This is a genomic window from Rhizobium sp. Nf11,1 (assembly GCF_050587665.1).
GTDB lineage: Bacteria > Pseudomonadota > Alphaproteobacteria > Rhizobiales > Rhizobiaceae > Rhizobium.
Window position 1 is genome coordinate 113,415 of the sequence record NZ_JBOBHU010000012.1, and the last position, 55,025, is coordinate 168,439.

The following is a 55,025-nucleotide window of genomic DNA, read 5'->3' on the forward strand; positions in this document are numbered from 1 at the left end:
ACCGGCAACATTGTCGTCCGCAACGATACCGGCGTCTACGAGGGCGCCGAGATCTCGATGTATTACGACCCGATGATCGCCAAGCTCTGCACCTGGGCGCCGACGCGCAGCGAAGCGATCGAGGCCATGGGTCGGGCGCTCGACGGCTTCGTCGTCGACGGCATCGAGCACAATGTTCCCTTCCTGTCGGCGCTGATGAAACATCCGCGCTGGCGCGAGGGCCGGCTTTCCACTGGCTTCATTGCCGAGGAATATCCTGACGGTTTCGCGCCGATGAAGCCGGACCGGCAGGAGGAAGCCATGCTTTCCGCAATCGCGCTGTCTGCCTCGCTCATCGAAGCGAACCGCCGCGAACGTTTCGCCGATCGCCTGCGCGCCGCATCGGCCACACTGCGGGAGGATTGGGTGGTCAAAACAGGAGACAGCTACGTCGCTGTCAGATTGCTCGATGGCCTCGTCACTATTCCTTTCGATATGGAGATGGAGATCGAGGGCGAAAGCCGGAGCGTTGTCACCGATTGGAGACCGGGCGATCCGGTCTGGAGCGGCAGGGTCGGCGACCAGGATATTGCCGCGCAGATCCGCCCCGTCCTCAACGGCCTGCGCATCGACTGGCAGGGACTGTCGGTGATTGCCAAGGTCTTTTCGCCGCGCCATGCGGAACTCGACAGGCTGATGCCGGTGAAGCTGCCGCCGGATACCTCTAGGCTCCTGCTCTGCCCGATGCCCGGCCTGGTCGTGTCCATCGCGGTCGCCGAGGGTCAGGAGGTCAAGGCCGGTGAGACGCTTGCGATCGTCGAGGCGATGAAGATGGAAAACGTCTTGCGCGCCGAGCGCGATCTCGTCGTCTCGAAGATCAATGCCGCCGCCGGCGAAAGCCTGGCCGTCGACGCCGTCATCATGGAATTCGCTTGAGCCCTGCTCGCCAGCCATGTCAAGCTTGGCCGATGCAGGCAGTTGGGAACCGACAAATCAGCAGGAGATAGGAAGATGGACGTTCGCGCCGCCGTAGCCGTTCAGGCAGGCAAACCGCTGGAAGTGATGACCGTGCAGCTGGAGGGGCCGAAGGCCGGCGAGGTGCTGGTGGAGGTTAAAGCGACGGGCATCTGCCACACCGACGATTTCACCCTGTCGGGCGCCGATCCGGAAGGCCTGTTTCCTGCCATTCTCGGCCATGAGGGCGCCGGCATCGTCGTCGATGTCGGCCCGGGCGTGACCTCGGTCAAGAAGGGCGACCACGTCATTCCGCTTTATACGCCGGAATGCCGCGAGTGTTATTCCTGCACGTCGCGCAAGACCAATCTCTGCACCGCCATCCGCGCCACCCAAGGCCAGGGCGTGATGCCGGACGGCACCTCGCGCTTTTCGATCGGCAAGGACAAGATCCATCACTATATGGGCTGCTCGACCTTCGCCAATTACACGGTGCTGCCGGAGATCGCGCTCGCCAAGATCAACCCCGACGCGCCCTTCGACAAGGTCTGCTACATCGGCTGCGGCGTCACCACCGGCATCGGCGCCGTCATCAACACCGCCAAGGTCGAGGTCGGATCGACGGCGATCGTCTTCGGCCTCGGCGGCATCGGCCTGAATGTCTTGCAGGGCCTGCGCCTTGCCGGCGCCGACATGATCATCGGCGTAGATATCAATCCGGATCGCAAGGCCTGGGGGGAGAAGTTCGGCATGACGCATTTCGTCAATCCGAAGGAGGTCGGCGACGACATCGTTCCCTATCTGGTCAACATGACCAAGCGGGGCGGCGACCTGATCGGCGGCGCCGACTACACCTTCGACTGCACCGGCAATACCAAGGTGATGCGCCAGGCGCTGGAGGCCAGCCATCGCGGCTGGGGCAAATCGGTCATCATCGGCGTGGCCGGCGCCGGCCAGGAGATCTCGACGCGGCCGTTCCAGCTGGTCACCGGCCGCAACTGGATGGGCACCGCCTTCGGCGGCGCGCGCGGCCGCACCGACGTGCCGAAGATCGTCGACTGGTACATGCAGGGCAAGATCCAGATCGATCCGATGATCACCCACACCATGCCGCTCGAAGACATCAACAAGGGCTTCGACCTGATGCACAAGGGTGAAAGCATCCGCGGCGTGGTGGTGTATTGATGCCTGCAGCAAGCTACCGGGTCGATCTGAGGACTCTCGATGAGCTCCCCGCGCGGGAGCTCTACGACCTCCTGCGAATGCGGGTCAATGTCTTCGTCGTCGAGCAGAACTGTCCCTATCCGGAACTCGACGGCAAGGACATCGATGCCCTGCATCTCAGACTGCTGGAGGGCGGTGACCTCCTGGCGGCGGCGCGGATCCTCAAACCGCATGAGCCGCAGGACCCGTCCAAGATCGGCCGCGTCGTCGTCTCGCCTTCCCATCGCGGCAAACGTCTGGGCGACGCATTGATGCGTGAATCGATCACCGCCTGTGAGCGGCGTTATCCGGCAAATCCGATTGCCTTGTCAGCGCAGGCCCATCTGCGCCGCTTCTACGAATCCTTCGGCTTTGTCGGGACGTCGCAGGAATATCTGGAAGACGGCATTCCCCATATCGATATGGTCAGAGGGCCGGCCATTCAGCCGGCATGAGGACACCGCCATGATCTATGTCGACGCCGATGCCTGCCCGGTGAAGCCGGAGATCCTGAAGGTTGCCGAACGCCACGGCCTCGAAGTCACCTTCGTCGCCAATTCCGGCCTGCGCCCGTCCCGCGACCCGATGGTCCACAACGTCATCGTCTCCAATGCCTTCGATGCCGCCGATAACTGGATCGCCGAGCGCGCCGGCGCCGGCGACGTCGTCGTTACCGCCGACGTGCCGCTCGCCGTGCGCTGCGTCGCCGCCGGCGCCTTCGTCAGCGGTCCGACCGGGCGTGTCTTCGACGAGACTAATATCGGCATGGCGAGCGCCATGCGCGATCTCGGTGCGCATTTGCGCGAAACCGGGGAAAGCAAAGGTTACAACGCCGCCTTCAGCCCGAAAGACCGCTCGCGATTCCTCGAAACTTTCGATCGCCTCTGCCGCCGTGCCAAGAACCTTTCCGCCGAGGCCGGCGGCCAGTCATGACCTCTTTGGCGGCCGGCAAGAAACGGGTGGCATGGCAGCCATGCCGATTCCTACCTTGAAGACAGCCGTTCCCTCACTGATATAAGCACTATCGCAGACGACTGCGGCGTCCTGAGGATGCAACCGTCGCGGGGACGGCCTCGCTCTTGAACAAGGAGAGGCGTATGGCCTGGTTTCTGCTTTTTCTCGCTGGCCTTTTCGAATGTGGCTGGGCGATCGGCCTTAAATACACCGAGGGTTTCACGCGGCCGCTGCCGACGGCGCTGACCGTCATTTCCATGGTGGTGAGCGTCGTCCTGCTCGGCCTGGCGGTGAAGTACCTGCCGATCGGCACCGCTTATGCGGTGTGGACCGGCATCGGCACGGTCGGCACCGTGCTCCTGGGCATTTGGCTGCTCGGCGATGGGGCAAGTGTCTCCCGTCTTGCCTGTATTGCACTGATCGTCGCCGGCATCACCGGCCTCAAGCTCACCGCCTGATTCCGAAACGCTGCGGGGCGCCCGAAACGCCCCGCAAACAATGTTCATTTCAAGCCGTCTTCCGGTTATCGACGGCAAGGGCGCCGGGACCGGAGAAGAACAGGTAAAGGAAAACGAAGCAGAACAGGATTGCCGCGTCGCCCTGGTTGACGGCCGGGAAGAAGCTGTTGGGTGCATGCGCCATGAAATAGGCAACCGCCATTTCGCCCGCCAGCAGGAAGGCCACAGGCCGCGTCAGCAGGCCGACGAGAATGAGGATGCCGCCGACCAGTTCCAGAAGGGCCGCAAACAACATCAGCGGCGGCAGCGAACCTGACATTTGTGACGCCGGAAATCCGAAAAGCTTCATCGTGCCGTGCTCGATGAACAGCAGCGCGGTGATGATTCTGAGAGCGGCCAGCCCATAGGGGCGATAGGCGGAAAGACGCTCGAAAGTTGACATTAAACCTCTCCATTAAAGAAATTGCAGCCGAGCGTTAGCCCGTCCCCGGCCGCGATTGAACACACGGATCGCTGACGGCCGTTCACTTTTTCGACAGCAGGCAACGTGGCCAGATATCAGAGCGGGATGTTGTCGTGTTTTTTCCAAGGATTGGCGAGATCCTTGTTGCGCAGCATCTTCAGGCCGCGCGCCAGCCGCCGCCGGGTCGAATGCGGCATGATCACCTCGTCGATATAACCGCGCTCAGCGGCGACGAAGGGCGAGAGGAACCTGTCCTCGTACATTTTCGTGTGGGCGGCGATCTTCTCCGGATCGGCAATATCCTTGCGGAAGATGATCTCGACCGCGCCCTTGGCGCCCATCACGGCGATCTGCGCCGTCGGCCAGGCATAATTCAAATCACCACGCAGATGTTTCGACGCCATCACGTCGTAGGCGCCGCCAAAGGCCTTGCGGGTGATCACGGTGAGCTTCGGCACCGTCGCCTCGGCATAGGCGAAGAGCAGCTTGGCGCCGTGCTTGATCAGGCCCCCATATTCCTGCGCCGTGCCCGGCAGAAAGCCCGGCACGTCGACGAAAGTGACGATCGGAATGTTGAAGCAGTCGCAGAAGCGCACGAAGCGCGCCGCCTTGCGCGAGGCGTCGCTGTCGAGCACGCCGGCCAGCACCATCGGCTGGTTGGCGACGAAACCGACCGTGGAGCCCTCGACGCGGCCGAAGCCGCAGACGATGTTTTTGGCGAAGCTCTCCTGGATCTCGAAGAAATCCCCCTCGTCCGCCACCTTCCGGATCAGTTCCTTGATGTCGTAGGGCTTGTTGGCACTCGCCGGCACTAGAGTGTCAAGCGACGTATCGGTCTCGGTCACCGATTGATAACATTCGATCTCCGGCACCGGCGACGTGTTCGAAAGCGGCAGGAAATCGATCAGCCGGCGCACCTGCAACAGCGTATCGACATCATTCTCATAGGCGCCGTCGGCGATCGATGAGCGTGTCGTGTGCACCGTAGCGCCGCCAAGCTCCTCAGCTGTCACCGTCTCGTTGGTCACGGTCTTCACCACATCGGGACCGGTGACGAACATGTAGGAGGTGTCGCGCACCATGAAGATGAAATCGGTCATCGCAGGCGAATAGACGTCGCCGCCGGCGCAGGGGCCCATGATCACCGAGATCTGCGGAATGACGCCCGAGGCAAGCACATTGCGCTGGAAGACTTCGGCATAACCGCCAAGCGCGGCGACCCCTTCCTGGATGCGGGCGCCGCCGGCATCGTAGATGCCGACGATCGGCGCGCGGTTCTTCAGCGCCATGTCCTGCACCTTCATGATCTTCTCGGCATGCGCTTCCGAAAGCGAGCCACCGAAGACGGTGAAGTCCTTGGCGAAGACGAAGACCGTGCGGCCGTTGACCGTGCCCCACCCGCTGACGACGCCGTCGCCGGCGATACGGCTCTTATCCATGCCGAAATCGGTGGAGCGGTGCTCCACGAACATGTCGAACTCTTCGAAGGTGCCCTCGTCGAGGAAGAGGTCGATGCGCTCGCGCGCCGTCAGCTTGCCGCGCTTGTGCTGAGCAATTATCCGCTCCTTGCCACCGCCGAGACGCGCGATGCCGCGGCGGCGTTCCAGTTCTTCGAGAATTTCCTTCATGCGATCTCCCCTCGCCGCTCTCGCGGTCGATATGCGCTAGCGGCTGCGTCCGCTGAGCGAGAAAACCGAGCGGATCCGTGCAGCGACGTCCTCGGCGATGATGTCGTCGGCAAGTTTCGGGTCGGCGGCCATACTGGTTACGTCGAAGGCGCTGACGGCAATCACCGAGCCATCGTCGACCGAAGCCGCGTCAACCCTGATTTTGGCGACGTTGCGGTCCTTTTGGAAACCGAGTCCCTTCTCAATCGAAACCACGCGAATTGTCAGCACCACCCGCGGCAGCACGGTGTCGCGCAGCGTTGCATTGATGGCGGCATTGACGCGGTCGTTGATCCCGGCAAGCAGCTCGGCGGGGATGTTCGGGCCGGAGAGAACGACAGCGCTGCGCACATCATAGAGCGGTGCCTTCGGCTTGTTGGCCGAGAGGCTGCCGCAGGCCGTCAGCGCAATACAGACGAGCACGGTCCGGCAAAAACTCGACCTCAGCCAATCCATCGCAAAATCTCGCACCACCCCGTTGGAGTCGCAGATTTCGCCATAATGTCTGGGAAGGCAATATGTTTCAGGTGCTTAGGGCGAAAAAAACATCCGCTGCCGCCTTGAACTCGGCGAAGCGCTTGGCTCTTCGCTCCTCGGCTTCCTCGTCCCGCCCCCAATGCTCGATCGTCCAGTCTTCGTCGAGATGGGCAAGCGACCACGCCTCCTCCGCCGTCAGCCGGCCCTCGGCAAACGCGAGCGCCAGGATCGCCGAGCCGGTCAGCGTCGTGACCGTATGGAGGGCAGCGAGCGCCATGGGACTCTGATGCCGCGCCAGTGTCACGGCGAAGGCCGCGGTCGCCTCTCGCGGCTGTTCGTGAGGCATCACCCCTTCGACGAGGATGAAACGGGCGCCGAGATCGTGGGCCGCCCAGTCGATTACCGGGTCCCAACGCTCCCTCTGGCGCTCGACCAACAGCTCCGGCGTGTCGGCGCGGTAGCAGATGAGGTCGCTCGAGGAAAAGCGGAGAATGTCTTCGAAGATGGCCTGCGTATTGGTCGCCACGCCATCGAGCGCGGTGTTGACCAGCCGGGTCACCGGCATGGTGACCGGATCGATTTCCTCGCCCTGCCCACGCCATTCGGCGGCGACAAGCTGTGCGAGCGCCTCTGTGGGAACGGCAAGAACCTGCCGTGCCGGCGTGCGCACCGACTTGCCGTCGAGCGTGATCGCGAAGCTGCCCTCGTGATCGGCGACCGCCACGTCGGTATAGAAACGCTTCGGCAGCGGCTTCTTCATCTGGATCTGCGCCCGACGGATGGGATCGGGATGGCTCAGACCCTCGGAAAGATCGTTCAGCAGATCGCGCATGGGCTCACCTCAAGAAAAATGGCGCAATATCTCGTTCGGATGATAGGCGATCGCATCGGCGCCGTTGGCGATCAGTTCATCCACGCTGGCATAGCCCCAGGCAACACCGATCGCTTTTGCGCCGGCAGCCTTTGCCATTTGCATATCGTAAACCGCATCGCCAATGACAATGGTATCGGCGGCATTCATCCCGGTTTCGTCGCAACATTCCGTCACCATGGCCGGATGCGGCTTGGAGGGGCAGTCGTCGGCGGTGCGCGCAACGACGAAATGCCTGTCGAAGCCGTGCGTGTCCATTACGAGCTTCAAACCGCGGCGGGATTTACCCGTCACCGCCCCGATCAGCAGATCCTCGCGGCCGCTGATCGCATCGATCATCTCGCGGATTCCGGCAAACAGCGGCTCCCGGTACTCGAGATCCTGACGCACGATGGTAAACAGCGATTTGTAATGCGCCGTCATCTCGACGTCTTCCTGCTCGACGTGCGGCTTGCCCTGCATGCGGGCTATGGCGATATCCAGCGACAGGCCGATAATGGCCTTGGTGTCCTCAAATCGCGGCTCAGCCTTGCCGAACTTCTCGAAGGTGCGCCGCATGGTTTCATGGATAAGCCCGGCACTGTCGACCAAGGTGCCGTCGCAATCAAAAAGCGCAAGTTTCATTCTTGGTCGTCCAGGATGGGAGCCGAATTTTCATCGAAGCCGAGCAGGTTCCAGCTCTGCACCATATGCGGCGGCAGAGGCGCGGTGACGCGCAGGCGCCCCCCTGAGGGATGCGGGATATCGATATGGCGGGCGTGCAGGTGCAGCCGCTTCTGGATACCGCCGGGAAAATCCCAGTTCGGATCGTCGTCGAAATATTTGGGATCGCCGATGATGGGATGGCCGATATGCAAGGCATGGACACGCAGCTGGTGCGTGCGCCCTGTATAGGGCTCCATCTCCAGCCAGGCGAGACGTTGCGCCGCCGTCTCGACGATGCGGTAGTAGGACACTGCATGATCGGCGCCGTCTTCGCCATGCTTGGCGATGCGCATGCGGTCGCCGTCGGCGGTCGGCTCCTTGACGAGCCAGGTCGAAATCTTGTCCTCACGCTTGCGCGGCACCCCTTTCACGAGAGACCAGTAGGTCTTCTTCGTATCACGCTCCCGGAAGGCGGCGGTCAGCTTCTGTGCCGCACCCCGGGTGCGGGCGATGACGAGCACGCCTGACGTGTCGCGGTCGAGGCGGTGGACGAGCCGCGGCTTCTCTCCCTTCGGGCTGGTCCAGGCCTCGAGCATCTGGTCGATATGCCTGGCGACGCCGGAGCCACCCTGCACGGCAAGGCCGGCCGGCTTGTTGAGCACGATCACCTTGTCATCCTCGTGCAGCACCATGCGTGACAGGAGGTCGAAATCCGTGGAATGTTTGAGATCCTTGCCGGCGATCGGCCCGGTTTTCAGCTTGGCGTCGACATCGAGCGGCGGCACGCGTACCGTCTGGCCGGGCTGCACGCGTGCATCCGATTTCACCCGTCCGCCGTCGACGCGTATCTGGCCGGAGCGCAGCAGCTTCTGCAGCGGCCCGAAGCCCAGCCCGGGAAAATGCACCTTGAACCAGCGATCGAGCCGCATGCCCGCCTCGTCGGCTTCAACCTTGATATGTTCTATGCCAGCCATGAATAGTCTTTCGGAAATTGCAGCGCGGGCCAAGCCGGCGTTCTTGCCGCAGCCTTAGAGCATTTTCATGCAAAACGGAAACCGGAATCAGACCAAAGCGCGCATGATGGCGAGGCCAGCGAACACGGCCGCCATCGAAAGGCCGACGCTGGCTGCTATGTAGAGGCCGCCGGCGACAGCCTCGCCGCGCTCGAAGAGCGAGATGGCATCGAGCGAGAAAGCCGAGAAGGTGGTGAAGCCGCCCAGAAAGCCGGTGATCAGCAGCAGGCGCAGTTCCATCGATGCGTTGAACTTCCGCGCGACCAGTTCGGCGAAGACACCGATGACGAAGCAGCCGACGACATTGACGGCAAGAGTGCCCCAGGGAAAAGCCGGCCCCATGAGCCTTAGCGCCCATTGGCCGACATAATATCTGAGGACGGAACCGATTGCGCCGCCCAGCGCGACAAGGAGAGCCTGAATCATAAGCCGGATTTACCTCAGTTCGGCGACGACTCCAATGGAACCGCGCGAATTCTTGCCACTCGGTAAAATGCCAATGATTTTGTTACGATAGCACCAAGACCATGCGGATATCGTGACGGCATGACGCAGCTCCTGTCCATATCGGCCAACACCGCCGCCATTGCCTTCGAATCGCTGAGGATCCCCCAGCGCGTCGCTACGAGCACGGCGGCGCGTGATGCAAAGCGCATCGCCGACCGGCAATTGAACGGCGGGGCGTCCGATCAGGCCGAGGAGCCCTCCAGCATCATCCAGTCGACGGAGGTGGCGCTCGACCTGATGGCAAAGGGCAACCAGCAACCACAGACAGGCCTGCGGCAGGCGCTGCAATCCTACGAGGATGTCTAACAGACAAGCCGCTTCCAATAGAAAGCCCGCGGCTGTAATCGCAACCGCAGGCTCTCTGTCTGAATCGGCCGGCCCTACTTGCCCTGGACCGACAGCACCTGCAGCACCAGATCGACCTTGCCGGCTTTCTCGAAGCTCAGCGTCACCGGCACCGCGTCACCCTGTTTAAATGGCGTCTTCACCTTCTGAAACATCAAATGCAGGCCGCCGGGCTCGAGCTTGACCGTTTCGCCCGCGGCAATGGCGATGCCATCCTTCAGCTGGCGCATCCGCATGACATTGTCCTTGGTAGCCATCTCGTGGATCTGAACCTCGCCCGCCGCGGGCGAGCTGATGGAGAGCAGGCGATCATCCGTTTTGCCGTTGTTCTTCACCGTGAAAAAGCCGCCGCCGACCGGCTGGCCGGGCAGCATCGCTTTGGCGAAGGCGCCGGAGATTTCGAGGTCGCCGGCCTTGACTGTGTCGCCGGCTGCCATTGCTGCCGACATGTCCATGCCGGGCATGGGGGACATTCCGGACATGTTCATCCCGGCCATATCGTCATGGTCGTGGCCATGATCATCACCGGCAACGATTTTCAGCAGCGGCGCCGGGCTTTTCAGCGCGTGCGGATCGCCGCCTTCTCCGGCCACCTGATCCCAGGCCGTGACCTTATCGCCGCACAGCTGCGTCACCGGAAAGGCAAGCGAGCTGCCGGCTTCGACGCCCGACACCTTGCCCTGGATGACGAAGGTATCGTAGAAATCATCGGAAAGATTGCCGTTCTTCCAGCGGATCTCGATGGCGCCCGCCTTCACCTTGTCGCCGTGATTGTCGTAGCTCTTCTGGTAATCGCCCTTGATCACCTCGAGTTCCCAGCCGGCCTTCGGCTGCGGCTTGGCGAAGACGAAGCCTTCCGGCAGTTTGACCCGCACTTCCGTAGTCGCCTTGCCATCGCAGCCGTGCGGCACCTGCAGCGTCGCAAGAATGGTGCTGTCGAGCTTCGCCTCCTTGTCGAGGAAGGTGACATGCGCCTCGGCGCCTGCGAAGGCGGTTGCGGAAAGAAGCGCGGCAAGCGCTAAAGTCTTGATTGTTTTCATCGGATATCTCCTCGCCGGCCGCGGCCCTCTTCGGGCGAACCGGCATTTTGCGTCATAGGTTGCGGAGGCAGATCAGATGAGGGTGGGAGGTCCACGCGAATTCGGTCGGCTGACGGTACTGACGGTGACAACGGCTGCAGTCTCGATTGGCGGATTGACGAGCGAGGCGAGCTTGCGCTCGAGCCACCAACCCGCATCCGGCGTCGGCAGGATCACCGATGCAGACAGCCGGCAGGCTTCGCAATTCGGCTTGAAGCCGACAGTCTTGCCTTCGGCCTCCTTCACGGTGACGCAGAGCGAGGCAAGGCTGCCGTCGGGCAGCACGTAGGCCGCGGCATCATAACCATCGGAGGCGACAGCCTGCGGCGCTTGATGGGCGAATCCGAGCAAAAGCAGGCCCAAGGCGCAAAGCATGCGCAGGAAGAGCGTCGCTTTCAGTCCTGTCTGCCGCATGAGATCCCCTTCAACAGCATGTCGCGATAGCCGTTTTCCCAGCCGAATGCAAAAGCAGATTTGCCGCAGATCGCGCCCTTCCCTGACTTTGGCGACAAAAATTTGTCAGGTCACGACATTTGGCCTTGCCAAGCGCTGCGCCCGCCGGATAATTGCGGCCAACCCTGTTGGGAGAATCCGGTGCTTCTGCCACCGGTGCCGAAGGAGCAACCGCCCCGGAAACTCTCAGGCCAAAGGACCAGCAAGGGGGCAGACGGAACTCTGGAGAGAAGCGTTTTCGAAACGCTCGCCGAAGGGATAACAATCTCAGGCAAAGGGACAGAGGGGGCTCAGGAGAGAAGCGCGCAGCCGCGCCTTCAGATTTGAGCCCGCGCCTTAATAAGAGGCGCAAACCCCGGAGGCGTCGTTTGGACGATACTGCTGCCCTCAAGAAAACCCCGCTGCATGCCCTGCATCTTTCGCTCGGCGCCCGCATGGTGCCGTTTGCTGGTTACGACATGCCAGTGCAATATCCGGCGGGCGTTATGAAGGAACATCTTCATACCCGCGCCGAGGCTGGCCTCTTCGACGTCTCCCACATGGGCCAGGTCATCGTGAAGGCTAAGTCGGGCAGCTATGAGGATGCGGCGCTGGCGCTCGAAAGCCTGGTGCCGGTCGATATTCTCGGGCTCCCGGCCGGCCGCCAGCGCTACGGCTTCTTTACCGACGACACCGGCGGCATCCTCGACGATCTGATGATCACCCATGTCGACGACCACCTTTTCGTCGTCGTCAACGCCGCCTGCAAGGAGGCCGATCTCGCCCATCTGCAGACCCACATCGGCGACCAGTGCGACATCACGCTTCTGAACCGCGCCCTGATCGCGCTGCAGGGACCGCGCGCGGTCGAGGTTCTCGCCGAGCTCTGGGCCGACGTCGCGGCGATGAAGTTCATGGATGTGCGCCACTGCCGGCTGCACGACGTTTCCTGCCTGGTTTCGCGCTCCGGCTATAGTGGCGAGGACGGCTTCGAAATCTCCGTCCCGGCCGACAAGGCCGAAGATGTCGCTATGCGGTTGCTCGAACATCCGGACGTCCAGGCGATCGGCCTCGGCGCCCGTGACTCGCTGCGTCTGGAAGCCGGCCTTTGCCTTTATGGCAACGATATCGATACCACCACCTCGCCGGTCGAGGCAGCGCTCGAATGGGCTATGCAGAAGGCGCGACGCACGGGCGGGGCCCGAGCCGGCGGCTTTCCGGGCTCCGGCCGCATCCTCTCCGAACTCGAAAACGGCGCCGCCCGCCGTCGTGTCGGCCTGAAGCCGGAAGGCAAGGCGCCGGTGCGCGGCCATGCCAAGCTCTACGCCGATGCCGAGGGAAAGGTCGAAATCGGTGAAGTCACGTCGGGCGGCTTCGGCCCCAGCGTCGAAGGTCCCGTCGCCATGGGCTACGTGCCCGTCTCCCATTCGACCGTAGGGACCCTTGTCTACGCCGAGGTGCGCGGCAAGTTCCTGCCGGTCACCGTCTCCGCCCTGCCCTTCGTCAAGCCGACCTACAAACGCTGAAACCCTGTTTCCCGAAAGGATATTTCCATGCTGAAATTTACCGCTGAACATGAATGGCTCGAACTTGACGGCGATGTCGCAACCGTCGGCATCACCACCTATGCCGTCGAACAGTTGGGCGATCTTGTCTTCGTCGAACTGCCTGAAGTGGGCAAGAGCTTCGCCAAGAACGACGACGCCGCAACCGTTGAATCCGTCAAGGCGGCCTCCGAGGTCTATTGTCCGCTCGATGGCGAGATCACCGCGGTCAACGAGGCGATCGTCGCCGACCCCTCGCTCATCAACTCCGACCCTCAAGGCGCCGGCTGGTTCTTCAAGCTGAAGCTCAAGAACCCCGCCGATGCCGATGGTCTGCTCGATGAGGCCGCCTACAAGGAGCTCACCGCGTAATGACGACGCCGACCGAATTCCAGTTCACCGATTATCAGCCCTACGATTTCGCCAATCGCCGTCACATCGGCCCCTCGCCGACCGAGATGACCGAGATGCTGAAGGTGATCGGCTATAACAGCCTCGACGGCCTGATCGACGCGACGCTGCCGCCCGCCATCCGTCAGAAGGCGCCGCTCGTCTGGGGCGCGCCGATGACCGAGCGCGAAGCGCTCGACAAACTGCGCGAGACGGCAAACAAGAACAAGGTGCTGGTCTCGTTGATCGGCCAGGGCTATTACGGCACGATCACGCCGCCGGTCATTCAGCGCAACATTCTGGAAAACCCCGCCTGGTACACGGCCTATACGCCCTATCAGCCTGAGATCAGCCAAGGCCGTCTCGAAGCGCTGCTCAACTATCAGACGATGATCTGCGACTTGACCGGCCTCGACGTCGCCAACGCCTCGCTGCTTGACGAGGCGACCGCCGCCGCCGAAGGTATGGCGATGGCCGAGCGCGTTTCGAAGTCGAAGGCGAAAGCCTTCTTCGTCGATGCCGATTGCCATCCGCAGACCATCGCCCTCATTCGCACCCGTGCCGAGCCGCTTGGCTGGCAGGTCATCGTCGGCAATCCCTTCACCGATCTCGATCCCGTCGACGTCTTTGGCGCGAGCTTCCAATATCCCGGCACGCACGGTCACCTGCATGACTTCACCGGCCTGATTGCGCGCCTGCACCAGGCTGGCGCCATCGCAATCGTTGCCGCCGATATTCTCGCGCTGACGCTGCTGAAATCGCCGGGCGAGATGGGCGCCGATATCGCCGTCGGCTCTTCGCAGCGTTTTGGCGTTCCGGTCGGCTACGGCGGTCCGCACGCCGCCTATATGGCGGTCAAGGACGCCATCAAACGCTCCATGCCCGGCCGCCTCGTCGGCGTTTCCGTCGATGCTCGCGGCAACCGCGCCTATCGACTGTCGCTGCAGACCCGCGAACAGCACATCCGCCGGGAGAAAGCGACTTCCAACATCTGCACCGCCCAGGTGCTGCTTGCTGTCATGGCCTCGATGTATGCGGTCTTCCACGGCCCGAAGGGTATCAAGGCGATCGCCCAGCAGGTGCACCAGAAGGCCGTGCTGATGGCCAAGGGCCTGGAGAAGCTCGGCTACAAGGTCGAGCCCGAAAGCTTCTTCGATACGATCACTGTCGATGTCGGCCATATGCAGGGCCTGATCCTACGCGCTGCCGTCGCCGAAGGCGTCAATCTGCGCAAGGTCGGCGAAACGAAGATCGGCATGAGCCTCGACGAGCGCACGCGGCCCGCGACACTCGAAGCGGTATGGCGCGCCTTCGGCGGCAATTTCGCCGTCGCGGATTTCGAGCCTTCCTACCGCCTGCCGAAGGACCTCCTCAGGACCAGCGATTATCTCACCCACCCGATCTTCCACATGAACCGCGCTGAAAGCGAGATGACGCGGTACATCCGCCGGCTCTCCGACCGTGACCTCGCGCTCGACCGTGCGATGATCCCGCTGGGCTCCTGCACGATGAAGCTCAATGCGACGGCGGAAATGCTGCCGATCACCTGGCCGGAATTTTCAGATATCCATCCCTTCGTGCCATCGGACCAGGCGCTCGGCTATCGCGAGATGCTGGATGACCTCACGGGAAAGCTATGCGCCGTCACCGGCTACGACGCCTTCTCGATGCAGCCGAATTCCGGCGCGCAAGGCGAATATGCCGGCCTGCTGACGATCCGCAACTATCATATCGCCAATGGCGACGGTCATCGCGACGTCTGCCTGATTCCGACATCGGCACACGGCACCAACCCCGCTTCCGCCCAGATGGTCGGCATGAAGGTTGTCGTCGTCAAGGTCCGTGAGAACGGCGACATCGACATGGACGACTTCCGCGCCAAGGCTGAAGAGCACGCAGCAAACCTCTCCTGCTGCATGATCACCTATCCCTCGACGCACGGCGTGTTCGAGGAGACGGTCAAGGAAATCTGCGATCTCGTGCATCAGCATGGTGGCCAGGTCTATCTCGACGGCGCCAACATGAACGCCATGGTCGGCCTGTCCCGCCCCGGTGACATCGGCTCCGACGTGTCGCACCTCAACCTGCACAAGACCTTCTGCATCCCGCATGGCGGCGGCGGCCCCGGCATGGGCCCGATCGGCGTGAAGGCGCACCTGGCGCCCTACCTCCCAGGACATCCGGAAACCGATGGGCGGCCGGGTGCCGTATCGGCGGCGGCCTTCGGCTCGGCCTCGATCCTGCCGATCTCCTGGAGCTACTGCCTGATGATGGGCGGCGAAGGCCTGACCCAGGCGACCAAGGTGGCGATCCTCAACGCCAACTACATCGCCACCCGGCTGAAGGGCGCTTATGACGTGCTCTATAAGTCGAAGACCGGCCGCGTCGCGCATGAATGCATCATCGACACACGCCCGCTGGTCGATAGCGCCGGCGTGACCGTCGACGATGTCGCCAAGCGCCTGATCGACTGCGGCTTCCACGCACCGACCATGAGCTGGCCGGTTGCAGGCACGCTGATGATCGAGCCGACGGAAAGCGAGACCAAGGCCGAGCTCGACCGCTTCTGCGAGGCGATGCTGGCGATCCGCGAGGAAGCCCGCGCCATCGAGGAAGGACGCATGGACAAGGCCAACAACCCGCTGAAAAACGCGCCGCACACGGTCGAAGATCTCGTTGGCGAATGGGATCGCCCCTACAGCCGGGAGCAGGCCTGCTTCCCACCCGGCGCCTTCCGCGTCGACAAATACTGGTCCCCGGTCAACCGCGTCGACAATGTCTACGGCGACCGCAACCTCATCTGCACCTGCCCGCCGGTGGAGAGCTACGCCGAAGCGGCGGAATGACATGACTTGGTAAGCCCTTCCCGACGAATTCGGGAGGGGCTGCCGACACTTCGACCTTCCATGCACCGCTCGTGCCATCCCTGACGCAGGCCATTGCCAGGCACAGGGTTCAAATTTAACCTTTCTTAGCAAGTCTCTGTTAGCAATTCGAAATGGGCGGTTTCCACCTGTGATGGATGTTGCCGTCAACCTCTGTTTTGCGTGCGAGTTCTCATGCGTCCATCGGCTGTGCCAGCAATTCTCCTCGCCACCCTGATCCTGTCGGGATGCGCCGCAAGCTCCGGCGCCGAAGATGTGCTCACCCCTGTGCCGTCGGTGGAAACCACCAATGCCATCAGCAAGCCAAACGGCCCGATACCGGCTGCTGCTGTCGGTGACCCTGCGCCACAGGCAAGCCCGCCGCAGCAGGCGCTGAGCTGGACAGGGCCCGTTCCGGAGCCGCAAGCGCTTGCGCCAGCGGACAGGCCGGTCGGCATGCCGATGCCGACGGAAAGGCCTGTCGCGATGCTGATGCCCGATGCCCCGGATGTCGATCCTGACGCCGGCCCGAAATCCCCCAAACGCTCGCGAATCTATAGCCACCGCTTCCGCGATGCCAAACCGATCAACTTCGGCAGGACTTCGCCGAGAAAGCTTGCCGTGCATGGCGTCGACGTGTCGCGCTGGCAGGGCGAGATCGACTGGGAAACTTTGCGCCAGCAGGGGGCCAACTTCGTCTACATCAAAGCGACCGACGGCGGCGACCACCTCGATCCGATGTTCAAGAAGAACTGGCGCCGCGCAAAGGAAGCCGGCCTGAAACACGGCGCCTATCACTTCTTCTACTGGTGCCGGACAGCCGGCGAACAGGCCGACTGGTTCATCCGCAACGTTCCGAAGGAAGCCAACGCCCTCCCGCCCGTCATCGATGTCGAGTGGAACGGTGAGTCGAGCTGCAAGCGCCGCATCTCCCCGGCTCGGGTCCGGGAAAAGATGCAGGTCTTCATGGACAAGCTCGAGCGGCATTACGGCCAGCGCCCGATCATCTACACGGCGCCGGACTTCTATCGCGACAATCTGAAGGGCCAGATGCTCGATTATCCCTTCTGGCTGCGCTCGGTCGCCGCTCACCCGTCCAAGGTTTATCCCGGCAGGAAGTGGCTCTTCTGGCAATATTCCGGCTCGGGCCTTTCCGACGGCGTCGACGGCAAGATCGACCTCAATGTGTTCAACGGTAATGAAAGCGATTGGCACGACTGGATAGCGTCGCGGTAGCGAATGCCGTCTCCAGATCCCGTTCCGTGCCAATTCGAGGCAGATGCAGCGGCAGGACGTGCTCGTCTGCAGGTCTTTACTAACGCAACGGCTTCAGCATTCCCTAAGCCCTTGCTTGTATAACAATTTCATCCAGTCCTGGGGAAAACAGCGATGAGCATATCAGGTATTGCGAGCACGGCGCTTTCGGGAATGCGGGCACAGACGGCACGGGTCGGCGCGATTGCGAGCAACATCGCAAACAGCAGCACATCAGGTTTTGCCAAGCTGAGCACCAGCTTCACCTCGGTCGAACCAGGCGGCGTCCAGGCGAGCGTCAATCAGACGGATTCGGACATCGATCCCGCCACAGAACTGACCGATCTGATCGAAGCCGAGCAGAGCTACAAGGCAAACGCCGTGGTCTTCGAGACCGGCGCTGATATGTGGGAAATGCTGATGAGCATCAAGCGCGACTGAGCGCCCGTATTTCACCGGGTGCTAGCCGGCTGAGAAGTCTCGCCGGCCTGAACGGCTTAGGAATGCGCAGGTTCGCTCTGGCGTTGTGCGGCAAGCGCCGCGAGATCGGCAGGTTTCAGCTCGACGGATTCGCCGCAGCCGCAGGCCGATGTCTGGTTAGGGTTGGTGAAGGTGAAGCCGGAGCGCAGCGTCGTTTGCTCGAAGCCCATTTCGGTGCCGAGCAGGTACAGCACGGCTGAGGGTTCGACCCAGACCTTGGCGCCGTCCCGCTCGATCAGGTCATCCTTGGCGTTCGGCTCGGTCACCAGGTCGATGGTGTACTCCATCCCGGCGCAGCCGCCCTTCTTGATGCCGACACGCACGCCCTTGGCTTCCGGTCCGGAATTTTCGACGATCGCCTTGACGCGGGCGGCAGCCCCTTCCGTCATGCTCATCACTGCAAAGCCCATCGGCTTTTTCTCCTTCCACAACCGGGGTCAAGATCCGGTGCTTCGTGAATCAAATGTAGTCGCCCGAGGTAAACGGATCAATACCGCGCGCGGTACTGCTACTAGCGCAGCTCAGTACCAGCCGACGGCGACCTGCGCCTCCTCGGACATCCGGTCCGGCGTCCACGGCGGATCAAAGGTCATTTCGACCTCCACGCCCGACACGCCTTCGACGGCGCCGACGGCATTCTCCACCCACCCCGGCATCTCGCCGGCAACCGGGCAGCCGGGCGCGGTCAGGGTCATCATGATCTTCACCATCCGGTCGTCCTCGATGTCGATCTTGTAGACCAGACCGAGTTCGAAGATGTCGGCGGGGATTTCGGGGTCATAGACGGTCTTCAGCGCGGCAATGACGTCATCGCTGAGCCGCGCCAGTTCATCGGCCGGGATGCTGGAATGCACGATGCCTTCGCGCACATCGATCTTCTGTTCGCTTTCGTCCAGGCTCATCACGGACACTCCTCAGGCAAAGAACTTGCGCGCATAGTCAAGCGCATCGGCCAGGGCATCGACCTCGGCGCGGGTATTGTACATGCCGAACGATGCACGGCATGTGGAGGTGACGCCGAAGCGTTTCAAGAGCGGCATGGCACAATGGGTGCCGGCCCGCACGGCAATGCCCTGCCGGTCGATTACCATCGAGACGTCATGGGCGTGAATGCCTGCCAGTTCGAAGGAAAAAATGCTCCCCTTGCCGGGTGCTGTCCCGAACATCCGCAGCGAATTGACCGACCGGAGGCGCTCGGTCGCGTAAGCTGCGAGATCGGCCTCATGCCGGGCGATTGCCTCGCGGCCGACCTTCTCCATATAGTCGAGGGCGTAACCGAGCCCGATCGCCTGCACGATCGGCGGCGTGCCGGCTTCGAAGCGATGTGGCGGATCGTTGTAGGTGACCGAGTCCTCGGCGACTTCGAAGATCATCTCGCCGCCGCCCTGGAAGGGCCGCATCTGCGAGAGCCGCTCCTTCTTGCCGTAGAGAATGCCGATTCCCGACGGGCCGTAGAGCTTGTGGCCTGTCATGACATACCAGTCGCAGTCGATATCCTGCACGTCGACCGGCAGGTGCACGGCGCCCTGGCTGCCGTCGATCAGCACCGGGATGCCGCGTTCATGGGCAATGCGGCAGACTTCCTTGACCGGAACAATCGTGCCGAGCGCATTCGACATATGGGTGATGGCGACAAGCTTGGTACGCTCCGTCAGGCTCTTCTCAAAATCCTCGATATAGAAGGCGCCTTCCTCATCGACCGGCACCCAGACCAGCTTGGCGCCCTGGCGCTCGCGGATGAAGTGCCAGGGCACGATATTGGAATGGTGCTCCATGATCGTCAGGACGATCTCGTCGCCTTCGCCGATCTTAGGCATGCCCCAGCCATAGGCGACAGTATTGATCGCTTCGGTCGAATTCTTGGTGAAGACGATGTCGTTGACATCAGGCGCGTTGAGGAAGTGGCGGACCTTCTCGCGCGCTCCCTCATAAGCATCCGTCGCGGCATTGGAGAGGTAATGCAGCCCGCGATGCACATTCGCATATTCATGGGCGTAAGCATGCGAGATGGCGTCGATCACCGCCTGCGGCTTCTGCGCCGACGCGCCGTTGTCGAGATAGACCAGCGGCTTGCCGTGCACCTTCTCCGCCAGGATCGGAAAATCCCGGCGGATGGCTTCGACGTCGTACTCAGTGGCCGGAACTATCTTGTCCATGGCATTTATCCGATCAGGCGTGCTTTTCGAGCCAGGCCGAGATCACGCCTTCCAGCGCTTCGACCAGGGCCTCGTCTTCCAGTTCCTCGACAATCTCGGCGACGAAAGCATTGACGAGCATCGCCCGCGCCTTGTTTTCCGGAATGCCGCGCGCCATCAGGTAATAGAGATGATTGGCGTCGATATCGGTCACCGTCGCCCCATGGCCGCACTGCACGTCGTCGGCGAAGATCTCGAGCTCCGGCTTCACCGAGAATTCGGCGTCGTCGGACATCAAGAGCGTGTTGCAGGCCATCTTGGCGTCGGTCTTCTGGGCGTCAGGCGCAACCCGGATCATGCCCTGGAAGACGCCCTTTGCGCGGTCGAAGACGACGTTGCGGATCACTTCGGTCGAACCGGTATGCGGCACATCGTGGCCGAGCACCATTGTCACATCGGTATGGCTCTCGGCCCCGAGCAGATTGATGCCGCGCAGCGTCAGATCGGCGCCTTCGCCCGTCACCTTGATATTCAGTTCCTGGCGCACCAGCTTGCCGCCGGCGTTGATGACGAACAGGCGAAGCTTGGCGTTAGCGCCGAGATCGACGCGGATCTGACCAAGATGCGTGTCGTCGGCGCCCTGCTGTTGCAGGATGATCCAGGTCAACTCCGTGCCCTCGCCAACCGCGATGTCACTGACGTGGGACACGAAGGCCGCATCGCCCGTCACCGCACGGTGACGCTCGATGACCGTTCCCTTGACGCCGGCGCCGAAGGAAACCGGGAGACGCGTATGCGTCTGCCCGCCGGCATGGATGAACTGGATTTCCAGCGGATTTTCAAGCTCGGTTTCATCGGGCACATCGACGACATAGCCGTCGCGCACGAAGCTGCCGTTGATCCGGCCGACCGCATCGTCGCTGCCCAATGCATCGAGCCTTTCGACAGCCGAACCGTCGATCAGCCGTTCGGAATAGGCCGAAAGCCCAAGACCATCGATGGTAGCCTTCTGATTGGCATGGCCTTGGATGACCGCCAGCACCGAGGAACCGGCAACGATCGGCTCGAGTGCGTTGGAGCCGGCATCACCCACTTGCGCCGGTACAGCGCGCAGCAGATTCTTGAGGTCGGTATAGTGCCAGGCTTCGATTCGGCGCGTCGGCAAGCCGGCTTTCTTGAGATCGTCGAGAAGCCGGTCACGCAGCGCCGTCACTGCACCATTGCCGGGCAGGTCACCAATCTGATGGTTGAAGGCCTCGATCAGCGCCGTTTCGGCCGCGGTGAGACGGCTCGTCGTCTGCATGTTCATGGACGTTGTCCTTTCCACCCGAACTCAGGCCGCTGCTGCGCCGATGATGTCGGCGTAACCATTGGCTTCCAGCTCATGCGCCAAGGTCTTGTCGCCGGACTTGACCACCTGGCCCTTGTAAAGGACGTGGACGGTGTCAGGCACGATATAGTCGAGCAGGCGCTGGTAGTGGGTGATGACGACGACGGCGCGGTCGGGCGAACGCAGCGCGTTGACGCCGTCGGCAACGATCTTCAGCGCGTCGATGTCGAGGCCGGAATCGGTTTCGTCGAGCACGCAGAGCTTCGGCTCCAGCAGCGCCATCTGCAGAATTTCGGCCCTCTTCTTCTCGCCGCCGGAGAAACCGACATTGAGCGGCCGCTTCAGCATCTCGGTATTGATCTGCAGCTTGGCCGCTGCTTCCTTGACACGGCGCATGAAATCCGGCGTCGTCAACTCGTCCTCGCCACGCGCTTTGCGCTGTTCGTTCATCGCCACCTTCAGGAACTGCATGGTGGCGACACCGGGGATTTCGACCGGATACTGGAAGGCGAGGAAGATGCCCTTGGCGGCGCGTTCGGACGGATCGAGCTCGAGAATGCTCTCGCCGTTATATAGGATGTCGCCCTCGGTCACCTCATAGTCTTCGCGGCCCGACAGCACGTAGGAGAGTGTCGACTTGCCGGAGCCGTTCGGCCCCATGATCGCCGCCACTTCGCCGGCCTTCACCGTGAGGTTCAGGCCACGGATGATCTCGGTGCCATCTTCGGCGATACGAGCGTGAAGGTTCTTGATTTCAAGCATCTTTGGTTCCTGCGTTCCTCCGCGTAGCTCGTCTGAGCCTCGCGCAATTTCTAAGGGCATCGAAATGTTGTGCTTGGCGCTATCGCCAAGAATGGATCAGACGGAAAACCGCGACTGTTATGAACCGAAGCCATTCGATCCACGCGGGTAGAGCCAAGAGGACCTCTCCTGGTTTCTCCACCCGCTGTCGGAGAAACACATAAGGCTGCTCCGACGGCGTCTCCGTCTCGTATTTCCTCTCGCGGGAACGAATTTTCGCCAGTATCTCCCCGCGCATATTCTCCAGACGTCCAAAAATGCGCTTTTTGTCCGCCTCATTCATGTCAGCCGACGCTGCCTTCCAGCGAGATGCTGATCAGCTTCTGCGCCTCGACCGCGAATTCCATCGGCAGTTCCTGCAGGACTTCCTTGACGAAGCCGTTGACGATCAGCGCGATCGCCGCCTCGGTGGGGATGCCGCGCTGCAGGCAGTAGAACAGCTGGTCCTCGGAAATCTTCGAGGTCGTCGCTTCGTGCTCGAACTGCGCCGTCGAGTTTTTCGCCTCGATATAAGGCACGGTATGGGCGCCGCACTTGTCCCCGATCAGCAGCGAATCGCACTGGGTGAAGTTACGCGCATTCGACGCCTTGCGGTGAGCCGAGACCTGGCCGCGATAGGTGTTGTTGGACACACCGGCGGCGATGCCCTTGGAGACGATGCGGCTCGACGTGTTCTTGCCGAGATGGATCATCTTGGTGCCGCTGTCGATCTGCTGATGGCCGTTCGAAACGGCGATCGAGTAGAATTCGCCGCGGCTGTCGTCGCCGCGCAGGATGCAGGACGGATATTTCCAGGTGATCGCCGAGCCGGTTTCGACCTGCGTCCAGGAAATTTTCGAGCGGTGACCACGGCAATCGCCGCGCTTGGTGACGAAGTTGTAGATGCCGCCCTTGCCTTCCTTGTCGCCCGGATACCAGTTCTGGACGGTGGAATATTTGATCTCGGCATCGTCGAGCGCAACCAGTTCGACCACGGCCGCATGCAGCTGGTTTTCATCGCGCTGCGGCGCGGTGCAGCCTTCGAGATAGGAGACGTAGGCGCCCTCTTCGGCGATGATCAGCGTGCGCTCGAACTGGCCGGTGCCCTTCTCATTGATGCGGAAATAGGTGGAAAGCTCCATCGGGCAACGAACGCCCTTCGGCACGAAGACGAAGGAGCCGTCGGTGAAAACAGCCGAATTCAGCGTCGCATAATAATTGTCCGAGGTCGGCACGACCGAGCCGAGATATTTGCGAACGAGTTCGGGATGCTCGCGAATGGCTTCGGAGATCGACATGAAGATCACGCCGGCCTTCTTCAGCTCCGCCTTGAAGGTGGTGACGACCGAGACGCTGTCGAAAACAGCGTCGACGGCGATCTTCGGCTTCTCGACGCCGGCCAGGATCTCCTGTTCGCGCAGCGGAATGCCGAGCTTTTCATAGACCTTGAGCAGCTCCGGATCGACCTCGTCGAGCGACTTCGGACCCGGCGCGCTCTTCGGCGCGGCGTAATAATGGATGTCGTTGAAATCGATCTTCGGATAGTTGACGCGCGCCCAGGTCGGCTCTTCCAGCGTCAGCCAGCGCCGATAAGCCTCGAGACGCCATTCCAGCATCCACTCCGGCTCTTGCTTCTTGGCCGAAATGAAGCGGATGATATCCTCGGATAGGCCCTTCGGCGCCTTATCCATTTCGATGACGGTCTCGAAACCGTATTTGTACTGGTCCACATCGATCAGGCGGACCTGGTCGATCGTTTCCTGCACGGCAGCCATTTCATTCTCCAATCTCGCCGGATACAAGGTCCGGCAGCTTGTAGCATATGGGCAATCGTCTTTGCCCGTCATATGGGGCAACACCTTGCCCTGATGTAAGAGGCCAAAAGGGACTTTTCAGCCCGATTGGCAAGCGGAAATTTGCATTTCCGCAAGTTTATGAGGCGGTCAAGCCGCCTCGCCCGCCGACCTGCGCCGGCAAGCGATCTTCGTGAAGGCGGCAATCGCCCTATCGATATCCTCTTCAGTGGTCGAAAAGCCGAGCGAGATGCGCAGCGCACCGAGCTTGGCGTCGCGCCCCATCGCCGTCAGCACATGGCTTTCGCCGACCTTGCCGGATGAGCAAGCAGAGCCCGCCGAAAGGGCAACGCCTTCAAGATCGAAAGCGATCTGCCCAGTCTCCGCCTTCAGGCAAGGGAGCGTGAAGAAAATCGTGTTGGCGACCCTCGGACCACCGGCGCCGTGGATGATGACATCCGGCGCGGTAGCGTGCATGCCGGCTTCCAGCCTGTCGCGTAGCGCAGCAATCGCAGCGTTCCGTTCCTCAAGATCCTGAAGCACGGCTTCCGCCGCAGCTCCGAAGCCAATCAGCGCCAGCGAATTCTGCGTTCCCGAGCGGTGACCTTTCTCCTGCCCGCCGCCGCGGATCAGCGCCTTCGGCATCAGTGCCTCACCGCGCGCGATCAGTGCACCCGCCCCCTTCGGTCCACCGATCTTGTGAGAGGAGACGATGATGAAATCCGCGCCGATGCGTTCGATCTCGATCGGCAGACGACCGGCCGCCTGCACGGCGTCGATGACAAAGAGACCACCGTGCGCCCGCACAATCTTGGCCGCTTCTTCGACCGGCTGGACGATGCCCGTCTCGTTGTTGACGAACATAATCGCCACCATCGGAAGGCCCGTCGATTTGTCATGGGCGTCGAGCAATGCGGCCAGCGCTTGCAGATCGACGATACCGGCGTCCGTCACCTGGATCTCGGTCGTGCGGTCCTTCGGGAATCGGCCTCCCTCTCGTACAGCGAGGTGCTCGACGGCGGAAAAATAGAGGTGGCCGAGTTGAAGCGGCGTGCGACCCATACGAAAATCCGGCGTCAGCACCAGATTGGCGGCTTCCGTCGCGCCGCTGGTGAAGATCACGTTGCCCGGATCGGTGCCGGCAAGGGCGGCCACCTTGCGCCGTGCGCCTTCGATGGCGGCGCGGGCGGCACGCCCCTCCCCATGCACGCTGTTCGGATTGCCGAATATGTCGATGGCGCGCATGATCGCCTCGCGGGCTGCGGGGTGCAGCGGCGCTGTGGCGTTCCAGTCGAGATAAAGGCGTGGCGCCGCCATGATCTTCAGTCCTGCGCTTGACGAGCTTGCTTCAGCGGCCGCGGTGCATTTTTCTTGAAATTTCCGCCGGGCTTGCCGTATGACACGTTCCACGAAGCGTGGATCGCCATGCAAGTTTCGAATTGTTCTAAACTGCGTTTTAGAAAAGCTGACAACATTAGTCAAGTCATGTTGTCGTCCAACGCAGCGCGAACGCGAAATAAAACCCGGAGTACCAATGCCCGAAGTTATTTTCAACGGCCCAGCCGGCCGACTTGAAGGCCGCTACCAGCCCTCCAAGGAAAAAAGCGCGCCTATCGCCCTCATCCTGCATCCGCATCCGCAGTTCGGCGGCACGATGAACAATCAGATCGTCTACCAACTCTTCTACATGTTCCAGAAGCGCGGGTTCACGACGTTGCGCTTCAACTTCCGGGGCATCGGCCGCAGCCAGGGCGAATTCGATCATGGCGCCGGTGAACTCTCGGATGCCGCCTCCGCGCTTGACTGGGTGCAGAGCCTGCACCCCGATTCCAAGACCTGCTGGGTCGCCGGTTATTCCTTCGGCGCCTGGATCGGCATGCAGCTTCTGATGCGCCGGCCGGAGATCGAGGGCTTCATGTCCATCGCCCCGCAGCCGAATACTTACGACTTCTCCTTCCTGGCGCCCTGCCCCTCGTCCGGTCTGATCATCAACGGCGAGGCCGATAAGGTCGCGCCGGAAAAGGATGTCAACGGCCTGGTCGAAAAGCTGAAAACCCAGAAAGGAATCCTCATCACCCATCGCACCGTCGCAAACGCCAACCACTTCTTCAATGGTCAGGTGGAGACGCTGATGAGCGAATGCGAGGATTATCTCGACCGTCGCCTCAACGGCGAGCTCGTGCCCGAGCCGGCGGCCAAGCGGATCCGCTGACCGCATGGCGCCGGCGTCTGCCCACCGGCATCCTCACGCGCTGGGTTCTTCGCTTGTCATGGCGTTGCCAGCACGCCGCCGCTGACGGGAGCCGCAACTCCCGTCGTGCCGGGAAAGGTCAGCGGCAGCCCGTCCAGCGAGCGTACGGCAAGATAGGCCCAGGCCTCGGCCTCCATCGCATCGCCGTCGAAGCCCGCGGCCTCGGCGCTCAACACTTTCGATCCCTCGGCCATCGCCGAGAGTTCGGCCATCAAGGTGCCGTTCAGCCGTCCGCCGCCGCAGACGATATAGGCGGAGGGACGTTCGGGCAGGAACCCGGCGGATTTGACGATCGATGCGGCGGCGACATGCGCAAGCGTCCGAGCGCCGTCTTCGAGGCTCGCATCGCCAGGCCGAAGTGGTGCGAAATCGCCGCGATCGAGCGAACGGCGGACATTGCCGCGGAAGAATGGGCTGTCCAGATACCGCTCCGCCAGAGCCGGGACGATCTTGCCGCGCCTGCCGATCTGGCCGCCGGGATCATAGCTTTTGCCGGTCTGCATCTCTATCCATTGGTCGATCAGCGTATTGCCAGGGCCGCTGTCGAAGGCGGCAATCCGGCCGTCAGCGCCGACATAGGTGAGGTTAGAGATGCCGCCGATATTGACGAAGCACACCGCCTCTCCCGCCTGCTGGAATTTTCCCGCAAGGGCAGCGTGATAGACCGGCACCAGTGGCGCACCTTGCCCGCCATGCACCATGTCGTTGGCACGCATGTCGTAAACCACCGGCAGGCCCGTTCGGCGCGCCAGTTCCCGGCCGTCACCGATCTGGATCGTCAGTCCCTCGTCCGGCCGGTGAAGCACCGTCTGGCCATGGAAACCGACAACGTCGATGCCATTGGCCGTGAACCCGAAACGCTCGAGGAATGCCGTAACGGCAGTGGCATGCCGTAGGGTGAATTCGTCCTCTATTTCGCGAAGTTCCCCCGGCCGTTCGTTCCTGTCGCGAAGCGGCCGTGCCAGTTCCAGCGCCCGTTTGAGACGCGCACGAAACTCAGCATCATACGGCACGCCCAGGAACGGCCCGCGCTCGATGAAGCCGCGGCCGTCAGTTCTGATCAGCGCGACATCGATTCCGTCCATCGACGTGCCGCTCATCAGGCCGATCGCGGTTCTGACGACATCCATGAGGCTTGCCTCCCATGCGATTCCCGGATGCACTTTTGTAAAAACAGTGCTAAACGCGCCGCGACAGATCAACAACAACGAAGTTGCGCGAAGCCCGGTGGGCGCAGCGCAGGCACGAAGAGACGAAAACCATGTCCGAGTTCAAGTCCGATTTCCTCCGCACGCTGAAAGAGCGCGGCTTCATTCATCAGGTTTCCGATGAAAGCGGCCTCGACGACCTGTTCGCGAAGGAGGTCGTGACGGCCTATGTCGGCTACGACGCAACGGCGACGAGCCTGCATATCGGCAATTTGATCTCCGCCACCATGCTCTATTGGCTGCAGGAGACCGGCCACCGGCCGATCGCGCTGATGGGCGGCGGCACCTCGATGGTCGGCGACCCCTCCTTCCGTGACGAGCAGCGCAAGCTTCTGACGCCGGAGGCGATCTCCACCAACATCGAAGGTATCAAAAAGATCTTCTCGCGCATCCTGCGTTTCGGGGACGGCCCGACCGATGCCTTCATGGTCAACAATGCCGACTGGCTGATGAAGCTCAACTACGTCGAATTCCTGCGCGATGTCGGCCGGCATTTCTCGGTCAACCGCATGCTGTCCTTCGACAGCGTCAAGCTGCGCCTCGACCGCGAGCAGTCGCTCTCCTTCCTCGAATTCAACTACATGATCATGCAGGGCTACGACTTCGTCGAGCTCAGCCGCCGCTACGGCTGCCGTCTGCAGATGGGCGGTTCGGATCAGTGGGGCAACATCATCAACGGCGTCGATCTCGGTCACCGCATGGGGACACCGCAGCTCTACGCCCTGACGACGCCGCTTCTGACCACGAGCTCGGGCGCCAAGATGGGCAAGACTGCCTCCGGCGCCGTCTGGCTGAACGAGGACGTCTTCAGCCCCTATGATTTCTGGCAGTACTGGCGCAACACCGAGGATGCCGATGTCGGCCGCTTCCTGAAGATCTTCACCCGCCTGCCGCTCACCGAGATCGCCAGACTCGAGGCCCTCGGCGGCGCCGAAATCAACGAGGCGAAGAAGATTCTCGCCACGGAAGCGACCGCGATCGTCCACGGTCGCCAGGCGGCCGAAGCATCCGCCGAAACGGCGCGTACCACCTTCGAGGAAGGCCGTGTTGCCGAAAACCTGCCTTCGGTCGAGATCCCCGCCACCGAACTTGACGGCGGCATCGGCCTGCTCTCGCTGATGGTCCGCGCCGGCCTGGCCGGCTCCAACGGCGAGGCTCGTCGCCACGTCCAGGGCGGCGCGGTGCGCATCAATGATGAGGCTGTCAGCGACGAACGCCGCCTGATCGGCAGCGGCGAAATCACCGCCGACGGCGTCATCAAGCTCTCGCTCGGCAAGAAGAAGCACATCCTGATCCGCCGCGCGGCGTAGGTGGCTTCAAATTAGACGGATCTTGAAGCCGGCCCCCGCGCCGGCTTTTCCTTTGGCGCGGGATCAGTCGGCCCGCGATCGGTATTCCGCTTCGTCTTGTTTCGTCTCTCGAAGGAAAGGTCCGGGCGGATTGACCTCCGAAGCAGGTCGCACGCGCGACCACCAGCCGATCGAGAAAATCGGTGGCGTCATCTTTGCGTCGAGGGGAACCAGGAGGACATGCTCGAAGGGGATGCTCTTCAGCGCTTTCAGCCGTGCGCCCTTTTCTGCAGAATTCGAAGCCTCGCCAACTGTCACGGCCATCATGGTCGCCGATAGAAAAGAGACTGTCCGGGCGCACTGCATGGCATCCTCCGACATTGCGCGCCGGCCGCTGCCGCAGCTGGCGCCAACACTACATCAGAATTCTCTAAAATAATCAAAGTATCAATGACCAGCCTGTCGCTATAGCTGCGAATTATCCAACTGGCCGCGCCACGATATCGCCTTCCCGGAACCTTTTCCGCCCGACGGGATTTGCGACCAGATGCATTTGGAGCGCCGGCATGATCAACGACCTCTGGTATAAGAACGCCGTCATCTACTGCCTGTCCGTCGAGACCTTCATGGATGCGAACGGCGACGGCGTCGGTGATTTTCAGGGTCTGATGCGCCGTCTCGACTATCTCTCCGGACTCGGCGTGACGGCGATCTGGCTCATGCCGTTCCAAACTTCGCCCGGTCGCGACGACGGCTACGACGTTTCCGATTACTATAATGTAGACCCGCGCTATGGCTCGCTCGGCGACTTCGTCGAGTTCACCCATGGTGCCAAACAGCGGGGCATCCGGGTGTTGATCGATCTGGTGATCAATCACACCTCGAAGGATCATCCCTGGTTCGAAGACGCCAGAAGCGATCCACAGTCACGCTATCGCGACTGGTACGTCTGGTCAGACAAAAAGCCTGCAAACGCTGATCAGGGGATGGTCTTCCCGGGTGTCCAGAAGACGACCTGGACCTATGACGAAAAAGCCAGGGCCTATTATTTCCACCGCTTCTACGATCACCAGCCTGATCTCAACACCTCCAATCCTGAGGTGCAGGCGGAGATCCTCAAGATAATGGGCTTCTGGATTCAGCTCGGCGTCTCGGGCTTCCGAATGGACGCTGCCCCTTTCATCATTGCCACGAAGGGCGCCGAGGTCACCAAGCCGGTCGAGCAGTTTGACATGCTGAGAAAGTTTCGCGAATTCCTGCAATGGCGCCTGGGAGACTCCATCGTGCTGGCGGAAGCCAATATCCTGCCGAAGGACAATTTCGAATATTTCGGCGACGACGGCGACCGCATGCAGATGATGTTCAATTTCCAAGTCAATCAGACGCTGTTTTATGCGCTCGCGACCGCCGACACGCGGCCTCTGAAGAAGGCGATGGATGCCACCAAGCCGCGCCCGGCGACCGCACAATGGGGGCTGTTTCTTCGCAATCACGATGAACTTGATCTCGGTCGCCTGACGGATAAGCAGCGCGACGCAGTATTCGCCGCGTTTGGCCCCGAAAAGGGCATGCAGCTTTACGACAGGGGCATTCGCCGGCGCCTCGCGCCCATGCTCGGCGGCGACCGTCGCAGGATCGAGCTGGCCTACAGCCTGCTGTTCTCGCTGCCCGGAACGCCAGTCATCCGCTACGGCGATGAAATCGGCATGGGCGACGATTTGTGCCTGCCGGAGCGCAGCTGCGCGCGCACGCCGATGCAATGGTCGACGGAGCCGGAAGGCGGTTTCACCAAAAGCGCGAAGTCCGTTTCGCCTGTTATCAAGGACGGCCCCTACGGTTTCGAACATATCAATGTCGCCGTCCAGCGGCGCGATCCGAATTCGCTCTTGAACTGGACCGAGCGGATGATCCGGATGCGCAAGGAGGCTCCCGAGATCGGCTGGGGCGATTTCTCAACGGTCGACACAGGTGACGACGGCGTGCTGGCGCTGCGCTATGACTGGCGCGGCAATTCGGTGCTGATCCTGCATAACCTGCATCCGCACCCGACGGAAGTAACCTTCGATCCTGATGTTGGCGAGCTCGGGCGATTGCTGATCGATATTGCCGATGGGGCAAGCAGCGAAGCCGACGGCAAAGGGCGCCATACGGTCATGCTCGATGCCTATGGCTACCGCTGGTATCGGGTCGGCGGTCTCGACTATCTCCTCAGGCGGAAAGATATCTAAGCCTCGCTTTTCCTCACTGGAATTCGAAAATCTGCCGGAAAACACCAGGCGCGATTATCGATAGCGGATTGATCTGCAGGTTCGGCTGGTCGAACTTGCCGGTGAGCTTGAAGGTGATGCCGATCAGGCCGCGGTCGCTGCCATTGCCGAGGATGACGCCGATCAGCGGCAATTCGGCAAAGAGGCGGTTGAGGCCATAGGCCGGCATGAAGGTGCCGGTCATATCCATATTGCCCTTGCGGTCGCGCACCACGCCCTGGAAAGTCGCGCCGATCTGGTCGCCGCGCAGCACGCCGTTCTCGATACCGACCATGCCATTGCGCGAGATGACGCGGGCAAAGCCGCGCTGGAAGCGTTGCGAAGAGGTGTCGATGTCGCGTTTGACCGCCTCATTGAGGCTTCGCTGCTCGTTTCCGACAGGTGTCGAGACGATCGAATGCAGGCGCTGTTCGTTGACGATCGAAAAGCGGCGCACATCTAGCGAGCCGTCCCATCCGCCCTGCGGCGAAAGCCGGATAGCCAGGTTGAGCAGGCCGCCCTGTATGTGCTGATAGAGATCGGCAAAACGCGATACCGCACCGGCGTCGCCGCTGGTGATATTGATGACACCGCCGTCCTTCATCTGGCTGACAACGGCCTCGCCGCTGTCCGTGATGCCGGAAAAATTCAGCGTCTGCAGCCTGTCGCCGCGCAGTGACACCTGCGCCTGGAAATTGCCGACCTTCTCGTCATTGAAGCCGACGACGTTTTTCAGCTTGGCGCGCATCGATACGCCGGTGTTGTCGCGATCGCCGTCCTCGCCGCCCTCCGAGCCCGATTTTAATCGGGCGATGATCGGCCGCGCATCGGCGCTGTCGCCGGAAACGGAGACGTCGAAATTGCCCTTGCTGCGTTTGACCGACAAAGCGAAATCGTCGAGCGAGGAGAGCCTGACGCTGTCGAAATCCGCCGAGATAAGGCCGGTCTTGCCGACAACAAGCGATCCGCTGGCGCCGAAGCCATCACCCTTCAGCCGGAAACTCTTGATCTCGGTATTCTCGGGCGGGCCGGACATTTCGAATTCCGCGGAGGCGGCAATGCCGCTGCCTTTCGACCAGCCGATCCAGGGCAGGTCGAGCATCGATTTGGTGAGGTCGAGCTGAACGTCTTGCCGGTCATCGTCGATCCGCGTCAGCACCATCTTCAGGTTGCCCCTGACGATATCGGAAAGCCCGGGCATCACCTTGCTGCGCTGCTCATCGGAGAGCGTCGCCGTAATCACGCGCTGCCGCTGCACACCAGACGACGCCTCGACCGGCTCGGTCAGATCGATATCGGCAGGAATGCCGTCGATCTCGCCTTTGGCGTCGAGCGTGATCTGCTTCGGATCGCCGTTCAGCATGCCGCTGACATTGCTGATCGTGCGGCCGGAAAACGGCTTGGCAAGATCGACGTCCGCGAGCTTCATGGCGGCCTTCCACTCGGCCGGCGGCGGGTTTTGTGATGACAGTAGTCCGAAATGCGCCTTCACATTCGCGTCGATATGCCCCTTGAAATCGTCGGGCGTAAAGCCGGCGCGCTGCAGCACCCGGATCGGCTTATAGGTGAGGAGCTCGCCTATGGCGTCCGCCGCGCCCGAGACTGCAAGATCGATATCGGCCATCAGCGGTTTGTCGTAGGCGGACGGTATGACGAACGTTCCCTGCCCGAGGCCGACGGACCGGCCGGAAGGAAAATAGGACATGCCGCTCTTGATCGAAATCGTTGCAACGGGACCGGTCAGATCGAAATGCGCCGCCGTATCACGGACCGGCGGAATGTCGCCGGCGACGTTCATCCGCGCGCCTGCAATATCGAAGCCGATGCGGATCTGATTGGTGTCGAGCTTCAATCCTTTGCCGCCGGCTGCCTCGTCAAGCCGACCGAAGGGAATGAAGACTGAAATCGAGGCATCGGTCACGGTGCCGCCGAAGAGATTGCCATGCACCCAAGTGCGCACCTTGGGCGCCATCCAGAACGGCCAGAGCTGCTTGATCGCCGTCGTCTGCAGCTCTCTGGACTGGCCGGCAAAGCTGATTTCCGGCGATTTGTCACCGAGCCTGATGTGCAACGCCCCGTAGAGCGCGCCGAGCGGGCTGGAGACAGTCATATTGGGAAACAGGAATTCCCGGCCGGCGACCATATAGCGTCCGGTCGCCTGGACGTCGAAAGCAACAGGCTCTTCGCCGGAGCCGCTCGGGGCGGCAGTGCCGCCGCTGACGAGCAGATCGATGCCGAAGCCCTTGCCGGCTTTAGGATCGAGTTTGTCGAGATCGATCAGCGCGCCGTTGAGGGGCAGCGTGGTTGCGCCGAACCGGAGATTCGATTTAGCGATCTCGACTGTCTGCTTGACGAAGTCATAGGCCAGATTGATTTGCCCGCCCGACAGTTCCTGCGGATCGCCGTCGGCATAGATCAGACCGGGATCGACGTCGATCGTCGCCGCGAGCGCCGGCTCGACGCCATCGCGCGCCCTGGTGGCCGACACCGTCAGATCGGCAAAAGTATTAAGTCCCTGCCGTATCACGCCCTGATCGTTGCGCTTCAGCGTAAACGGCGTCAGGTTCGCATGCTTGAGCGTTGCCGTCACCTTCGACACCTGGCCGTCTTCCTTCTCGGCCAGCACGTCGAGTTCCGCCACCTCGTCGTTAAGCGCCACCTCGCCTCTCAATTGCAGCGAGGATGGCCCGCCAAGAGCAAACACCAGATTGTCGACGACGAGCGACAGCGGGCCGTTCGCGGTATCGGCAAGCTTGATGTCGATGCCGGAGATGCGCACCGAATTCGTCGAGCCGCGTGTCACGATGCTGTCGAACACGTCGAGTTGCGCGAAGATCGTCTCCATCGCCGCCGGCATGGCGTCGAGGCGCAGATCGTCAAGCTTGACCGGGTTGCCGGAGGGCAGAAGCGCGGTGTCGAGTGCGATATCCTCCGCTTCGATATCCGCAACGGCGATGCGGCCGCGGAAAAGCTGCAGCGGATCGAGGCCCAGGCGCACCGAACCCGTCGTCGACAGGTGCTGGCCGCTCTTCTGGTCGATCATATTGACGTTGCGCGCTTCCAGCGCCAGTCGGAAGTCGGAGGTGAACCGGATGACGGTGGAGCCGACTTCGGCTCGGTAACGCGGTCCCGCCACGCCATCAAGCGCCGCCTGCGCCTGCTGAGACAGCGGCTTGTCGAACATGCCGCCTTCGATGGTGAACACGATGGCAGCAAGGATAATGAGAATCAGTCCTAGAAAAACTGACGTCAGCTTCGCCGTCCGGCGCATCGGCGAACGCGGCGGCGGGCAATGAACGATGATCGGATCCTCGGCCTGAGCGGACGGCAAGCGGTCCAGCGCAACGATATCCTTCTTGCGAAACGTGACCTTTTCGCCGCGGATGGCTGACATGCGCCCTCGGGCTCTCCCTTAAATCGAAGAATTGAACCCGGCCATGCTGGACGGGTTTCCGTCCAATATATAATTCGGGGACAGAGAGTGTCATCCATAAACCCGGCAAAAGAAAGGTTTTCCCAATGGCGGTTCCCGGCATCGGTGCCCTGGCCCCCGACTTCAACCTCCCCCGCGATGGCGGCGGCCGTGTCTCGCTTTCCGATTTTCACGGCCGGCCCCTCGTTATCTTCTTCTACCCCAAGGACGACACGACAGGCTGCACGGCTGAATCGCTGGCTTTCACAGCGCTGGCGCCGGAGTTTGAAGCAGCAGGTGCTGCCGTTATCGGCATGTCACCCGATTCGGCAGCCTGCCATGACAAGTTCATCAAAAAGCACCGTCTTTCGGTGGCGCTCGCCTCCGACGAAGAGAAGACGACGCTCCAGGCCTACGGTGTCTGGAAGGAAAAGAGTATGTACGGCCGCAATTTCATGGGCGTGGAGCGCACGACTTTCCTCATCCGCCAGGACGGCACGATCGCGACGATCTGGCAGAAGGTGAAGGTGCAGGGCCATGCCGAGACCGTCCTCGAAGCCGTCAGGAACTTGGCCGCGTGACCGGTGATCTCGCGATAAGCTCGCTGCGCGGCGGCGCTATCGACGCCATCCGCTCAGCCGATCTCGACCGCAAGACCGCCCTTGCGCAGGAAAGCGCCACCCGCTGGTTCGCCCGCCGGGTGTCGCTGCGCTCACCGCTCGACGCAGCCCTGCCGGAGAGGCCCGGTCGCCCCGAGAAACCGGTACTGACGCCGCCGACCCAGGTGGAAAGGCGCTCGCTGCACACGCTGAAAGGCCGGATCGCCCTTCTCCATGCCATTGCTCATATCGAGCTCAACGCCGTCGATCTGGCGCTCGATATCGTCGCACGATTCGCGACCGAGCCTGTGCCCAATTCCTTCTTCGACGGCTGGATGCAGGTCGCCTTCGAGGAAGCGAAGCATTTCCGCATGGTGCGCGCCCGCCTCAACGATCTCGGCGCCGATTACGGCGATCTTCCCGCCCATGACGGGTTGTGGCAGGCGGCTCATTCGACGCGCAATGATCTCACGGCGAGACTCGCCGTCGTGCCGCTCATTCTGGAAGCCCGCGGTCTCGACGTCACCCCTTCGTTGCAGGCGAAGATGCGTGAGACCGGCGATCTCGAAAGCGCTGCGGTGCTCGATGTCATCTACAACGACGAGAAAGGTCACGTCGCCGTCGGCGCCAAATGGTTCCGCTTCCTCTGCGCGCGGGAGAAACGCGATCCGGCAAAGGCCTTTCAGGAACTGGTGCGCGCCAATTTCCGCGGGCCGCTGAAGCCGCCTTTCAACGATCTCGCTCGCGCCGAAGCCGGGCTGACGCCATCCTTCTACCGCTCCCTGGCATCGATCAGCCATGCATGAGCTGATCGATTTTCTAACGTAAACCGCGACGACGAAAGCATTCATTAACCATAAACGTGTCTAATTTTCCGAAAGAGGCGTAGAGCATCAATCGGGAGAGCCTGCGTGAACGGCGGACATCAGCACCGGGTATTCGGCAAGCGGGCGCAGGAACATATTCTGATCCTGGCAAGCGGTGACAAGGTCCGCCACATGACAGTTCGCCCGTGGATGGCCGCTCTCGCCTTCTGCTTCCTCGGCGTCTTTTCCATCGGCTATCTCCTGGCGACCTCCTATCTCGTCCTGCGCGACGACCTGATCGGCGCCACTATGGCGCGCCAGGCCCGCATGCAGCACGACTATGAGGACCGCATCGCCGCCCTTCGCGCCCAGGTCGACCGCATCACCTCCCGTCAACTTCTTGACCAACAGGTAGTGGAAGACAAAGTCGACAAGCTGATGGAGCAGCAGATGGCGCTCACCTCACGCCACGGCAAGCTCGACAACTTGCTCGATCGTGCCGAAAGCTCCGGGCTCACAGATAAGGAAAGCGCGCCGTCTTCGCCTGCGCAATCCTATGCCCCGGCCATTAAGGACAAGCGCGCTTCGCTCGGCGAAAGCGGCATCGAGGCTATCGAGAAACAGCTCGCAGGCGGCGCACCAGCCGACGCCACTCCCGACAATACGACTCTTGCCTACGTGCCGGCCACAGAGACGGTCGGCGATCGCGCCGACCGCATCTTCTCCAAGGTGACGCTGTCGCTGAAGGATGTCGAACAGGACCAGCGCAACCGCGTCGAGCAACTGACGAGCGACGCCGGCAATGCCGCCAATGCCATCGAGAGCGTGCTGACCCGGTTCAAGATTCCGATGCCCGAGACCGCTACCAAGCAGGACTGGGACGACAGCGCCGTTGGCGGCCCGTTCGTCGAGCCGGAGAGCAATGACGATTTCAACAATTCGCTGATCGCTCTCGACGGCGCGCTGACACGGCTCGAAGCTGTGCGTAATACCGCCGAATCCCTGCCCTTCCGCAACCCTGCCGTCGGCAAGGAAATGACCAGCCCCTTCGGCAACCGGCGCGATCCTTTCCTGGGCCGCCTGGCGCTGCATTCCGGCGTAGACTTCCGCTTTTCGCCGGGCGAAAAGATCCGCCCGACAGCGCCCGGCAAGGTGATATCAGCCGGCTGGACAGGCGGTTACGGCAATATGGTCGAGATCGATCACGGCAACGGCATCTCGACGCGTTATGGCCACATGTCCCAGGTTCTGGTCACGGCCGGCGATACGGTCGACCGCAACGACGTCATCGGCCTTGCCGGCAGCACCGGCCGCTCGACCGGTACCCATCTGCATTATGAAGTGCGCCAGAACGGCCATGCGGTCGATCCAGTATATTTCATGAATGCGGGCCTTAAACTCGCCACCTATATCAAGTAATACCCGCCCGGTAACCAAAGCTTCACTCTGCACAGGGTGCGGCCTCTCTATTTCTTGACTTGCCGGCCATTCGGAGCTATGTCGCGCTGCATTGCGGCATGCAATCCCGCCGACTCGTTCAGAGCTCGGCCGAACCGGAACGGAAACAGTTTTCCCTTTGACGACATTCGCTGACCTTGGCTTGAGCCAAAAAGTGCTATCGGCCGTTGCCGATGCGGGCTATTCGACCCCCACGCCTATTCAGGCGGGAGCCATTCCTTTTGCGCTCGAACGCCGCGATATTTGCGGCATCGCGCAGACGGGCACCGGCAAGACGGCATCCTTTGTCCTGCCGATGCTGTCGCTTCTGGAAAAGGGCCGCGCCCGCGCCCGCATGCCCCGCACGCTGATCCTCGAGCCGACGCGCGAACTCGCCGCTCAGGTCGCCGAGAATTTCGAGAAGTACGGCAAGAACCACCGCCTCAATGTCGCGCTTCTGATCGGCGGCGTTTCCTTCGAGGACCAGGATCGCAAGCTCGAGCGCGGCGCCGACGTGCTGATCTGCACGCCCGGCCGCCTGCTCGACCATTTCGAGCGCGGCAAGCTCTTGATGAGCGGCGTTGAAATCCTTGTCATCGACGAGGCCGACCGCATGCTCGACATGGGCTTCATTCCCGACATCGAGCGCATCGCCAAGCTCATCCCCTTCACCCGCCAGACGCTGTTCTTCTCGGCCACCATGCCGCCGGAGATCCAGAAGCTCGCCGACCGGTTCCTGCAGAACCCGGAGCGCATCGAAGTGGCAAAGCCCGCTTCGGCCGCAAAGACCGTGACGCAGCGCTTCGTCGCCTCGCACAGCAAGGATTACGAGAAGCGCGCGGTTTTACGTGAGCTGGTCCGCGCCCAGACCGAACTCAAGAACGCGATCATCTTCTGCAACCGCAAGAAGGATGTCGCCGATCTCTTCCGTTCGCTCGAACGCCACGGCTTCTCCGTCGGTGCGTTGCATGGCGACATGGACCAGCGTTCCCGCACGACGATGCTGCAGAACTTCCGTGACGGTAACCTCCAGTTGCTGGTGGCCTCCGACGTTGCCGCCCGCGGTCTCGACATTCCCGATGTCAGCCACGTCTTCAATTTCGACGTGCCGATCCACTCCGAGGACTATGTCCACCGCATCGGCCGCACCGGCCGCGCCGGCCGATCCGGCGCCGCCTTCACTCTCGTCACCAAGCGCGACACGAAGTTCGTTGACGCCATCGAGAGGCTGATCGGCGAAAATGTCGAATGGCTGAATGGCGACCTGAACTCGCTGCCACCGGCGGAAGAAGGCAAGGACAGCGACCGTCCTCGCCGCAACGGACGCGAACGTGGCGACAAGGATCGCGGGCGCGGACGCGGCAGACACAGTACTGCGAGTCATAAATCTGATAACGACATACAGGATAATGACGTCCAAGTGATCACAGCAGCACCAGCAAAGGCCGAAGTCGTGAAGAACGAGCGCAAAGCAGAGCAGAAGCCGCAAAACAATGCGCGCAACAATCGGCCTTATCCGGCAAATGACGACAGCCGCGACCGCCGCCGTCATCGTGATCACGACGACGGCCCGACCCCGGTCGGTTTCGGCGACGATATCCCCGCCTTCATGCTGATCGCCGGCAGCGCCAAGGTCTAGCATCCATTGGGCAAGCCTGGCGTCGACTTCCCGGGCCTTGGCGTCGGCTTGGTGATCCTACGCCAAGGTAGGATCCTTCTCTACAAGCGCATGCGCCCACCTGAAGCCGGCTACTGGAACATCGTCGGCGGCAAGGTCGATCACATGGAGTCGGCTGAAGAAGCTGCGCGCCGCGAGGCCGAGGAAGAAACCGGCCTCAGGATCGGCCGGATCGAGCGCATCGGCATGACCGAACAGATCATCGATGCCGACCGCCAGCACTGGATCTCCATCCTTTATCTCGCGCGCGACGTCGATGGCGAGCCGCAATTGACCGAGCCGGACAAGCTTTCGGATTTCGGCTGGTTTCCCTTGACGGATTTGCCGGAACCGCTGTCAGCCTTCACCAAGGCGGCGATCGCAGCCTTGCCACCCGCTCAACTTTCGGCGCGAAGCGCCGCCTCATAGGCGAGCCGCACCCACTTCGCCATCAGATCGGGATCGTCGTAAGCCTCTTCGGGAATCGACCAGTAGGGCATTTTCACCGGCTTGCCCTTTTTGCCTTCATAGGCCCATTGCGTGGCGCCGGCGGCAGCAAATTCCGGAGCGCTCGTCTCATCGGCTTTCAGTAGCATCTCGTCGCGCACTTCGACGGCGACGATGCGCCCGAGATGATAGATGCCCTTGCCTCCGAACATGCGCTTGATCGTGACGGGGCCGAGCCCCTGAAACATTTCCTCGATTCCGGCATTATCCATTCTCTGTTTCCTTACCCGCCAGCCGCATTACAGCGTGTGATAATCCCGGTTCATATAGATGAGCGCCGGGTGCTTCTCGCTGAAGCGGACGGCGGCGACCTCACCGAAGATGACATTGTGTGTCGGCATTTCCTTGATGTCGGTCACCCGACAATCGAAGGCGGCGAGCGCATCGGCAAGAACGGGGGCGCCGGTGACGAGCGTGTCGAAACGGCCGCTGGCGAAGCGCTCGTCATTGGCAATCGCGGTGCGCCCGGAGAAAGCGTCGGCGACGGCCTGGTGGTGGGCGCCGAGCGTGTTGAGCACGAAGATGCCGCTGCGGAAAAAGATCTCGTTCTTCGGATTGGTATTGTTGAGGCAGATCAGCACCGAAGCCGGGTTGTCCGAGACCGAGCAGGCGGCGGTGATGGTGACGCCGCGGCGCAGACCTTCCATTGCCGTCGTCACAAGCTGCACATGACCGGCATAACGGCTCATGGCATCGCGATAAAGGCCGGGGTCGATATGCTGCCTGTTCAACACGTGCTTCTCCCGCGTGCTCTTCTGCCTGCGTCGTTCCTTAAATCGGGATCGATTTAGGAGAACTATGCAGCAATTCAAAATGCTACAGTGTCCTTTGCGCGACTGAAATGAGGTCCGGCACCGTAGTTCGACTTGCTATCGCGCCAATATGGCGAGCATCGGTTACCTTTTCTACAATAGGACCGGTGAAAAGCGCTGGGTTCCGCTTGTTTTTCTTTGACGATTGCGGCCTTACGGATAAAAGGGCATGGACGATGGCTAGGGATCTTCGCCTTTCATGATCAACCTGCGTGGCATAGCAGCCTTTCTGACGCTGCTCGGAACGGCGGCGCAAGGTCATGCGGCCGGCGTGACGATCGGCGTCGTCGCCCCGCAGGGCGGGCCGCTCGGCCTGCTCGGCGCGCAGATCGCCGCCGGCGCCGGTTTCGAGATCCAGCAATCAGGCAATACGCTCGTCGCCGTCAACGAGAGCTGCGAGGACAATAGCGGCGCGGCGGTCGCCGATGCGCTCGTGAGTGCCAAGGTGCAGATTGCCGTTGGTTTTCTCTGCAGTGAGACGCTGGAAGGCGCACTGCCGAAGCTGAAGGACGCCAATATTCCCGCGATCACCGTTTCGGCACGTTCGCGCATCCTGATGGAGGATGCGCTGAAAAACGGCTGGCCGCTCTTCCGCTTGGCACCGGCCGACGGCACTGAGGCGGCAAAGATCATCGAGGTGATCCTCAAGGACTGGGCAGCCGACCCCATCGCGCTGATCGAGGACGGCACCATTCATGGCCGCGAACTGACGGAAGCTGTGCGCAATGCGCTGGAGCAGAACGGCCTGAAGCCAGTTTTCACCGATACCTACCGGCCGGGACAGGAGCAGCAGATCGCCCTCGTCCGCCGCCTGAAACGGGCCGGCGCCACAAGGGTCTTCGTTGGCGGCGATCGCAACGATGTCGCCGTCATGGCCCGCGACGCCAAGGCGGAAAACATTCCGCTGTCGATCCTCGGCGGCGACGCTATGCGCGCCGCCGATCAGCCGCAGCCTCTCGCCCCCGGGGTGCGTGCCGTCGCCCTGCCCGAATATGCTCTTTTTCCAGAAGGCGCGCCGGCGGCCGGCGCTTTGCGCGCCAAGGGCACCGAGCCTGAAGGTTATGTCCTGCCATCCCTGGCGGCGGCCCTGATTGCCGGCCAGGCGGCCGAAGCCGCCGCTGCCGCCGGCAAGCCGCTGCGGGAGACCCTTGTCGGCACGACGTTCCAGACACCAATCGGCGCGGTCGCCTTCACCGGCGCGCACGAGCTTTCGCAAAACCCCTACCGCCTGCTTGAATGGCGGGGCAATGGCTTTTTTCCACCTGCTGCGCCGACGCAATGAGCGGCCGCCAGCCCTGAATTCCGGCGCCGTGCGCAGATGGCGCCCATACGGGAGTAAGACTTGATGACGCTGCCCATTCGCATTGCCCCTTCGATCCTCGCGGCGGATTTCGCCAGGCTCGGCGAGGAGGTGCGCGACGTAACGGCCGCCGGCGCCGACTGGATCCACCTTGACGTGATGGATGGGCATTTCGTGCCGAACATCTCCTTCGGTCCCGATGTCATCAAGTCGCTGCGTTCCTATACGAATGCCACTTTCGACTGCCATCTGATGATCTCTCCGGCCGATGACTACCTCGAAGCCTTCGCCAAGGCGGGCTGCGACCGCATCACCGTGCATGCCGAATCCGGGCCACATCTGCACCGCTCGCTGCAAACCATCCGCAATCTTGGCAAGAAGGTCGGCGTGACGATCAATCCGGCGACGCCGCTGAGCGCCATCGAGAACGTGGTCGACGACGTCAACCTCATCCTCATCATGTCGGTCAATCCCGGTTTCGGCGGGCAGAAATTCATTCCGGCGATGACGGCCAAGATCGCCGCGGCAAAGTCTCTGATCGGTGACCGGCCGATCGAACTCGAGGTTGACGGCGGCGTCACCGTAGAAACGGCGCCTGATATCGCGCGCGCCGGCGGCAACGTGCTCGTCGCCGGCTCGGCAATTTTCAAGGGCGGTACGGTCGACAGCTATCGTAAGACCGTCGCCGAATTGCGTCAGGCAGCCGAAGGGGCACGAGCATGAGGAAGCGTCTGATCTTTGGTGGCATGATTGCCGCCGCATTGGCCGGCCTGCCCGGCTTGTCGCTGGCCGGAGACATTGCCAGCATCCAGCCGATCGGCTTTTCCGCTGACGGCAAGGTCTTCGCATTTCAGGAATTCGGCATCAAAGAAAACAGCAAGACTCCCTATTCGGAAACCTACTTCATCAATACCGACGGCGGCCAATATCTCGAAGGCACCCCCTTTCGCACCGAACTGACGGATAAGGACGCCAATCTTTCCAGGGCTCGCCGGCAGAACTTAACGGCGGCGCGCAGCCAGATGGATAAGTACGACCTTCTGACAAATCCGGGTCTGATTGCCGCCTTCAACCCACCAACCGAGCTCGGCTCGCCCTCGAAGACACTTCGCTACACCACACTTGCGATCGATGGGCCACCGAAGACGCCCTATACGCTCTCACTCGGCGAGATGCCGGTGCCGACGCCGAAGGAATGCGCAACGGTCGACAAGCGTGTCCTTGGTTTCAGCCTGCAGATGATCGAGAAGGAAGGTGTCCCGAACCGTCAGGCTGCGCGGCAGGCAACGGCTGTTCCGGCCGAGCGCACATGCTCGGTCGAATTCAGGATCGGCGGCGCGGTGGTCTACCAGCCTGAAGACGGAAATCAAATTCACATTGCGCTGGTTCTCGCCTTCGATGCTGAGAGGAACGGACGCTGGATCGCCGTCCCGGTCCATCCCTGAGCATGGATCGCCCCAGGATGGATCGCCTAAGGGCGGCAAAGCCGCCCTCCTCCGATCTCTTTGCCGGCGCGTTGCTCTGGGGCGTGCAGATGCTGGCCGCCGCCATGCTCGGCCTTTACCTCCGCAACGGCCTCGAGACGAGCCGGCTCGCCGAGGTGGCGGCACTCTATTTTCTCGGCGGCCTGCTCTCCTGGCCCTTCGCCCTGCCGGTCGCTCGGTTTTTTGCCTATAACAAGCCACCGGAAGCGCGCTTCGCCGCCTTTTTCGTGACGCTGACGGCAGCCACGATCCTGATGACCGCCTTCCTCTTCGCCATGGAATACCGGATCTTCTATTCGCGCTGGCACGCGCCCTTCGGCAGCGTCGCCTGGGCCTTCCAGTTTGTCTTCACCGGCATCAGTGCCGTCTACCAGTTCCTGGTGATCGGCCTTCGCCTTTTCCTGCCGCTCGGCCTCGTCTGCCTTGTCGTCAGCAGCTATCATCTCACCAAACGCATGCGTTGAGATTGCCGCCGGTCTTTGCTACAGGGGCGCTAACTCAATGAAGCAAACCTCTCGAAGTGAAGGCAGCCGCCCATGATCCCGCGTTACTCCCGGCCCGAAATGGTCGCCATCTGGTCTCCCGAAACCAAGTTCCGCATCTGGTTCGAGATCGAGGCGCATGCCTGCGACGCGCTGGCCGAACTCGGCGTCATCCCGAAATCGGCGGCAAGGACGATCTGGGAAAAAGGGGGTGCGGCCACCTTCGACGTCGCCCGCATCGACGAAATCGAGGCGGTCACCAAGCATGACGTCATCGCCTTCCTGACTCACCTCGCCGAAATCGTCGGCCCGGATGCGCGCTTCGTCCACCAGGGCATGACCTCATCAGACGTGCTCGACACCTGCTTCAACGTCCAGCTGGTGCGCGCCACTGATATCCTCATCGCCGATCTCGACCGGCTGCTCGCAGCACTGAAAACCCGCGCCTTCGAACACAAGGACACCGTCACCATCGGCCGCTCGCACGGCATCCATGCCGAGCCGACCACCTTCGGCGTCAAGCTGGCGCTTGCCTATGCCGAATTCGAGCGCTGCCGCCAGCGTCTCGTCGCTGCCCGCGAGGAAGTCGCGACCTGCGCCATCTCGGGCGCCGTCGGCACCTTCGCCAATATCGATCCGCGCGTCGAGGAACATGTCGCCAAAGCACTCGGCCTGAAGGCCGAGCCGGTCTCGACCCAGGTCATCCCGCGCGACCGCCACGCCATGTATTTCGCGACCCTCGGTGTTGTCGCCTCGTCGATCGAGCGGCTCGCGACCGAAATCCGCCATCTGCAGCGCACCGAAGTGCTGGAGGCGGAAGAATACTTCTCGCCCGGCCAGAAGGGCTCCTCGGCCATGCCGCACAAGCGTAACCCGGTGCTGACCGAAAACCTTACCGGCCTTGCCCGCATGGTCCGCTCCTACGCCCTGCCGGCCATGGAAAACGTCGCCCTCTGGCACGAGCGCGATATCTCCCATTCCTCGGTCGAACGCATGATCGGCCCGGACGCCACAGTCACCCTCGATTTCGCCCTGTCGCGTCTGGCCGGCATCGTCGAAAAGCTGCTGGTCTATCCCGAAAACATGGAGAAGAACCTCAACAAGTTCCGCGGCCTCGTCCACTCCCAGCGCGTCCTCCTGGCGCTGACCCAGGCCGGCACCTCCCGCGAAGACGCCTACCGGCTGGTGCAGCGCAATGCCATGAAAGTCTGGGAACAGGGCAAGGATTTTCTGGAAGAGCTGCTGGCTGATGCTGAGGTCAGGGCTGCCTTGTCCGAGGAGGATATTCGGGAGAAGTTCGATCTCGGATATCACACCAAACACGTCGACACGATCTTCCGCCGCGTCTTCGGCAACGCTTGAGCGGACTGCAACGATGTGACGGCGTCTTGTAGCCGCCGTCAGACTGTTGACAAACTACTGCGAAAGCCGCGACGTCATCCTCGGCTTTGTTGTGCCGAGGATCTGCGCCGACCCAATTAAGTGACTGAAAATAGATGTTTTCCTGTCAAGAAACTGCAGTGGTTAGATGCTCGGCACAAGGCCGAGCATGACGGACGAGACTTTTTTAACAGACTGACGGGGACTTCGCAGGCGCCGTTTTCATTTCTGTCTTTTTCTTTTTGTGATTGCAGAATGGATGATGGTTAGCTTTTCTCAAGTGGCCGTTGTTTCTGCTTCGATGCTTTGGCATTCGCAGAGCGTTTGCGCGCCTGCGCCTTTTTCGGTGGTGGCATCGCTAGCTCAATCTCGGTCGTTTGGCAGGCCTCCGTCTGCCCCCTGCCCTTGGCGGCCTTGGCGACCAGTTCGTCGAGATGTTTCAGCTCTTCCTCGTCGAGATTTTCGATGCCGATAAAGCGGTTCTCCGCATGGCTTGTCAAAATGATTTCGTTGAGTTTGGCTTGGATTGCCCGGGTGTCGCGCGTCTGGGCGTTCTGCAGGACGAAGACCATCAGGAAGGTGATGATGGTCGTTCCCGTGTTGATGATGAGCTGCCAGGTTTCCGAATAGTCGAAGAAAGGTCCGAGCAAGGCCCAGATAATAACGACGCACAGTGCCAGGATGAAGATGACGGGCTTACCCGCCCATTCCGATGTCTTGCTTGCGAAGCGGGCAAACAGATGCGTCATCATCACCTCTGAAATCTCTCCTCGGAGTAAAAAAACTCCGAGGCAGGTTCCAGGTTCCCGAAAATCGGGGGATCCCACGGTATGAAGGTTTTCCCGCGGGCAGGACCGAAGCTACACAGCTTCCCGCGCAATCAGCTTGCGGTAGAGATGCCAGGTCGCGTGGCCGAGGATCGGGATAACGAGTGCGAGTCCGGCAAAGACCGGGATGGTGCCGACGACGAGAAGTCCGGCGACGATCAGGCCCCAGAGCAGCACCGGTACCGGATTGGCGATCGTCGCACGAATCGAGGTCACGACGGCGGCAACCGCTCCGACGTCGCGGTCGAGCAGAAGCGGAAAGGTGATGACCGATATCGCCAGCACGACGAGCGCGAAGACAAAACCGATGAGATTGCCCCAGATGATCAACTGCAGGCCCTGGGCCGTACCGAAGACCTGGCGGGTGAAGTCCGTCATGGTGCGCGGGAACACATCACCGAGAAGATTGGCGTACAGCGTCTGTGCCGTCACCAGCCAGACGACGAAAAGGGCAAAGAGCATCAGTCCGACGGCGATGATCGATGGCAGCGCCGGCGAATGGCGCACCTCAAGCGCATGCGTCCATGACGTATCGAGGCCTTCCTCGCGTCGGCGGCTGATCTCATAAAGACCGATCGCCGCAATCGGACCGATCAGCACGAAACCGGACATCAGCGGGAATATCATCGGCAGCAGGTTGGCGCCGGAGGTCCACAGCGTCAGGAAGACGCCGGCGATTGGATACATCAGGCACAAGAACACATAGTGGGAAGGCTTTTCACTGAAATCGTCGAGCCCGCGCTTCAGCGCGTCGAAGACGTCGGCGATACCGATGCGATTGACCACGGGCCGCGCCAGGTTTTCACTGGCACCCGTCATGACATGAAATGCCGCCATGGCTTTCTCCTCCTCAGCCGAGACTTTGGTCGGCCGCGGATACGCATCGGCGGGCAAGCCGATACGAAATCCGCAACCGGCACTCGAGCAACATAACAAAATTCATCGCCCGTGTCGCTCTCTCCCTTGCCGCCCCCTCTTGACATCTTGGGCGGGCTTTCTCACATCGGCGGCACTATGAAAGCCTCAGACGCAGATATCCTTATCATCCCCGGCTATACCAATTCCGGCCCCGGCCATTGGCAGAGCCGCTGGGAGGCGAAGCTCAGCACGGCGCGGCGCGTCGAACAGGCCGAATGGACGAAGCCGGTCCGCGAGGACTGGATCGCCCGTATCGCCGAAGAGGTGAACGCCTCGACCCGCCCCGTTGTGCTCGTCGCCCATTCGCTCGGCGTGCCCTCGGCAATCCATGCCATCCCGCATTTCCGCAAGCGGGTGGCAGGCGCTTTCCTCGTCGCTCCGCCTGAAGTCACCAATCCGGATATCCGCCCCAAGCACCTGATGACCTTCGGGCCCTATCCGCGCGACCCACTGCCCTTCCCTTCCATCACCGTCGCCAGCCGCAATGATCCGTTCGGCAGCTACGAGCATGCCGACGATATCGCCAGTTGCTGGGGTTCCTTCCTCGTCGATGCCGGCGAGGCGGGACATATCAGCGCTGAATCCGGGCACGGCCCCTGGCCGGAAGGAACAATGGTCTTCGCCCAGTTCCTCAGCCGCCTCTCTGTCTGATTTGGGAGACCCGGCGCTCGTCATTTCAGCGACTACTTTCTAAGGCTTTCTTAATAGAAGTGCCGCAGACTGCGCCGAGATGAAATCAGCGAGAATGCCCGTGAGGAAAGCCCATTCAGGGGCCCATGAAGCGCATGGCGATCCTGCAGCGGCTGAGGCCGGCGATGGGTCGACCGACGATTCTGATCTGGCTGAGCGCGAGAGCCGCTGGAACCATGCGCTTGTTGGTTCCGGCCTCGGCGTATGGGACCACAATTACCGTCTAAACCGGAAATATTATTCGCCGACGTGGAAAACCATCCGGGGAATGGCGCCGGACGAGGACGTCGCCGGCGACTACGAGGCTTGGCTGCAACTCGTCCATCCGGACGACCGCGACTTCGTCGCTCATGCGATCGACCGGCAGAATGCCGGCGATCCGGATTATCAGATCTTCCAATATCGTGAACGCCACAGGGACGGCCACTGGGTCTGGATCGACTGCCGTGGGGCCTGCGTCGAGTGGGATGAGAATGGCGTACCGACGCGCGTCGTTGGAACGGATACCGATATCACCGCCCGCAAGGAAGCCGAGGAGACGCTGTCGCGCCTATCGCGCCGGCTCGACCTGGCGCTGGAAGTTTCCCGCATCGGCGTCTTCGAGGCCGATATCGAAAACGACGTCGTCGAATGGGATGATCGCCTGATTGCCATCTACGGCTTGCAGGGTGCGGCACGCAAGATCGGCGGTGACGCCTGGGCCAAGAGCCTGCATCCGGATGACCGTGAACGCGTGCTCGGCCTCGCCGATCGCAGCGTCGAAAGCGGCAGCGATTTTCAGCAGGAATACCGCATCATCCGCGGCGACGGAGTCGAACGAATCATCCGTGCCCGCTCGGCCTTCTTCGTCGACGGCAATGGCCAACGCAAACTGATCGGCGCCAATTGGGACGTCACCGAGGAGGTCGCGCTTCGCAACGAGCTGCAGCGCGCCAAGGAACTGGCGGAAGCCCGTAACCGCGAACTCGAAGCTGCCAAGGAGAGCATCGAGCATCTGGCCTTGCACGATTATCTCACTGGTCTGCCGAACCGCCGTTATCTCGACAAGATGCTGGACGACCGCGCGGCGGAATGCCGGGTTAACGGTCTCGCTTTGGCGGTTCTGCATATCGATCTCGACCGCTTCAAGCAGATCAACGATACCCTCGGCCATCGGGCGGGCGACGCAATGCTGCAACACACCGCAAATGTGCTCAGACATTCCGTTCGCGCCGCTGATTTCGTCGCGCGTATCGGCGGTGACGAATTTGTCATCCTCTGCGCCGTCGATGCTGCATCGAAGAAGATCGCCAGCCTGGCCGAACGCCTGATCCGCGAATTGCGCCGGCCCGTCAGATATGAGGGGCATGACTGCCGTTTCGGCGCCAGCATCGGCATCGCGGTCGATGGCGGCGCCAAGCTCGACGGCAAGCAGACGCTGCTCGACGCCGACATTGCGCTCTATCGCGCCAAGGGTCTTGGCCGAAACCGCTTCGAATTCTTCTCGGCATCGGCCCGCAAGGATATCGTCTCCGCCAAGCAGCTCGCCGATGAAATCCTCATCGGCCTGGAGCGCGATGAATTCGTGCCGTTCTATCAGTTGCAGTTCGACGCCCGCACGCTCGATGTCACAGGCATCGAGACGCTCGCCCGCTGGCAACACCCCGTGCACGGGCTGCTGACGCCGGACCGCTTTCTCGATATCGCCGAGGATCTCGACGTCGTCTCGACGATCGACGCCCTGATCCTGGAGCGCGCGCTGGCAGACCGGCGTGCCTGGATCAAGGATGGGCTGTCGATCCCCAAAATATCGGTCAACGTTTCCGCCCGGCGGCTGACCGATCCCGACCTCGGCAAAAAGCTCCGCGCCCTGAAGATCGAACCCGGCGCCATCGCCTTCGAACTGCTGGAATCGATCTCGCTCGATGATTGCGACGAGGCGGTGGCCGCCAATTTGAAAAAGCTGCGCAAGCTCGGCATCGACATCCATATCGACGACTTCGGCACCGGCCACGCCTCGATCGTCAGCCTTCTGCGCCTGAGCCCGAACACGCTGAAGATTGATCGCGAGCTGATCCGCATGCTGCCGCAATCGGCCGAGCAGCGTAAACTCGTCGGCGCGATCATCGATATCGGGCGCTCGCTCAATATTCTCGTCATTGCCGAGGGCGTGGAGACGGCGGATCATGTCCGCATTCTGGAGCAACTCGGCTGCGACACGCTGCAGGGCTATGCGCTCGCCCGGCCGATGCCGGCCATGCAGATCCCCTCCTTCATTCGCGCCGGATGCTGGCGCCTCGGGCTGACCGCCGCGCGCGGCCTGCAGACGCATCTTCGCCGCGCGCTGCCAAGCAGAAGAGTCAAATAAATCCTGTATAAGCGGCCCGCCATTTCGCCTTCATTCCACCGTAGAGGAAAAGCCGCTAGACTCGTAAAGCGAATTCATTCGATTCTCTTGGCGCTATTCCGTAAAATCCGGAAATAGGGCCACCAAATCCGGGAACCGCGGCCACGAGTCCGGAAACCGGGGAAGGAGCGACAGGCGGATTGTGAAACACTCTCTTTTCCTTTAAGGGGACGCCACGAGATCGATCCACTCGCGCTATCCCAAGAGCGCCAACAACAGAGAATGACCAAGATGAACCGTCGCCGCCGTATCTACGAGGGCAAGGCAAAGATTCTGTATGAGGGTCCGGAGCCGGGCACTTTGATCCAGTTCTTCAAGGACGATGCCACCGCCTTCAACAAGAAGAAACACGAAGTCATCGACGGCAAGGGCGTCCTCAACAACCGCATTTCCGAATATATCTTCAGCCACCTGAACAAGATCGGCATTCCCACCCATTTCATCCGCCGGCTCAATATGCGCGAGCAGCTGATCAGGGAAGTGGAGATGATCCCGCTGGAGATCGTCGTGCGCAACGTCGCTGCCGGTTCTCTCGCCAAGCGCCTTGGTATCGAGGAAGGCGTCGTGCTGCCCCGCTCGATCATCGAGTTCTATTACAAGTCCGATGCGCTCGACGATCCGATGGTCTCCGAAGAGCACATCACCGCCTTCGGCTGGGCCAATCCGGCCGAGCTCGACGACATCATGGCACTTGCCATCCGCGTCAACGATTTCATGACCGGTCTCTTCCTCGGCGTCGGCATCCAGCTTGTCGATTTCAAGATCGAATGCGGCCGCCTCTTCGAAGGCGATCTGATGCGGATCATCCTCGCCGACGAGATCTCGCCGGACAGCTGCCGGCTCTGGGATATCGAAACCCGCGAGAAGATGGACAAGGACCGCTTCCGCCGCGACCTCGGTGGCTTGCTTGAAGCCTACTCCGAAGTCGCTCGCCGCCTCGGCATCATCAATGAAAACGAGCCTGTGCGCGGCACCGGCCCCGTTTTGGTTAAGTAAAGATCGTCTGGTCAAGTAAGGCAGGAAAGACAAAGTGATCAAGGCTCGTGTCACCGTCACGCTGAAAAACGGCGTTCTCGATCCGCAGGGCAAGGCCATCGAAGGGGCGCTCAGCGCCCTCGGCTTTTCGGGCGTCGGCCATGTAAGGCAGGGCAAGGTCTTCGACCTCGAGCTCGAAGGCGCCGACAAGGCCAGCGCCGAGGCAGACCTCAAGGCGATGTGCGAAAAACTGCTCGCCAACACGGTCATCGAGAATTACGCGATCGCGATCGACTGACCTGCAGACCTGCCCGTCAACCGGCGGGTCTTATGGATTGAGCGTCATGCTGAAGACAAAGCTGGAGACGGAAGTCTCAAAATTCATGAGCTATGTTTTGCGCCATGCGCCGGATGCCGCAGGCTTGACGCTTGATGCCGAGGGTTGGGTATCGTTCGATGATCTCGAAAAGGTGCTGACGTCGAAATACGGCGTCTCCCGCGCCGATATCGTCGAGATCATCGACAACAGTCCGAAGAAGCGCTTCACGCTTGTCGATAACAGGATCCGCGCCAATCAAGGTCACAGTGTCGCGGTCGATCTGGCGTTAGCCCCGGTTGAACCGCCGGCAGTTCTCTTTCACGGCACGTCACTCACGAACTGGCCGTCGATCGAGCGCGAAGGCCTGAAGAAGATGGAGCGGCACCACGTCCATCTGTCGGCCGACATCGATACGGCGAAAATTGTCGCCGTGCGCCGCAAGGGCGACTATATCATTCTGCGTGTCGACGCAGCCGCCATGTTTTCAGAAGGCCATTCTTTCTTTGTCGCGGACAATGGAGTATGGCTCGCCGAGAGCGTTCCAGTCCAATATCTTTCGCGAAATGCGGGGACTCTATGAAATCAGCCGTCGTTCAACTTCCGGGCCTCAACCGCGATCGCGACATGATCGCCGCTCTCGCCAAGATCTCGGGTCACCAGCCGGTGACGATCTGGCAAACGGAGACGGAAATCCCCGACGTTGACCTGATCGTCATCCCCGGCGGCTTCTCCTATGGCGATTATCTGCGCTGCGGCGCGATCGCCGCCCGAATGCCGGTCATGCAGGCGATCATCGACAAGGCTGCAAAGGGCGTGAAGGTGCTCGGCGTCTGCAACGGCTTCCAGATCCTCGTCGAAGCGGGCCTGCTGCCGGGCGCGCTGATGCGCAACGCCTCGCTGAAATTCGTCTGCCGCGAGATCAAGCTCGAAGTCGTCAATGCCGAGACGGATTTCACCCGCGCCTACGCGCAAGGACAGGTCATCCGTTGCCCGGTCGCCCATCACGATGGCAATTATTTTGCCGACGAAGCGACGCTGGCGAAGATCGAGGGCAATGGTCAGGTTCTGTTCCGTTATGCCGAGGGCACCAATCCGAACGGTTCGATCAACGACATTGCCGGCGTGATGAACGAAAAGGGCAATGTGCTCGGCATGATGCCGCATCCCGAAAACCTGATCGAGGCCGCCCATGGCGGTTCGGATGGCCGGGGCCTCTTCGCCTCGGCGCTCGACGTCGTCGCCGCCTGACCTCACCTCAGCCATGCCGCCCGCAGGCCTACCGCGGGCAACGGCATGCAGCCGAGGAGACCTTCATCCGGATCACTGGAGCAAGATCAATGCGCCCTCGCCTCACCGTCGCAAACGCCGCTTTGTTGACCGCTCTGGCAACCGTTGTCGCGGCCTGCCAGTCGCCGGCACCGGCGGCAGGCCCAAACCGGGCGGCGTTGCCGACGATGGAGCGCGTAGCGCTCGGCGCCAATGCCTGCTGGTTCAAATCTGGCGATCCGGCCTTTGCAGCCTATAAGCTCGCTCCGGAACTCAATTCCTTCTCCGGTCGGCCGCGCATCCTGCTCGTCCACAAGGGCAGCCCGGAAAGCCGGCCGCTGCTCGTCGTGCAGGCCGAGGGAAGCCCTGCCCATCTGCAGGCCTTTGGTCCGATGATGCAGGAGCCTGTCGCCGGCCGCATCGCCGCCGACGTCAATCGTTGGTCCGGCGGCAACAGGGCCTGCAAATGACCGCTGCGGTCGCCCGCAGCATCAGTCCCAGAAAAATGACTTGCTGATTTCGCGTGCAGCTTCGGACTGCGAAACCCCGATATCCTTGAGTCCTGCCGCAGTAAGCTCCCTGAGCGCGCGCCGGCCCTCCCGCTTCTGATGCCAGAGACGAATGGCGGCCCAGATCCGTCCCAGATGCGTCGTCGCTTCGGCAGGCGGGCTGGGAAGGATGACGCGCCTGTCCTCATAAGAGACAACAGGTACAATTGGCGTGTTGATTTCCGGCAATGCAGACATTTCAGGGATCCTCTCGGCTCATCCTTGGGATTGACTCTTAATCTTGACAGGCACGCGGTGACAATATAAGCAATTGTCACCATGACAAATTGGCTTCCTGATCTTTCCCGCGGCTCCGGGCCGGTCTATCTCCGACTTGCCGACAGCATCGAATCCGCCATTGCGAGCGGCGCCCTTCCCGCCGGCAGCAAGTTGCCGCCGCAGCGCAATCTTGCCTACGACATCGGCGTGACGATCGGCACGATCGGCCGCGCCTATGCACTGGTGCACGAGCGCGGCCTGGTCGCCGGCGAGGTGGGCCGGGGCACCTATGTGCTGAACCGCGCCGAGACGCCGCCCGGCGAACAAACCGATGCACTGGCCGTCTCGCTCGGCGGCACTCGCTTTCAGGACGCGCCCGCCGACAAGATCCGTTTCGATACGACAGCCGCCCCAGACCTCGGCCAAGGCAAGATCATCTCAGCCATCCTCGCCGAGATCGGCGAACAGCATCTCACCGAGATTTCCTCCTATTCCCGTAGTTTTCCGCGCAACTGGTTCGACGCCGGCCGCCGCTGGCTTGCCCGCAGCGGCTGGACACCGGAGGTCGAAAACATCGTACCGACGCTCGGCGCCCATGCCGCGGCGGTCGCCGTTATTGCCGCTGTCTCGGCGCCGGGCGACAAGATCGTCTTCGAAAATCTGACCTATACCCAGGTCAGCCGCAGCGCCCGCCTTCTCGGCCGCCGCACGGTGACGGTCGATTCGGACGAATTCGGCGTCATTCCCGACGATTTCGAAAGGCTCTGCCAGCAGCAGCATCCGAAGATCGCCTTCCTGATGCCGACGGTTCATAATCCGACAGTGACGATCATGCCCTACGAGCGGCGCGCAGCGATTGCTGCAATTGCCAGAAAGCACAGCGTCTGGCTAATCGAGGACGACCTCTACGGCGGCATGGCCGACGATGAGACGCCGCTCATCGCCGCGCTTGCGCCCGACCGCACCTTCCTGGTCAATGGCCTGTCGAAATCGGTCGCCGCCGGTGTGCGCGGCGGCTGGGTCGCCTGCCCGCCACACTTTGCCCAGCGCATCAAGGTGACGCACAGGATGGTCACGGGCGGCCTGCCTTTCATTCTGGCGGAGACCTGTGCCCGCCTGGTCGAAAGCGGCCGGGCGCACGAGATCCGCAAGGAAGTTATCGGAGAACTCTCCTGGCGCGCCCACCTCGCCCGCGAGTATCTGCAGGGTTTCGACTTCGCGTCGCACCCGCATGCGCCCTTCCTCTGGCTGAAACTGCCGGAGCCCTGGATGTCCGGCACCTTCAAGAATGCAGCCTTTCGCGACGGCGTGCTGGTCGATGACGAAGACGAATTCAAGGCGGCTCGCAGCGAGAAAACCTATTACCGCATTCGCATCGGCTTCTCCTCACCCAAAACGGGCCAGGAATTGACCGCAGGCCTGATGATCCTGCGCCGGCTGCTGGAAAATGGCGGATCCGCCTATGATGGCGAAATATGACCTGTTGCAAATACACGCCATAATCCCGAAAAAAAGCACACGCCTGACGAGAGCGCTTTACCACTGCGACCCCCATGCTACCTCTTTGTTATTCCCGCTTGGTGCGAATCAAAGGACGGCAGATGAGGGTCGAGTTCGGAAAGATCGCGTTACGCTTCTTGGGGCTGGCATCCGTGGCGGCCGTAGCCGTCACCTCGATGGCGGGTTCGGCCAATGCCGGCGAGCAGATCTTCGATGAATTGCGTTTCGGGGCCTCCGCCTCGGTGCAATCGGGTCGTGCCGGGGAAGATGGCGTCTTTCCGGAGATTACCGCTCTCTTCGATCCTTTCGGATATGAGGAGGCTGTCGGCTGGCAGCAACAGCTGTTGCATCCTCGTGTCCATCTCGGCACGTCGATCGGAACTTCGGGTGAAGCAACCCAATTCTTCACGGGCTTCACCTGGACAGTCGATCTCAATGCAAAACTCTTTGCCGAAGCCGGATTCGGCGGCGTCATCCATACCGGCGAGCTGGACGACAATGATGACGGCCCGGAACTCGGCTGCCGCGTCCTCTTCCACGAATATGTCGGCGCCGGTTACCGTTTAACCCGCAATTGGAACGTGATGGCCCAGATCGCCCACTCCTCTCATGCCGATCTCTGCGACGGCCCGAATGACGGAATGACGCGCGCCGGCATCCAGATCGGCTACAAGTTCTGAGCGATTGCCGCCTTTACGAGAAAAGCCTGCCCGCCCTCTGTTGACGGCGGGCTTTTTTCTGTCGCGCGTCGCCGCTACATAAGCTAAAGACAGCGCAAAACGCGCCAGGGACTTTCCGCTCATGACCATTCCAAACACCATCCCGATCACGCCGGAACTCATTGCAAGCCACGGCCTGAAGCCGGACGAGTACCAGCGCATCCTGGATCT

The 55,025-nt window shown here is 61.6% G+C and carries 58 protein-coding genes and 2 riboswitches (2 of these 60 cut by a window edge); of the genes, 34 read left to right on the plus strand and 24 right to left on the minus strand.

Translation table 11 applies throughout. From position 1 onward, the window contains the following. The 5 genes from ACQ7C1_RS18890 to sugE all read left to right on the plus strand — a co-directional run. Positions 1-915, plus strand: partial view of an acetyl-CoA carboxylase biotin carboxylase subunit gene (locus ACQ7C1_RS18890; protein ID WP_430959411.1) — the 3' portion only. 1,095 nt of this gene lie to the left of the window's left edge; only the last 915 of its 2,010 coding nucleotides appear in the window; its start codon lies beyond the left edge, outside the window; the stop codon is at positions 913-915. Between the two features lie 75 nt (positions 916-990). Then, positions 991-2,118 carry an S-(hydroxymethyl)glutathione dehydrogenase/class III alcohol dehydrogenase gene (locus ACQ7C1_RS18895; protein ID WP_430959412.1) on the plus strand — a complete coding sequence of 376 codons (1,128 nt, stop codon included), beginning with the start codon at positions 991-993 and terminating at the stop codon, positions 2,116-2,118. Then, the gene (locus ACQ7C1_RS18900; RefSeq protein ID WP_430959413.1) at positions 2,118-2,591 is read left to right on the plus strand and encodes a GNAT family N-acetyltransferase; all 474 of its coding nucleotides are present in this window, start codon (positions 2,118-2,120) and stop codon (positions 2,589-2,591) included. The genes ACQ7C1_RS18895 and ACQ7C1_RS18900 overlap by 1 nt, the downstream gene beginning before the upstream one ends. 10 nt (positions 2,592-2,601) lie before the next feature. Then, entirely contained in the window at positions 2,602-3,069 is a 468-nt protein-coding gene (locus ACQ7C1_RS18905; protein ID WP_430959414.1) for a YaiI/YqxD family protein, read from the plus strand. A gap of 164 nt (positions 3,070-3,233) precedes the next feature. After that, positions 3,234-3,548: a quaternary ammonium compound efflux SMR transporter SugE gene (gene sugE / locus ACQ7C1_RS18910; protein ID WP_097599301.1), complete on the plus strand. Its 315-nt coding sequence runs from the start codon at positions 3,234-3,236 to the stop codon at positions 3,546-3,548. A 49-nt stretch (positions 3,549-3,597) separates the two neighbouring features. Here sugE and ACQ7C1_RS18915 read toward each other — a convergent pair whose 3' ends face one another. From ACQ7C1_RS18915 to crcB, 7 genes are all read right to left on the minus strand, one after another. After that, on the minus strand, positions 3,598-3,990 hold the full coding sequence (locus tag ACQ7C1_RS18915; protein WP_097599300.1) for a DoxX family protein: 393 nt from the start codon (positions 3,988-3,990) through the stop codon (positions 3,598-3,600). A gap of 116 nt (positions 3,991-4,106) precedes the next feature. Continuing rightward, positions 4,107-5,639 carry an acyl-CoA carboxylase subunit beta gene (locus tag ACQ7C1_RS18920; protein ID WP_430959415.1) on the minus strand — a complete coding sequence of 511 codons (1,533 nt, stop codon included), beginning with the start codon at positions 5,637-5,639 and terminating at the stop codon, positions 4,107-4,109. A gap of 36 nt (positions 5,640-5,675) precedes the next feature. Next, the gene (locus ACQ7C1_RS18925) at positions 5,676-6,134 is read right to left on the minus strand and encodes a hypothetical protein (RefSeq protein WP_097599376.1); all 459 of its coding nucleotides are present in this window, start codon (positions 6,132-6,134) and stop codon (positions 5,676-5,678) included. Positions 6,135-6,201: 67 nt separating this feature from the next. Beyond that, positions 6,202-6,987: an ATP12 family chaperone protein gene (locus tag ACQ7C1_RS18930; protein ID WP_097599299.1), complete on the minus strand. Its 786-nt coding sequence runs from the start codon at positions 6,985-6,987 to the stop codon at positions 6,202-6,204. Positions 6,988-6,996: 9 nt separating this feature from the next. Continuing rightward, positions 6,997-7,650 carry an HAD-IA family hydrolase gene (locus ACQ7C1_RS18935; protein ID WP_097599298.1) on the minus strand — a complete coding sequence of 218 codons (654 nt, stop codon included), beginning with the start codon at positions 7,648-7,650 and terminating at the stop codon, positions 6,997-6,999. Continuing rightward, the gene (locus ACQ7C1_RS18940; RefSeq protein WP_430959416.1) at positions 7,647-8,645 is read right to left on the minus strand and encodes an RluA family pseudouridine synthase; all 999 of its coding nucleotides are present in this window, start codon (positions 8,643-8,645) and stop codon (positions 7,647-7,649) included. The genes ACQ7C1_RS18935 and ACQ7C1_RS18940 overlap by 4 nt, the downstream gene beginning before the upstream one ends. A gap of 87 nt (positions 8,646-8,732) precedes the next feature. Then, positions 8,733-9,110: a fluoride efflux transporter CrcB gene (crcB, locus tag ACQ7C1_RS18945; RefSeq protein WP_430959417.1), complete on the minus strand. Its 378-nt coding sequence runs from the start codon at positions 9,108-9,110 to the stop codon at positions 8,733-8,735. A 120-nt stretch (positions 9,111-9,230) separates the two neighbouring features. Between crcB and ACQ7C1_RS18950 the strand changes: the two genes are divergently transcribed. Then, positions 9,231-9,497 (plus strand): hypothetical protein, encoded by a 267-nt coding sequence (locus ACQ7C1_RS18950; protein WP_085778270.1) that lies wholly within the window; start codon positions 9,231-9,233, stop codon positions 9,495-9,497. 74 nt (positions 9,498-9,571) lie between these two features. Here the strand turns inward: ACQ7C1_RS18950 and ACQ7C1_RS18955 are convergent, their stop codons facing one another. Together ACQ7C1_RS18955 and ACQ7C1_RS18960 are read right to left on the minus strand one after the other, a co-directional pair. Beyond that, positions 9,572-10,576 (minus strand): copper chaperone PCu(A)C, encoded by a 1,005-nt coding sequence (locus ACQ7C1_RS18955; RefSeq protein ID WP_430959418.1) that lies wholly within the window; start codon positions 10,574-10,576, stop codon positions 9,572-9,574. A gap of 72 nt (positions 10,577-10,648) precedes the next feature. Next, on the minus strand, positions 10,649-11,029 hold the full coding sequence (locus ACQ7C1_RS18960; RefSeq protein ID WP_430959419.1) for a hypothetical protein: 381 nt from the start codon (positions 11,027-11,029) through the stop codon (positions 10,649-10,651). 158 nt (positions 11,030-11,187) lie between these two features. Beyond that, a riboswitch (glycine riboswitch) is annotated at positions 11,188-11,280 on the plus strand. Further along, positions 11,281-11,361, plus strand: a riboswitch (glycine riboswitch). A 75-nt stretch (positions 11,362-11,436) separates the two neighbouring features. On the opposite strand from ACQ7C1_RS18960, the gene gcvT reads away from it, so the two are divergent. From gcvT to ACQ7C1_RS18985, 5 genes are all read left to right on the plus strand, one after another. Then, a complete protein-coding gene (gcvT, locus tag ACQ7C1_RS18965; RefSeq protein WP_085778272.1) occupies positions 11,437-12,573 on the plus strand; it encodes a glycine cleavage system aminomethyltransferase GcvT in 1,137 nt (378 codons plus the stop codon). A 27-nt stretch (positions 12,574-12,600) separates the two neighbouring features. After that, on the plus strand, positions 12,601-12,963 hold the full coding sequence (gene gcvH, locus ACQ7C1_RS18970) for a glycine cleavage system protein GcvH (protein WP_064802805.1): 363 nt from the start codon (positions 12,601-12,603) through the stop codon (positions 12,961-12,963). Beyond that, positions 12,963-15,827 carry an aminomethyl-transferring glycine dehydrogenase gene (gene gcvP, locus ACQ7C1_RS18975; protein ID WP_430959420.1) on the plus strand — a complete coding sequence of 955 codons (2,865 nt, stop codon included), beginning with the start codon at positions 12,963-12,965 and terminating at the stop codon, positions 15,825-15,827. The genes gcvH and gcvP overlap by 1 nt, the downstream gene beginning before the upstream one ends. A 213-nt stretch (positions 15,828-16,040) precedes the next feature. Further along, entirely contained in the window at positions 16,041-17,081 is a 1,041-nt protein-coding gene (locus ACQ7C1_RS18980; RefSeq protein ID WP_430959421.1) for a GH25 family lysozyme, read from the plus strand. A gap of 153 nt (positions 17,082-17,234) precedes the next feature. After that, a complete protein-coding gene (locus ACQ7C1_RS18985; RefSeq protein WP_430959422.1) occupies positions 17,235-17,540 on the plus strand; it encodes a flagellar basal body rod protein FlgC in 306 nt (101 codons plus the stop codon). Positions 17,541-17,596: 56 nt separating this feature from the next. Here the strand turns inward: ACQ7C1_RS18985 and sufA are convergent, their stop codons facing one another. The 7 genes from sufA to ACQ7C1_RS19020 form a co-directional block, all read right to left on the minus strand. Then, complete coding sequence (gene sufA, locus ACQ7C1_RS18990) at positions 17,597-17,989, minus strand: Fe-S cluster assembly scaffold SufA (protein ID WP_085778285.1); 393 nt, start codon at positions 17,987-17,989, stop codon at positions 17,597-17,599. A gap of 111 nt (positions 17,990-18,100) precedes the next feature. Beyond that, positions 18,101-18,481: an SUF system Fe-S cluster assembly protein gene (locus ACQ7C1_RS18995; RefSeq protein WP_064705069.1), complete on the minus strand. Its 381-nt coding sequence runs from the start codon at positions 18,479-18,481 to the stop codon at positions 18,101-18,103. Positions 18,482-18,493: 12 nt separating this feature from the next. Beyond that, complete coding sequence (locus tag ACQ7C1_RS19000; protein ID WP_430959423.1) at positions 18,494-19,735, minus strand: cysteine desulfurase; 1,242 nt, start codon at positions 19,733-19,735, stop codon at positions 18,494-18,496. Positions 19,736-19,748: 13 nt separating this feature from the next. Next, positions 19,749-21,023: a Fe-S cluster assembly protein SufD gene (gene sufD, locus ACQ7C1_RS19005; protein ID WP_430959424.1), complete on the minus strand. Its 1,275-nt coding sequence runs from the start codon at positions 21,021-21,023 to the stop codon at positions 19,749-19,751. 24 nt (positions 21,024-21,047) lie between these two features. Beyond that, positions 21,048-21,806 carry a Fe-S cluster assembly ATPase SufC gene (gene sufC, locus ACQ7C1_RS19010; protein ID WP_064691723.1) on the minus strand — a complete coding sequence of 253 codons (759 nt, stop codon included), beginning with the start codon at positions 21,804-21,806 and terminating at the stop codon, positions 21,048-21,050. A 323-nt stretch (positions 21,807-22,129) separates the two neighbouring features. Then, on the minus strand, positions 22,130-23,599 hold the full coding sequence (sufB, locus tag ACQ7C1_RS19015) for a Fe-S cluster assembly protein SufB (RefSeq protein WP_430959425.1): 1,470 nt from the start codon (positions 23,597-23,599) through the stop codon (positions 22,130-22,132). 168 nt (positions 23,600-23,767) lie between these two features. Beyond that, the gene (locus ACQ7C1_RS19020; protein WP_430959426.1) at positions 23,768-24,934 is read right to left on the minus strand and encodes a cysteine desulfurase family protein; all 1,167 of its coding nucleotides are present in this window, start codon (positions 24,932-24,934) and stop codon (positions 23,768-23,770) included. 217 nt (positions 24,935-25,151) lie between these two features. Between ACQ7C1_RS19020 and ACQ7C1_RS19025 the strand changes: the two genes are divergently transcribed. After that, on the plus strand, positions 25,152-25,829 hold the full coding sequence (locus ACQ7C1_RS19025; protein ID WP_064705075.1) for an alpha/beta hydrolase: 678 nt from the start codon (positions 25,152-25,154) through the stop codon (positions 25,827-25,829). Positions 25,830-25,885: 56 nt separating this feature from the next. Here the strand turns inward: ACQ7C1_RS19025 and ACQ7C1_RS19030 are convergent, their stop codons facing one another. Continuing rightward, positions 25,886-26,998, minus strand: coding sequence for an anhydro-N-acetylmuramic acid kinase (locus ACQ7C1_RS19030; protein ID WP_430959427.1), 1,113 nt, complete (start codon positions 26,996-26,998; stop codon positions 25,886-25,888). 131 nt (positions 26,999-27,129) lie between these two features. Here ACQ7C1_RS19030 and tyrS point away from each other — a divergent pair, with 131 nt between their 5' ends. Next, positions 27,130-28,386: a tyrosine--tRNA ligase gene (tyrS, locus tag ACQ7C1_RS19035; protein ID WP_430959428.1), complete on the plus strand. Its 1,257-nt coding sequence runs from the start codon at positions 27,130-27,132 to the stop codon at positions 28,384-28,386. Positions 28,387-28,449: 63 nt separating this feature from the next. Here tyrS and ACQ7C1_RS19040 read toward each other — a convergent pair whose 3' ends face one another. Next, positions 28,450-28,731 (minus strand): hypothetical protein, encoded by a 282-nt coding sequence (locus ACQ7C1_RS19040; RefSeq protein ID WP_430959429.1) that lies wholly within the window; start codon positions 28,729-28,731, stop codon positions 28,450-28,452. Between the two features lie 200 nt (positions 28,732-28,931). Here ACQ7C1_RS19040 and ACQ7C1_RS19045 point away from each other — a divergent pair, with 200 nt between their 5' ends. Further along, the gene (locus tag ACQ7C1_RS19045) at positions 28,932-30,593 is read left to right on the plus strand and encodes an alpha-amylase family protein (protein WP_430959430.1); all 1,662 of its coding nucleotides are present in this window, start codon (positions 28,932-28,934) and stop codon (positions 30,591-30,593) included. 13 nt (positions 30,594-30,606) lie between these two features. Here the strand turns inward: ACQ7C1_RS19045 and ACQ7C1_RS19050 are convergent, their stop codons facing one another. Beyond that, positions 30,607-34,005: an AsmA-like C-terminal domain-containing protein gene (locus ACQ7C1_RS19050; protein ID WP_430959431.1), complete on the minus strand. Its 3,399-nt coding sequence runs from the start codon at positions 34,003-34,005 to the stop codon at positions 30,607-30,609. 125 nt (positions 34,006-34,130) lie between these two features. Between ACQ7C1_RS19050 and ACQ7C1_RS19055 the strand changes: the two genes are divergently transcribed. The 5 genes from ACQ7C1_RS19055 (at position 34,131) to ACQ7C1_RS19075 (ending at position 38,951) form a co-directional block, all read left to right on the plus strand. Then, on the plus strand, positions 34,131-34,604 hold the full coding sequence (locus ACQ7C1_RS19055; RefSeq protein ID WP_183700307.1) for a peroxiredoxin: 474 nt from the start codon (positions 34,131-34,133) through the stop codon (positions 34,602-34,604). Then, positions 34,601-35,428, plus strand: coding sequence for a ferritin-like domain-containing protein (locus ACQ7C1_RS19060; protein WP_097599271.1), 828 nt, complete (start codon positions 34,601-34,603; stop codon positions 35,426-35,428). Before ACQ7C1_RS19055 ends, ACQ7C1_RS19060 begins: the two co-directional genes overlap by 4 nt. 105 nt (positions 35,429-35,533) lie before the next feature. Further along, positions 35,534-36,847, plus strand: a complete 1,314-nt coding sequence (locus ACQ7C1_RS19065) for a peptidoglycan DD-metalloendopeptidase family protein (RefSeq protein WP_430959432.1) — start codon at positions 35,534-35,536, stop codon at positions 36,845-36,847. A 157-nt stretch (positions 36,848-37,004) separates the two neighbouring features. Then, positions 37,005-38,504 carry a DEAD/DEAH box helicase gene (locus tag ACQ7C1_RS19070; RefSeq protein WP_085778297.1) on the plus strand — a complete coding sequence of 500 codons (1,500 nt, stop codon included), beginning with the start codon at positions 37,005-37,007 and terminating at the stop codon, positions 38,502-38,504. Positions 38,505-38,510: 6 nt separating this feature from the next. Continuing rightward, the gene (locus tag ACQ7C1_RS19075) at positions 38,511-38,951 is read left to right on the plus strand and encodes an NUDIX domain-containing protein (protein ID WP_430959433.1); all 441 of its coding nucleotides are present in this window, start codon (positions 38,511-38,513) and stop codon (positions 38,949-38,951) included. On the opposite strand, the gene ACQ7C1_RS19080 is transcribed toward ACQ7C1_RS19075, so the two are convergent. Together ACQ7C1_RS19080 and ACQ7C1_RS19085 are read right to left on the minus strand one after the other, a co-directional pair. Continuing rightward, positions 38,921-39,241 (minus strand): TfoX/Sxy family protein, encoded by a 321-nt coding sequence (locus ACQ7C1_RS19080; protein WP_064705086.1) that lies wholly within the window; start codon positions 39,239-39,241, stop codon positions 38,921-38,923. The two genes, ACQ7C1_RS19075 and ACQ7C1_RS19080, sit on opposite strands and share 31 nt — an antisense overlap. Before the next feature lie 27 nt (positions 39,242-39,268). Further along, entirely contained in the window at positions 39,269-39,763 is a 495-nt protein-coding gene (locus ACQ7C1_RS19085; RefSeq protein ID WP_085778299.1) for a flavin reductase, read from the minus strand. A gap of 277 nt (positions 39,764-40,040) precedes the next feature. Here ACQ7C1_RS19085 and ACQ7C1_RS19090 point away from each other — a divergent pair, with 277 nt between their 5' ends. The 5 genes from ACQ7C1_RS19090 (at position 40,041) to purB (ending at position 44,469) form a co-directional block, all read left to right on the plus strand. After that, positions 40,041-41,123, plus strand: a complete 1,083-nt coding sequence (locus ACQ7C1_RS19090) for a branched-chain amino acid ABC transporter substrate-binding protein (protein WP_097599265.1) — start codon at positions 40,041-40,043, stop codon at positions 41,121-41,123. Between the two features lie 63 nt (positions 41,124-41,186). Then, on the plus strand, positions 41,187-41,864 hold the full coding sequence (gene rpe / locus ACQ7C1_RS19095) for a ribulose-phosphate 3-epimerase (protein ID WP_097599264.1): 678 nt from the start codon (positions 41,187-41,189) through the stop codon (positions 41,862-41,864). Beyond that, positions 41,861-42,586 (plus strand): DUF2259 domain-containing protein, encoded by a 726-nt coding sequence (locus tag ACQ7C1_RS19100; RefSeq protein WP_430959434.1) that lies wholly within the window; start codon positions 41,861-41,863, stop codon positions 42,584-42,586. Before rpe ends, ACQ7C1_RS19100 begins: the two co-directional genes overlap by 4 nt. Positions 42,587-42,603: 17 nt before the next feature. Further along, positions 42,604-43,089: a hypothetical protein gene (locus tag ACQ7C1_RS19105; protein ID WP_430959435.1), complete on the plus strand. Its 486-nt coding sequence runs from the start codon at positions 42,604-42,606 to the stop codon at positions 43,087-43,089. A gap of 72 nt (positions 43,090-43,161) precedes the next feature. Further along, positions 43,162-44,469, plus strand: coding sequence for an adenylosuccinate lyase (gene purB / locus ACQ7C1_RS19110; RefSeq protein ID WP_430959436.1), 1,308 nt, complete (start codon positions 43,162-43,164; stop codon positions 44,467-44,469). A 284-nt stretch (positions 44,470-44,753) separates the two neighbouring features. Here the strand turns inward: purB and ACQ7C1_RS19115 are convergent, their stop codons facing one another. Next, on the minus strand, positions 44,754-45,236 hold the full coding sequence (locus tag ACQ7C1_RS19115; RefSeq protein WP_097599372.1) for a low affinity iron permease family protein: 483 nt from the start codon (positions 45,234-45,236) through the stop codon (positions 44,754-44,756). A gap of 111 nt (positions 45,237-45,347) precedes the next feature. After that, positions 45,348-46,151, minus strand: coding sequence for a DUF2189 domain-containing protein (locus ACQ7C1_RS19120; protein WP_097599260.1), 804 nt, complete (start codon positions 46,149-46,151; stop codon positions 45,348-45,350). Between the two features lie 177 nt (positions 46,152-46,328). On the opposite strand from ACQ7C1_RS19120, the gene ACQ7C1_RS19125 reads away from it, so the two are divergent. The 7 genes from ACQ7C1_RS19125 (at position 46,329) to ACQ7C1_RS19155 (ending at position 52,338) form a co-directional block, all read left to right on the plus strand. Then, positions 46,329-46,883: an RBBP9/YdeN family alpha/beta hydrolase gene (locus ACQ7C1_RS19125; RefSeq protein ID WP_085778306.1), complete on the plus strand. Its 555-nt coding sequence runs from the start codon at positions 46,329-46,331 to the stop codon at positions 46,881-46,883. A 94-nt stretch (positions 46,884-46,977) separates the two neighbouring features. Then, entirely contained in the window at positions 46,978-49,269 is a 2,292-nt protein-coding gene (locus ACQ7C1_RS19130) for a putative bifunctional diguanylate cyclase/phosphodiesterase (protein ID WP_430959437.1), read from the plus strand. 270 nt (positions 49,270-49,539) lie between these two features. Then, entirely contained in the window at positions 49,540-50,304 is a 765-nt protein-coding gene (purC, locus tag ACQ7C1_RS19135; protein ID WP_085780082.1) for a phosphoribosylaminoimidazolesuccinocarboxamide synthase, read from the plus strand. 34 nt (positions 50,305-50,338) lie between these two features. Then, a complete protein-coding gene (gene purS, locus ACQ7C1_RS19140) occupies positions 50,339-50,581 on the plus strand; it encodes a phosphoribosylformylglycinamidine synthase subunit PurS (protein ID WP_085778308.1) in 243 nt (80 codons plus the stop codon). Positions 50,582-50,627: 46 nt separating this feature from the next. After that, positions 50,628-51,182, plus strand: a complete 555-nt coding sequence (locus ACQ7C1_RS19145) for an RNA 2'-phosphotransferase (RefSeq protein ID WP_430959438.1) — start codon at positions 50,628-50,630, stop codon at positions 51,180-51,182. Beyond that, positions 51,179-51,850 (plus strand): phosphoribosylformylglycinamidine synthase subunit PurQ, encoded by a 672-nt coding sequence (gene purQ, locus ACQ7C1_RS19150; protein ID WP_430959439.1) that lies wholly within the window; start codon positions 51,179-51,181, stop codon positions 51,848-51,850. Before ACQ7C1_RS19145 ends, purQ begins: the two co-directional genes overlap by 4 nt. An 89-nt stretch (positions 51,851-51,939) precedes the next feature. Next, the gene (locus ACQ7C1_RS19155; RefSeq protein ID WP_430959440.1) at positions 51,940-52,338 is read left to right on the plus strand and encodes a hypothetical protein; all 399 of its coding nucleotides are present in this window, start codon (positions 51,940-51,942) and stop codon (positions 52,336-52,338) included. Between the two features lie 21 nt (positions 52,339-52,359). Here ACQ7C1_RS19155 and ACQ7C1_RS19160 read toward each other — a convergent pair whose 3' ends face one another. Continuing rightward, positions 52,360-52,614, minus strand: coding sequence for a DUF1127 domain-containing protein (locus ACQ7C1_RS19160; protein ID WP_430959441.1), 255 nt, complete (start codon positions 52,612-52,614; stop codon positions 52,360-52,362). An 81-nt stretch (positions 52,615-52,695) separates the two neighbouring features. Here ACQ7C1_RS19160 and ACQ7C1_RS19165 point away from each other — a divergent pair, with 81 nt between their 5' ends. The 3 genes from ACQ7C1_RS19165 to purL all read left to right on the plus strand — a co-directional run. Then, positions 52,696-54,114 carry a PLP-dependent aminotransferase family protein gene (locus ACQ7C1_RS19165; protein WP_430959442.1) on the plus strand — a complete coding sequence of 473 codons (1,419 nt, stop codon included), beginning with the start codon at positions 52,696-52,698 and terminating at the stop codon, positions 54,112-54,114. Between the two features lie 122 nt (positions 54,115-54,236). Then, on the plus strand, positions 54,237-54,815 hold the full coding sequence (locus tag ACQ7C1_RS19170; RefSeq protein ID WP_430959443.1) for an acyloxyacyl hydrolase: 579 nt from the start codon (positions 54,237-54,239) through the stop codon (positions 54,813-54,815). 121 nt (positions 54,816-54,936) lie between these two features. Further along, positions 54,937-55,025: the beginning of a phosphoribosylformylglycinamidine synthase subunit PurL gene (gene purL / locus ACQ7C1_RS19175; RefSeq protein ID WP_430959444.1), read on the plus strand. Its footprint extends 2,143 nt past the window's final position; the window shows 89 of its 2,232 coding nt (coding positions 1-89); it begins with the start codon at positions 54,937-54,939; the stop codon falls past the right edge of the window.

Excerpts from the sequence above, each read along its gene's own strand:
- sufB (WP_430959425.1), bottom strand. The coding sequence starts at position 23,599 with ATGGCTGCCGTGCAGGAAACGATCGACCAGGTCCGCCTGATCGATGTG.
- rpe (WP_097599264.1), top strand. The coding sequence starts at position 41,187 with ATGACGCTGCCCATTCGCATTGCCCCTTCGATCCTCGCGGCGGATTTC.
- purQ (WP_430959439.1), top strand. The coding sequence starts at position 51,179 with ATGAAATCAGCCGTCGTTCAACTTCCGGGCCTCAACCGCGATCGCGAC.
- ACQ7C1_RS19120 (WP_097599260.1), bottom strand. The coding sequence starts at position 46,151 with ATGGCGGCATTTCATGTCATGACGGGTGCCAGTGAAAACCTGGCGCGG.
- ACQ7C1_RS19105 (WP_430959435.1), top strand. The coding sequence starts at position 42,604 with ATGGATCGCCTAAGGGCGGCAAAGCCGCCCTCCTCCGATCTCTTTGCC.
- ACQ7C1_RS18905 (WP_430959414.1), top strand. The coding sequence starts at position 2,602 with ATGATCTATGTCGACGCCGATGCCTGCCCGGTGAAGCCGGAGATCCTG.
- ACQ7C1_RS19055 (WP_183700307.1), top strand. The coding sequence starts at position 34,131 with ATGGCGGTTCCCGGCATCGGTGCCCTGGCCCCCGACTTCAACCTCCCC.
- ACQ7C1_RS18955 (WP_430959418.1), bottom strand. The coding sequence starts at position 10,576 with ATGAAAACAATCAAGACTTTAGCGCTTGCCGCGCTTCTTTCCGCAACC.
- gcvH (WP_064802805.1), top strand. The coding sequence starts at position 12,601 with ATGCTGAAATTTACCGCTGAACATGAATGGCTCGAACTTGACGGCGAT.
- ACQ7C1_RS19050 (WP_430959431.1), bottom strand. The coding sequence starts at position 34,005 with ATGTCAGCCATCCGCGGCGAAAAGGTCACGTTTCGCAAGAAGGATATC.
- ACQ7C1_RS19130 (WP_430959437.1), top strand. The coding sequence starts at position 46,978 with ATGCCCGTGAGGAAAGCCCATTCAGGGGCCCATGAAGCGCATGGCGAT.
- sufC (WP_064691723.1), bottom strand. The coding sequence starts at position 21,806 with ATGCTTGAAATCAAGAACCTTCACGCTCGTATCGCCGAAGATGGCACC.
- sugE (WP_097599301.1), top strand. The coding sequence starts at position 3,234 with ATGGCCTGGTTTCTGCTTTTTCTCGCTGGCCTTTTCGAATGTGGCTGG.
- purB (WP_430959436.1), top strand. The coding sequence starts at position 43,162 with ATGATCCCGCGTTACTCCCGGCCCGAAATGGTCGCCATCTGGTCTCCC.
- ACQ7C1_RS18995 (WP_064705069.1), bottom strand. The coding sequence starts at position 18,481 with ATGAGCCTGGACGAAAGCGAACAGAAGATCGATGTGCGCGAAGGCATC.
- ACQ7C1_RS19155 (WP_430959440.1), top strand. The coding sequence starts at position 51,940 with ATGCGCCCTCGCCTCACCGTCGCAAACGCCGCTTTGTTGACCGCTCTG.
- ACQ7C1_RS19020 (WP_430959426.1), bottom strand. The coding sequence starts at position 24,934 with ATGGCGGCGCCACGCCTTTATCTCGACTGGAACGCCACAGCGCCGCTG.
- ACQ7C1_RS18985 (WP_430959422.1), top strand. The coding sequence starts at position 17,235 with ATGAGCATATCAGGTATTGCGAGCACGGCGCTTTCGGGAATGCGGGCA.
- ACQ7C1_RS19100 (WP_430959434.1), top strand. The coding sequence starts at position 41,861 with ATGAGGAAGCGTCTGATCTTTGGTGGCATGATTGCCGCCGCATTGGCC.
- ACQ7C1_RS19145 (WP_430959438.1), top strand. The coding sequence starts at position 50,628 with ATGCTGAAGACAAAGCTGGAGACGGAAGTCTCAAAATTCATGAGCTAT.
- gcvP (WP_430959420.1), top strand. The coding sequence starts at position 12,963 with ATGACGACGCCGACCGAATTCCAGTTCACCGATTATCAGCCCTACGAT.
- ACQ7C1_RS19165 (WP_430959442.1), top strand. The coding sequence starts at position 52,696 with ATGACAAATTGGCTTCCTGATCTTTCCCGCGGCTCCGGGCCGGTCTAT.
- ACQ7C1_RS18920 (WP_430959415.1), bottom strand. The coding sequence starts at position 5,639 with ATGAAGGAAATTCTCGAAGAACTGGAACGCCGCCGCGGCATCGCGCGT.
- ACQ7C1_RS19115 (WP_097599372.1), bottom strand. The coding sequence starts at position 45,236 with ATGACGCATCTGTTTGCCCGCTTCGCAAGCAAGACATCGGAATGGGCG.
- ACQ7C1_RS18950 (WP_085778270.1), top strand. The coding sequence starts at position 9,231 with ATGACGCAGCTCCTGTCCATATCGGCCAACACCGCCGCCATTGCCTTC.
- ACQ7C1_RS19160 (WP_430959441.1), bottom strand. The coding sequence starts at position 52,614 with ATGTCTGCATTGCCGGAAATCAACACGCCAATTGTACCTGTTGTCTCT.
- ACQ7C1_RS18915 (WP_097599300.1), bottom strand. The coding sequence starts at position 3,990 with ATGTCAACTTTCGAGCGTCTTTCCGCCTATCGCCCCTATGGGCTGGCC.
- ACQ7C1_RS19040 (WP_430959429.1), bottom strand. The coding sequence starts at position 28,731 with ATGCAGTGCGCCCGGACAGTCTCTTTTCTATCGGCGACCATGATGGCC.
- ACQ7C1_RS18930 (WP_097599299.1), bottom strand. The coding sequence starts at position 6,987 with ATGCGCGATCTGCTGAACGATCTTTCCGAGGGTCTGAGCCATCCCGAT.
- tyrS (WP_430959428.1), top strand. The coding sequence starts at position 27,130 with ATGTCCGAGTTCAAGTCCGATTTCCTCCGCACGCTGAAAGAGCGCGGC.
- ACQ7C1_RS18895 (WP_430959412.1), top strand. The coding sequence starts at position 991 with ATGGACGTTCGCGCCGCCGTAGCCGTTCAGGCAGGCAAACCGCTGGAA.
- ACQ7C1_RS18980 (WP_430959421.1), top strand. The coding sequence starts at position 16,041 with ATGCGTCCATCGGCTGTGCCAGCAATTCTCCTCGCCACCCTGATCCTG.
- ACQ7C1_RS18900 (WP_430959413.1), top strand. The coding sequence starts at position 2,118 with ATGCCTGCAGCAAGCTACCGGGTCGATCTGAGGACTCTCGATGAGCTC.
- crcB (WP_430959417.1), bottom strand. The coding sequence starts at position 9,110 with ATGATTCAGGCTCTCCTTGTCGCGCTGGGCGGCGCAATCGGTTCCGTC.
- ACQ7C1_RS19045 (WP_430959430.1), top strand. The coding sequence starts at position 28,932 with ATGATCAACGACCTCTGGTATAAGAACGCCGTCATCTACTGCCTGTCC.
- ACQ7C1_RS19125 (WP_085778306.1), top strand. The coding sequence starts at position 46,329 with ATGAAAGCCTCAGACGCAGATATCCTTATCATCCCCGGCTATACCAAT.
- ACQ7C1_RS19030 (WP_430959427.1), bottom strand. The coding sequence starts at position 26,998 with ATGGATGTCGTCAGAACCGCGATCGGCCTGATGAGCGGCACGTCGATG.
- ACQ7C1_RS19090 (WP_097599265.1), top strand. The coding sequence starts at position 40,041 with ATGATCAACCTGCGTGGCATAGCAGCCTTTCTGACGCTGCTCGGAACG.
- ACQ7C1_RS18925 (WP_097599376.1), bottom strand. The coding sequence starts at position 6,134 with ATGGATTGGCTGAGGTCGAGTTTTTGCCGGACCGTGCTCGTCTGTATT.
- ACQ7C1_RS18940 (WP_430959416.1), bottom strand. The coding sequence starts at position 8,645 with ATGGCTGGCATAGAACATATCAAGGTTGAAGCCGACGAGGCGGGCATG.
- sufA (WP_085778285.1), bottom strand. The coding sequence starts at position 17,989 with ATGGGCTTTGCAGTGATGAGCATGACGGAAGGGGCTGCCGCCCGCGTC.
- sufD (WP_430959424.1), bottom strand. The coding sequence starts at position 21,023 with ATGAACATGCAGACGACGAGCCGTCTCACCGCGGCCGAAACGGCGCTG.
- ACQ7C1_RS18960 (WP_430959419.1), bottom strand. The coding sequence starts at position 11,029 with ATGCGGCAGACAGGACTGAAAGCGACGCTCTTCCTGCGCATGCTTTGC.
- ACQ7C1_RS19170 (WP_430959443.1), top strand. The coding sequence starts at position 54,237 with ATGAGGGTCGAGTTCGGAAAGATCGCGTTACGCTTCTTGGGGCTGGCA.
- ACQ7C1_RS18935 (WP_097599298.1), bottom strand. The coding sequence starts at position 7,650 with ATGAAACTTGCGCTTTTTGATTGCGACGGCACCTTGGTCGACAGTGCC.
- ACQ7C1_RS19080 (WP_064705086.1), bottom strand. The coding sequence starts at position 39,241 with ATGGATAATGCCGGAATCGAGGAAATGTTTCAGGGGCTCGGCCCCGTC.
- purC (WP_085780082.1), top strand. The coding sequence starts at position 49,540 with ATGAACCGTCGCCGCCGTATCTACGAGGGCAAGGCAAAGATTCTGTAT.
- ACQ7C1_RS19000 (WP_430959423.1), bottom strand. The coding sequence starts at position 19,735 with ATGGACAAGATAGTTCCGGCCACTGAGTACGACGTCGAAGCCATCCGC.
- ACQ7C1_RS19025 (WP_064705075.1), top strand. The coding sequence starts at position 25,152 with ATGCCCGAAGTTATTTTCAACGGCCCAGCCGGCCGACTTGAAGGCCGC.